Annotated in this window: 55 protein-coding genes and 1 tRNA gene (2 of these 56 cut by a window edge); 37 read left to right on the top strand and 19 right to left on the bottom strand. The window is 66.6% G+C overall.

All coding sequences use genetic code 11. From position 1 onward, the window contains the following. A protein-coding gene (locus tag AAFN46_RS11220) for a hypothetical protein (RefSeq protein ID WP_347808775.1) crosses the window boundary here: on the top strand, positions 1 to 1,174 show its 3' portion. 128 nt of this gene lie to the left of the window's left edge; 1,174 of the gene's 1,302 nt are visible here — the last part of the coding sequence; its start codon lies off the left edge, out of view; the stop codon is at positions 1,172 to 1,174. 100 nt (positions 1,175 to 1,274) lie between these two features. Here AAFN46_RS11220 and AAFN46_RS11215 read toward each other — a convergent pair whose 3' ends face one another. The 3 genes from AAFN46_RS11215 to upp all read right to left on the bottom strand — a co-directional run bounded on the left by AAFN46_RS11215 (position 1,275) and on the right by upp (position 4,883). Further along, a complete protein-coding gene (locus AAFN46_RS11215) occupies positions 1,275 to 2,756 on the bottom strand; it encodes an NAD(P)/FAD-dependent oxidoreductase (RefSeq protein ID WP_347808774.1) in 1,482 nt (493 codons plus the stop codon). A 220-nt stretch (positions 2,757 to 2,976) separates the two neighbouring features. After that, complete coding sequence (locus AAFN46_RS11210) at positions 2,977 to 4,242, bottom strand: uracil-xanthine permease family protein (RefSeq protein ID WP_347808773.1); 1,266 nt, start codon at positions 4,240 to 4,242, stop codon at positions 2,977 to 2,979. A 2-nt stretch (positions 4,243 to 4,244) separates the two neighbouring features. Beyond that, a complete protein-coding gene (gene upp / locus AAFN46_RS11205) occupies positions 4,245 to 4,883 on the bottom strand; it encodes a uracil phosphoribosyltransferase (protein WP_347808772.1) in 639 nt (212 codons plus the stop codon). Positions 4,884 to 5,149: 266 nt separating this feature from the next. On the opposite strand from upp, the gene AAFN46_RS11200 reads away from it, so the two are divergent. The 4 genes from AAFN46_RS11200 to mqo all read left to right on the top strand — a co-directional run bounded on the left by AAFN46_RS11200 (position 5,150) and on the right by mqo (position 8,424). Next, complete coding sequence (locus tag AAFN46_RS11200) at positions 5,150 to 5,707, top strand: hypoxanthine-guanine phosphoribosyltransferase (protein WP_347808771.1); 558 nt, start codon at positions 5,150 to 5,152, stop codon at positions 5,705 to 5,707. Continuing rightward, positions 5,708 to 6,184 (top strand): WbuC family cupin fold metalloprotein, encoded by a 477-nt coding sequence (locus AAFN46_RS11195; protein WP_347808770.1) that lies wholly within the window; start codon positions 5,708 to 5,710, stop codon positions 6,182 to 6,184. It abuts the gene before it with no gap. A gap of 86 nt (positions 6,185 to 6,270) precedes the next feature. Beyond that, positions 6,271 to 6,558: a PA4642 family protein gene (locus tag AAFN46_RS11190; RefSeq protein ID WP_347808769.1), complete on the top strand. Its 288-nt coding sequence runs from the start codon at positions 6,271 to 6,273 to the stop codon at positions 6,556 to 6,558. 381 nt (positions 6,559 to 6,939) lie between these two features. Continuing rightward, on the top strand, positions 6,940 to 8,424 hold the full coding sequence (gene mqo / locus AAFN46_RS11185) for a malate dehydrogenase (quinone) (protein WP_347808768.1): 1,485 nt from the start codon (positions 6,940 to 6,942) through the stop codon (positions 8,422 to 8,424). 127 nt (positions 8,425 to 8,551) lie between these two features. Here the strand turns inward: mqo and AAFN46_RS11180 are convergent, their stop codons facing one another. Continuing rightward, entirely contained in the window at positions 8,552 to 9,310 is a 759-nt protein-coding gene (locus AAFN46_RS11180) for an SDR family oxidoreductase (protein ID WP_347808767.1), read from the bottom strand. A gap of 105 nt (positions 9,311 to 9,415) precedes the next feature. Between AAFN46_RS11180 and AAFN46_RS11175 the strand changes: the two genes are divergently transcribed. The 4 genes from AAFN46_RS11175 to groL all read left to right on the top strand — a co-directional run bounded on the left by AAFN46_RS11175 (position 9,416) and on the right by groL (position 12,900). Further along, positions 9,416 to 10,147: a HugZ family protein gene (locus tag AAFN46_RS11175; RefSeq protein ID WP_347808766.1), complete on the top strand. Its 732-nt coding sequence runs from the start codon at positions 9,416 to 9,418 to the stop codon at positions 10,145 to 10,147. A 65-nt stretch (positions 10,148 to 10,212) separates the two neighbouring features. Then, positions 10,213 to 10,668, top strand: coding sequence for an FxsA family protein (locus AAFN46_RS11170; protein ID WP_347808765.1), 456 nt, complete (start codon positions 10,213 to 10,215; stop codon positions 10,666 to 10,668). A 250-nt stretch (positions 10,669 to 10,918) separates the two neighbouring features. After that, positions 10,919 to 11,212 (top strand): co-chaperone GroES, encoded by a 294-nt coding sequence (locus tag AAFN46_RS11165; RefSeq protein ID WP_347808764.1) that lies wholly within the window; start codon positions 10,919 to 10,921, stop codon positions 11,210 to 11,212. Positions 11,213 to 11,259: 47 nt separating this feature from the next. Then, positions 11,260 to 12,900: a chaperonin GroEL gene (groL, locus tag AAFN46_RS11160; RefSeq protein ID WP_347808763.1), complete on the top strand. Its 1,641-nt coding sequence runs from the start codon at positions 11,260 to 11,262 to the stop codon at positions 12,898 to 12,900. A 65-nt stretch (positions 12,901 to 12,965) separates the two neighbouring features. Here groL and AAFN46_RS11155 read toward each other — a convergent pair whose 3' ends face one another. From AAFN46_RS11155 to AAFN46_RS11140, 4 genes are all read right to left on the bottom strand, one after another. Beyond that, positions 12,966 to 13,199, bottom strand: a complete 234-nt coding sequence (locus tag AAFN46_RS11155) for a hypothetical protein (RefSeq protein WP_347808762.1) — start codon at positions 13,197 to 13,199, stop codon at positions 12,966 to 12,968. A 51-nt stretch (positions 13,200 to 13,250) separates the two neighbouring features. After that, positions 13,251 to 13,919 (bottom strand): class I SAM-dependent methyltransferase, encoded by a 669-nt coding sequence (locus AAFN46_RS11150; RefSeq protein ID WP_347808761.1) that lies wholly within the window; start codon positions 13,917 to 13,919, stop codon positions 13,251 to 13,253. Between the two features lie 79 nt (positions 13,920 to 13,998). After that, on the bottom strand, positions 13,999 to 15,291 hold the full coding sequence (locus AAFN46_RS11145) for a HAMP domain-containing sensor histidine kinase (RefSeq protein ID WP_347808760.1): 1,293 nt from the start codon (positions 15,289 to 15,291) through the stop codon (positions 13,999 to 14,001). A 2-nt stretch (positions 15,292 to 15,293) separates the two neighbouring features. Further along, entirely contained in the window at positions 15,294 to 15,962 is a 669-nt protein-coding gene (locus AAFN46_RS11140; protein ID WP_347808759.1) for a response regulator transcription factor, read from the bottom strand. Between the two features lie 162 nt (positions 15,963 to 16,124). On the opposite strand from AAFN46_RS11140, the gene AAFN46_RS11135 reads away from it, so the two are divergent. The 4 genes from AAFN46_RS11135 to AAFN46_RS11120 all read left to right on the top strand — a co-directional run bounded on the left by AAFN46_RS11135 (position 16,125) and on the right by AAFN46_RS11120 (position 20,004). Then, a complete protein-coding gene (locus tag AAFN46_RS11135; protein WP_347808758.1) occupies positions 16,125 to 18,071 on the top strand; it encodes an LTA synthase family protein in 1,947 nt (648 codons plus the stop codon). Continuing rightward, positions 18,068 to 18,793, top strand: a complete 726-nt coding sequence (locus AAFN46_RS11130) for a phosphatase PAP2 family protein (RefSeq protein WP_347808757.1) — start codon at positions 18,068 to 18,070, stop codon at positions 18,791 to 18,793. The genes AAFN46_RS11135 and AAFN46_RS11130 overlap by 4 nt, the downstream gene beginning before the upstream one ends. A gap of 160 nt (positions 18,794 to 18,953) precedes the next feature. Beyond that, positions 18,954 to 19,619 carry a lipopolysaccharide kinase InaA family protein gene (locus AAFN46_RS11125; RefSeq protein WP_347808756.1) on the top strand — a complete coding sequence of 222 codons (666 nt, stop codon included), beginning with the start codon at positions 18,954 to 18,956 and terminating at the stop codon, positions 19,617 to 19,619. A gap of 148 nt (positions 19,620 to 19,767) precedes the next feature. Beyond that, the gene (locus AAFN46_RS11120; protein ID WP_347808755.1) at positions 19,768 to 20,004 is read left to right on the top strand and encodes a hypothetical protein; all 237 of its coding nucleotides are present in this window, start codon (positions 19,768 to 19,770) and stop codon (positions 20,002 to 20,004) included. Positions 20,005 to 20,346: 342 nt separating this feature from the next. Here AAFN46_RS11120 and AAFN46_RS11115 read toward each other — a convergent pair whose 3' ends face one another. The 7 genes from AAFN46_RS11115 to AAFN46_RS11085 all read right to left on the bottom strand — a co-directional run bounded on the left by AAFN46_RS11115 (position 20,347) and on the right by AAFN46_RS11085 (position 31,676). Continuing rightward, entirely contained in the window at positions 20,347 to 23,400 is a 3,054-nt protein-coding gene (locus AAFN46_RS11115) for a multidrug efflux RND transporter permease subunit (RefSeq protein ID WP_347808754.1), read from the bottom strand. 88 nt (positions 23,401 to 23,488) lie between these two features. Then, entirely contained in the window at positions 23,489 to 24,610 is a 1,122-nt protein-coding gene (locus AAFN46_RS11110; RefSeq protein WP_347808753.1) for an efflux RND transporter periplasmic adaptor subunit, read from the bottom strand. 189 nt (positions 24,611 to 24,799) lie between these two features. Beyond that, positions 24,800 to 26,425: a methyl-accepting chemotaxis protein gene (locus AAFN46_RS11105; protein ID WP_347808752.1), complete on the bottom strand. Its 1,626-nt coding sequence runs from the start codon at positions 26,423 to 26,425 to the stop codon at positions 24,800 to 24,802. Between the two features lie 179 nt (positions 26,426 to 26,604). After that, complete coding sequence (locus tag AAFN46_RS11100) at positions 26,605 to 27,699, bottom strand: DUF1513 domain-containing protein (protein ID WP_347808751.1); 1,095 nt, start codon at positions 27,697 to 27,699, stop codon at positions 26,605 to 26,607. 1 nt (position 27,700) lies between these two features. Further along, positions 27,701 to 28,762, bottom strand: coding sequence for an imelysin family protein (locus AAFN46_RS11095; protein ID WP_347808750.1), 1,062 nt, complete (start codon positions 28,760 to 28,762; stop codon positions 27,701 to 27,703). Positions 28,763 to 28,772: 10 nt separating this feature from the next. Then, entirely contained in the window at positions 28,773 to 30,185 is a 1,413-nt protein-coding gene (locus tag AAFN46_RS11090; protein WP_347808749.1) for a di-heme oxidoredictase family protein, read from the bottom strand. 156 nt (positions 30,186 to 30,341) lie between these two features. Further along, complete coding sequence (locus AAFN46_RS11085; protein ID WP_347808748.1) at positions 30,342 to 31,676, bottom strand: imelysin family protein; 1,335 nt, start codon at positions 31,674 to 31,676, stop codon at positions 30,342 to 30,344. 152 nt (positions 31,677 to 31,828) lie between these two features. Between AAFN46_RS11085 and AAFN46_RS11080 the strand changes: the two genes are divergently transcribed. Together AAFN46_RS11080 and AAFN46_RS11075 are read left to right on the top strand one after the other, a co-directional pair. Then, positions 31,829 to 32,401 carry a LemA family protein gene (locus tag AAFN46_RS11080; RefSeq protein WP_347808747.1) on the top strand — a complete coding sequence of 191 codons (573 nt, stop codon included), beginning with the start codon at positions 31,829 to 31,831 and terminating at the stop codon, positions 32,399 to 32,401. Position 32,402: 1 nt separating this feature from the next. Beyond that, entirely contained in the window at positions 32,403 to 33,317 is a 915-nt protein-coding gene (locus AAFN46_RS11075) for a GIDE domain-containing protein (RefSeq protein WP_347808746.1), read from the top strand. Positions 33,318 to 33,323: 6 nt separating this feature from the next. Here AAFN46_RS11075 and AAFN46_RS11070 read toward each other — a convergent pair whose 3' ends face one another. From AAFN46_RS11070 to AAFN46_RS11060, 3 genes are all read right to left on the bottom strand, one after another. After that, the gene (locus AAFN46_RS11070) at positions 33,324 to 33,821 is read right to left on the bottom strand and encodes an RDD family protein (RefSeq protein WP_347808745.1); all 498 of its coding nucleotides are present in this window, start codon (positions 33,819 to 33,821) and stop codon (positions 33,324 to 33,326) included. 134 nt (positions 33,822 to 33,955) lie between these two features. Next, complete coding sequence (locus AAFN46_RS11065) at positions 33,956 to 34,168, bottom strand: cold-shock protein (RefSeq protein ID WP_347808744.1); 213 nt, start codon at positions 34,166 to 34,168, stop codon at positions 33,956 to 33,958. Between the two features lie 256 nt (positions 34,169 to 34,424). Beyond that, positions 34,425 to 34,509, bottom strand: a tRNA-Leu gene (locus AAFN46_RS11060). A gap of 271 nt (positions 34,510 to 34,780) precedes the next feature. On the opposite strand from AAFN46_RS11060, the gene queA reads away from it, so the two are divergent. The 6 genes from queA to AAFN46_RS11030 all read left to right on the top strand — a co-directional run bounded on the left by queA (position 34,781) and on the right by AAFN46_RS11030 (position 40,986). Next, complete coding sequence (queA, locus tag AAFN46_RS11055; RefSeq protein WP_347808743.1) at positions 34,781 to 35,836, top strand: tRNA preQ1(34) S-adenosylmethionine ribosyltransferase-isomerase QueA; 1,056 nt, start codon at positions 34,781 to 34,783, stop codon at positions 35,834 to 35,836. A 5-nt stretch (positions 35,837 to 35,841) separates the two neighbouring features. Next, positions 35,842 to 36,960 (top strand): tRNA guanosine(34) transglycosylase Tgt, encoded by a 1,119-nt coding sequence (gene tgt / locus AAFN46_RS11050; protein ID WP_347808822.1) that lies wholly within the window; start codon positions 35,842 to 35,844, stop codon positions 36,958 to 36,960. Between the two features lie 108 nt (positions 36,961 to 37,068). After that, positions 37,069 to 37,410: a preprotein translocase subunit YajC gene (yajC, locus tag AAFN46_RS11045; protein WP_347808742.1), complete on the top strand. Its 342-nt coding sequence runs from the start codon at positions 37,069 to 37,071 to the stop codon at positions 37,408 to 37,410. A gap of 62 nt (positions 37,411 to 37,472) precedes the next feature. After that, the gene (gene secD, locus AAFN46_RS11040) at positions 37,473 to 39,341 is read left to right on the top strand and encodes a protein translocase subunit SecD (RefSeq protein WP_347808741.1); all 1,869 of its coding nucleotides are present in this window, start codon (positions 37,473 to 37,475) and stop codon (positions 39,339 to 39,341) included. Positions 39,342 to 39,354: 13 nt separating this feature from the next. Further along, positions 39,355 to 40,263, top strand: a complete 909-nt coding sequence (secF, locus tag AAFN46_RS11035; protein WP_347808740.1) for a protein translocase subunit SecF — start codon at positions 39,355 to 39,357, stop codon at positions 40,261 to 40,263. A gap of 177 nt (positions 40,264 to 40,440) precedes the next feature. Continuing rightward, the gene (locus AAFN46_RS11030; RefSeq protein WP_347808739.1) at positions 40,441 to 40,986 is read left to right on the top strand and encodes a glycine zipper 2TM domain-containing protein; all 546 of its coding nucleotides are present in this window, start codon (positions 40,441 to 40,443) and stop codon (positions 40,984 to 40,986) included. Positions 40,987 to 41,040: 54 nt separating this feature from the next. On the opposite strand, the gene suhB is transcribed toward AAFN46_RS11030, so the two are convergent. Beyond that, entirely contained in the window at positions 41,041 to 41,856 is an 816-nt protein-coding gene (gene suhB, locus AAFN46_RS11025; protein WP_347808738.1) for an inositol-phosphate phosphatase, read from the bottom strand. A 148-nt stretch (positions 41,857 to 42,004) separates the two neighbouring features. On the opposite strand from suhB, the gene trmJ reads away from it, so the two are divergent. The 16 genes from trmJ to hisS all read left to right on the top strand — a co-directional run. Then, positions 42,005 to 42,784 carry a tRNA (cytosine(32)/uridine(32)-2'-O)-methyltransferase TrmJ gene (gene trmJ / locus AAFN46_RS11020; RefSeq protein WP_347808737.1) on the top strand — a complete coding sequence of 260 codons (780 nt, stop codon included), beginning with the start codon at positions 42,005 to 42,007 and terminating at the stop codon, positions 42,782 to 42,784. Further along, complete coding sequence (gene cysE, locus AAFN46_RS11015; protein WP_347808736.1) at positions 42,777 to 43,556, top strand: serine O-acetyltransferase; 780 nt, start codon at positions 42,777 to 42,779, stop codon at positions 43,554 to 43,556. Before trmJ ends, cysE begins: the two co-directional genes overlap by 8 nt. Positions 43,557 to 43,691: 135 nt before the next feature. After that, positions 43,692 to 44,183 (top strand): Fe-S cluster assembly transcriptional regulator IscR, encoded by a 492-nt coding sequence (iscR, locus tag AAFN46_RS11010; protein ID WP_347808735.1) that lies wholly within the window; start codon positions 43,692 to 43,694, stop codon positions 44,181 to 44,183. A 31-nt stretch (positions 44,184 to 44,214) separates the two neighbouring features. After that, the gene (locus AAFN46_RS11005; protein ID WP_347808734.1) at positions 44,215 to 45,429 is read left to right on the top strand and encodes an IscS subfamily cysteine desulfurase; all 1,215 of its coding nucleotides are present in this window, start codon (positions 44,215 to 44,217) and stop codon (positions 45,427 to 45,429) included. 48 nt (positions 45,430 to 45,477) lie between these two features. Beyond that, positions 45,478 to 45,864, top strand: a complete 387-nt coding sequence (gene iscU / locus AAFN46_RS11000) for a Fe-S cluster assembly scaffold IscU (RefSeq protein ID WP_347808733.1) — start codon at positions 45,478 to 45,480, stop codon at positions 45,862 to 45,864. A gap of 10 nt (positions 45,865 to 45,874) precedes the next feature. Continuing rightward, positions 45,875 to 46,198, top strand: a complete 324-nt coding sequence (gene iscA, locus AAFN46_RS10995; RefSeq protein WP_347808732.1) for an iron-sulfur cluster assembly protein IscA — start codon at positions 45,875 to 45,877, stop codon at positions 46,196 to 46,198. 9 nt (positions 46,199 to 46,207) lie between these two features. Then, positions 46,208 to 46,729 (top strand): co-chaperone HscB, encoded by a 522-nt coding sequence (hscB, locus tag AAFN46_RS10990; protein WP_347808731.1) that lies wholly within the window; start codon positions 46,208 to 46,210, stop codon positions 46,727 to 46,729. Positions 46,730 to 46,771: 42 nt separating this feature from the next. Continuing rightward, on the top strand, positions 46,772 to 48,637 hold the full coding sequence (gene hscA, locus AAFN46_RS10985) for a Fe-S protein assembly chaperone HscA (RefSeq protein ID WP_347808730.1): 1,866 nt from the start codon (positions 46,772 to 46,774) through the stop codon (positions 48,635 to 48,637). A gap of 7 nt (positions 48,638 to 48,644) precedes the next feature. Further along, a complete protein-coding gene (fdx, locus tag AAFN46_RS10980; RefSeq protein WP_347808729.1) occupies positions 48,645 to 48,986 on the top strand; it encodes an ISC system 2Fe-2S type ferredoxin in 342 nt (113 codons plus the stop codon). Between the two features lie 15 nt (positions 48,987 to 49,001). Continuing rightward, on the top strand, positions 49,002 to 49,199 hold the full coding sequence (gene iscX / locus AAFN46_RS10975; RefSeq protein WP_347808728.1) for a Fe-S cluster assembly protein IscX: 198 nt from the start codon (positions 49,002 to 49,004) through the stop codon (positions 49,197 to 49,199). A gap of 155 nt (positions 49,200 to 49,354) precedes the next feature. Continuing rightward, entirely contained in the window at positions 49,355 to 49,786 is a 432-nt protein-coding gene (gene ndk / locus AAFN46_RS10970) for a nucleoside-diphosphate kinase (protein WP_347808727.1), read from the top strand. A gap of 24 nt (positions 49,787 to 49,810) precedes the next feature. Then, positions 49,811 to 50,956: a 23S rRNA (adenine(2503)-C(2))-methyltransferase RlmN gene (gene rlmN / locus AAFN46_RS10965; protein ID WP_347808726.1), complete on the top strand. Its 1,146-nt coding sequence runs from the start codon at positions 49,811 to 49,813 to the stop codon at positions 50,954 to 50,956. 12 nt (positions 50,957 to 50,968) lie between these two features. Then, a complete protein-coding gene (gene pilW / locus AAFN46_RS10960) occupies positions 50,969 to 51,730 on the top strand; it encodes a type IV pilus biogenesis/stability protein PilW (protein ID WP_347808725.1) in 762 nt (253 codons plus the stop codon). Then, positions 51,730 to 52,737 carry a RodZ family helix-turn-helix domain-containing protein gene (locus AAFN46_RS10955; protein ID WP_347808724.1) on the top strand — a complete coding sequence of 336 codons (1,008 nt, stop codon included), beginning with the start codon at positions 51,730 to 51,732 and terminating at the stop codon, positions 52,735 to 52,737. The genes pilW and AAFN46_RS10955 overlap by 1 nt, the downstream gene beginning before the upstream one ends. 8 nt (positions 52,738 to 52,745) lie before the next feature. Then, complete coding sequence (gene ispG, locus AAFN46_RS10950; protein ID WP_347808723.1) at positions 52,746 to 53,858, top strand: flavodoxin-dependent (E)-4-hydroxy-3-methylbut-2-enyl-diphosphate synthase; 1,113 nt, start codon at positions 52,746 to 52,748, stop codon at positions 53,856 to 53,858. Positions 53,859 to 53,870: 12 nt separating this feature from the next. After that, positions 53,871 to 54,116, top strand: partial view of a histidine--tRNA ligase gene (hisS, locus tag AAFN46_RS10945; protein WP_347808722.1) — the 5' end (the start) only. 1,041 nt of this gene lie beyond the right edge of the window; the window shows 246 of its 1,287 coding nt (coding positions 1-246); it begins with the start codon at positions 53,871 to 53,873; its stop codon lies beyond the right edge, outside the window.

The raw sequence follows: 54,116 nt of genomic DNA, 5'->3' as shown, positions 1-54,116 counted from the left end.
CGGGCTGATGGTGGCGTTCCTCTGGAATCTGCCGGCTCTGCTCATTCTGAATGTACTGGCGATGGAGCTGGGATGGTGGCGTTTCGCTCCGGGAGCGAGTCAGTTGCTGGGCGTGCCTATAGATGTTTGGATAGGTTGGGCGCTCTGGTGGGGGCCGGTCGCGGTCATGCTGGTGCGCCTCATGGGACTTTGGCCGGTACTGGCCGGCATGGTGGCTGTCGATCTTGTCTCCATGCCTCTATTAGAGCCGCTCGTATTGCTCGGGCCGAACTGGCAGGTCGGCGAGCCGGTCGCCATAGGGCTCAGCCTGCTACCCTCGCTGGCCTTCGCCCACTGGACGGCCAGCGATCGCCATCCGTTGCTTCGCACTGGGCTGCATATTCTCGGCTGGGGCGGTTATGTGCTCTGGGTCCTGCCCGCCTGTGCCCTGGCCTGGGAGGGGCGTTCCCTGCTCGTGCTGTCGCGCGAGCCGCTCACTCTACTGCAATGGTGCCTGGTGCCGGTCATGCTGCTGTGTCTGCTGGCCGGGATGGCCGCTGCCCTAGAGTTTGCCCGTGCTGGCGATGGCACCCCGATACCCTATGACCCTCCCAAGAGGGTGGTGACTAGCGGACCGTATGCCTATGTCGCCAACACGATGCAGTTGACGTCGGCGGTGCTGATGTTGTGTTGGGCAGCCTTCGCTCAATCCCTTGCGCTGCTGGCGATAGCCGCCTCGTTCGTGGTCTTCGATGTTCTGTTTGCCAGCGTCTACAACCGAGTACACATCGCTCATGCTTTTCCGCTGCAGTGGGATCGCTACCGTCGGCACGTCCATGAGTGGAGAATCAACTGGCGCCCCTATCGCACGGAGCAGCCGGCTCATCTGTATGTGTCCAATCTCACACCCTGTCTCGAACTCTATCTGGCCTGGCTCGCAAGGCGCCGGCCCAGCAATCTGCTGATGATCGAACGGAGTGCTTGCGGGCCCGATGTGCTGCTGCGCTATGAGGCGCCAGGGCTTCCCTGTGCCGAGTATGGAGCTTCGGCCATGGCGCGAGCGCTTGAGCACACGCATCTGGGATACGCGATGCTGGCTTGGCTCATACGCTTTCCCCTGCTGGCGCAGGTCATGGATCGCCTGCTGCATAGGGCATTGCGATTGCACTACGGGCTGTCTTTGGCGCAAGCCTGATTGGTTAGTCTTGTGGTGCTGATTGGCCTTGGGCCGCCCAATTCAACGGGCCATAGGCCGCCTTGATACTCCGGGATAGGTACCGTGAGTATGCCGGTAATCAGCCAGGTTCAGATGCGGAGGTCGGTTCCGCATGTGGCGAGCTGAACTCCAGGCAGCCGTCGTCCAGCCGGGCGAAGCGCAGCATGGCCAGGTCGAGCAGGTAGTTCTGGTACAGCCTCCACGGCAGGCGGTCGCCCTGGCTCGGCAGCAGGTGGGCGGCGCGGCGGATATAGCCGGACTTGAGATCGAGGAAGGGTGTCGGGCACACCTTGCCGCTGGTCTCGCGCGGCGTCGCCTGGCGCATGCCGGTGGCGTCCATGTGGCGCAGCAGGCGGCAGAAGTAGCGGCTGCTGAGGTCGGCCTTGAGCGTCCAGCTGGCGTTGGTGTAGCCCATCACCAGGCCGACGTTGGGCAGGTCGCGCAGCATCAGGCCGCGGTAGCCCATGCTGCGCGGGGCCTCGAAGGGCTGGCCGTCGACCTCCAGCCGCATGCCGCCGAACAGCTGCAGTTCGAGGCCGGTGGCGCTGACGATGGCATCGGCCCGCAGCTCGCGGCCGGACTTGAGGCGCAGTCCGCCCTCGGTGAAATGCTCGATCTCATCGGTGACCACCTCGGCCTGGCCGCTGCGCAGCGCCGCGAACAGGTCGCCGTCGGGCGCCAGGCACAGGCGTTCGTCCCAGGGCGCGTAGCGCGGGCTGAAGTGGCGCATGTCGAAGCCCTCGCCCAGCTGGCGGCGGGCCTGGCCGAGCAGCAGCTTGCGCATCGCTCCGGGGAACAGCTTGGACAGGTTGTAGAAGAGCATCTGGATGGCCAGGTTGCGCGCCCGCGCCAGGCGGTGGACCCAGCGCGCCGGCAGCCAGCGGTGCAGGGCCGCGCTGATGCGGTCGTGGCGCGGCAGGTTGATCACGTAGCCCGGCGAGCGTTGCAGCATGGTCACCCGTGCCCCCAGGTCGGCGAGAGCCGGCACCAGGGTCACGGCGGTGGCGCCGCTGCCGATCACCAGCACGCGCTGGCCCTGCGCCGCGAAGTCCTGCGGCCAGTGCTGCGGGTGGATGAAGCGCCCGGCGAAGCGCTCGCGCCCGGGGTAATCCGGGGTGTGGCCGGCCGCGTAGTTGTAGTAGCCGGTGCACAGCAGCAGGAAGCGACAGCTCAGGCGCAGCGGCTCGGCCTCGTCGCCGCGCTGCACCTGCAGGGTCCACAGGGCCTCGGCGCTGTCCCAGGCGGCGCGCAGCACGCGGTGGCGGTAGCGGATCAGGCCGTCCACCCCGTGCTCGCGGGCGGTGTCGGCGATGTAGCGGCGGATCGCCGGGCCGTCGGCGATGGCCTGCGCGTCGGTCCAGGGGCGGAAGTCGTAGCCCAGGGTGTGCATGTCCGAGTCGGAGCGGATGCCCGGATAGCGGAACAGGTCCCAGGTGCCGCCCAGCGCGTCGCGGCCCTCGAGTATCGCCAGGCGCTTGTGCGGGCACTCGCGCCTGAGGTGGCAGGCGGCGCCTATGCCGGACAGGCCGGCGCCGACGATCAGGACATCCAGATGCTTCATGGCTCCTCCTTGCCTGGGGCTAACCCTACTGGCATTGACGATAGGGCTTCGCGAGGCGCTTGCCGGTTGCGGCGGGCTTATGGCCAGGGTCCGGGCTCGGGGCGTGGTTGTCCAGTCGTAGGAGGAGTCGGTTATGGCCAAAGCCGAGTGCTGGCCCGCCAAGCAGGGGGCGCAGGCAGGGGCGGCCACAGCCGCGCGAGGCTGTGGCCGCGGCTGCGGTTCAGATCTCCGGATCTAGGCTCGGGTGCTTGTGCCAGGCGCTGCCGCCGGGCAGCAGCAGGTTCAGGCCGAGGGCGACCAGGGCGGCCAGGGAGATGCCGGAGAGGGCGAACTCGCCGCCGCCGATGGACATGCCGCCGATGCCGAACACCAGCGGCACCGAGACGATGATCAGGTTGCGCGCCTCGGACAGGTCGACCTGATGGCGGATCAGGGTGTTCAGGCCGACCACCGCGATGGAGCCGAACAGCAGGCAGAGGATGCCGCCCATCACCGGCACCGGAATGGCCTGCAGCGCCGCGCCGAACTTGCCGATGAAGGCCAGGGCGATGGCGAACACGGCGGCCCAGGTCATGATCTTCGGGTTGTAGTTCTTGGTCAGCATCACCGCGCCGGTGACTTCGGCGTAGGTGGTATTGGGCGGGCCGCCGAACAGGCCGGCGGCCGAGGTGGCCAGGCCGTCGCCGAGCAGGGTGCGGTGCAGGCCGGGCTTCTGGATGAAGTTGTTGCCGGTCACGCTGCCGATCGCCACCACCCCGCCGATATGCTCGATGGCCGGGGCCAAGGCCACCGGGACGATGTAGAGGATGGCGCCCCAGTGCAGCTCGGGGGCGACGAAGGCGGGCAGGGCCAGCCAGGGCGCGGCGGCCACGGCGGCGCCGTCGATCACCCCGAACAGGGCCGACAGCAGGCAGCCCACGGCGATGCCGGCGAGGATCGGCACCAGACGCAGCAGGCCCTTGCCGAGCACGGCGACCAGCACGGTGGTGACCAGCGCCGACATCGAGATGATCAGCGCGGTGTGGTAGGGCACCAGTTCGGCGGCGCCGTCGCCGGTCTTGCCCATGGCCATGTTCACCGCCACCGGCGACAGGGCCAGGCCGATGGAGATGATCACCGGCGCTATCACCACCGGCGGCAGCAGGCGGTCGATGAAGCCGGCGCCGCGCAGGCGCACCAGGGCGCTGAGCAGCACGTAGACCAGGCCGGCGGCGACGATGCCGCCGAGCACCGCCGGCAGGCCGAACTGGCCCTTGGCGGCCATGATCGGCGCGATGAAGGCGAAGCTCGAGGCCAGGAACACCGGCACCTGGCGCCCGGTGACCAACTGGAACAGCAGGGTGCCGATGCCGGCGGTGAACAGCGCGACGTTGGGGTCCATGCCGGTGATCAGCGGCATCAGCACCAGGGCGCCGAAGGCCACGAAGAGCATCTGCGCGCCGGAAATCACCTGGCGCCAGAGCGGGTCGTTGAACTGCTGGGTCATGCTCAGGCGTCCTTCTGCTTGGTGCCGAAGATCTTGTCACCGGCGTCACCCAGGCCGGGAATGATGTAGCCGTGCTCGTTGAGACGCTGGTCGACCGAGGCGGTGTAGATGGTCACGTCCGGATGGGCGTCCTCGACCCTCTTGATCCCCTCCGGCGCGGCGACCAGCACCATGGCGCGGATTTCCTTGCAGCCGGCCTTCTTCAACAGGTCGATGGTGGCGACCATGGAGCCGCCGGTGGCCAGCATGGGATCGATGATCAGCGCCAGGCGCTCGTCGATCTCCGGGGCCAGCTTCTCCAGATAGGTGTGTGCCTGCAGGGTCTCCTCGTTGCGCGCAACGCCCACGGCGCTGACCTTGGCCCCCGGGATCAGGCTGAGCACGCCGTCGAGCATGCCGATGCCGGCACGCAGGATCGGCACCACGGTGATCTTCTTGCCGGCGATCTTCTCCACCTGCACGGAGCCCGCCCAGCCCTGGATCTCGTACTGTTCCAGCGGCAGGTCGTTGGTCGCCTCGTAGGTCAGCAGGGCGCCCACTTCCTGGGCCAGCTCGCGAAAGTTCTTGGTACTGATGTCGGCGCGGCGCATCAGGCCGAGCTTGTGGCGGATCAGCGGATGGCGGATCTCACGGATGGGCATGCGGAGTTCTCCGGAGCGGCAAGGGAATTCTGGCTAGAGTAAAGCACTGGGTTTTGCGGCTAGAAGCCGCGAAGTTTACCGATTTGCCTGGGCGAACGGTCAGAAAATCTCGCCTCGGGCTTGCCCTCGGACGACCATCTGAGTACCTTTGCCGACCATTTTTTATGACCTGCCGTCCCTGGCGGTCACCCATCGGGCCGTCGCGGTCGCGACGTTAAAAATTGCTCCCGGCAATTTTTTAACCAACCTTATTTCCGGAGAACACCATGTCCGCCGATCTTGCCCACATCCGCCAAGTCATGGCCGAAGCCGACTGCCTGTTCACCGAGGCCCAGGTCGAGGCCGCCATCGACCAGGTGGCCGAGGCCATCAATGGCGACCTGGCCGAGCGCAACCCGGTGGTGTTCTGCGTGATGAACGGCGGCCTGATCTTCGCCGGCAAGCTGTTGCCCAAGCTGGGCTTCCCGCTGGAACTGTCCTACCTGCACGCCACCCGCTACCGCAGCGAGACCACCGGTGGCGAGCTGTTCTGGAAGGCCAAGCCGGAAATCTCCTTCATCGATCGCGACGTGCTGATCATCGACGACATCCTCGACGAGGGGCACACCCTGTCCGCCATCATCGAGTTCTGCAAGCACGCCGGAGCCAAGGCCGTGCACACCGCCGTGCTGATCGACAAGGACCACCAGCGCAAGGCGCGTCCGGACCTCAAGGCCGATTTCGTCGGCCTGTCCTGCGAGGACCGCTTCATCTTCGGCTACGGCATGGACTACAAGGGCTACTGGCGCAACGCCGCCGGTATCTTCGCGGTCAAGGGCCTCTGAGTGAGGGCGCCGGCCTTCCTCGACCGCGGCCTGTTCGCCAAACTGGCGGGCAGGGCGGCGGAGTCTCCGCGCCGGCGCGCCCACCACAACCTGCATGACATGAGCGAGCCCTGCCACCGCCTGGCGGTGGGGCTGCAACCCGCTACCTATATCCCTCCCCATCGGCACCTGTGTGCCGACAAGGCCGAGACCCTCCTGGTGCTGCAGGGCCGCCTCGGCCTGCTGCTGTTCGGCGAGGATGGCCAGCTGCAGGCCACCCGCCAGCTGCAGGCCGGTGGCGAGTGCGTCGGCGTCGACCTGGCGCCCGGCCAGTACCACGCCCTGGTGGTGCTCGAGGCCGACAGCATCCTGTTCGAATGCAAGGCCGGCCCCTACCGTCCGCTGAGTGAGGCCGAGCAGGCCGCCTGGGCGCCGCGCGAGGGCGATCCGGCCGCAGTCGACTACCTGGCCTGGATGAAGAGCCACTTTCCCGCCTGACTGTGCACTTTGGTCGCGTTGAGCGGCGCACGGCGCGGGGGTAAACTGCCGGCCCCGTATGAGTCCGCTGCGAGCTGGAGTGCGTGATGCGTAAAGACAAGAAACAGGTGATTGGCGAAGAGATCAGCGACGACTCGATCCGTCTTTTCTTGGACGTCGAGCCGGCCGACGACACGCCGCCGTCCCTGCACAAGCTGGTCAAGGCCTACCGCGGCCTGCGCATCGACGACTTCGAGCGTTTCCTGACCTTCTTCAAGGAAGCGGGCTACGACCTGGATGCCCGCGACGCCAAGGGCAACGACTTCGTCGCACTGATCCAGGATCAGCGTCTGGCCGAGCCCTATATCGAGGCGATCAAGGCGGCCAAAGCCTGAATGTTCGTGTGGAAAATGACCGCTCGACGGAGTTCGTTCATTTTTTGCGCCTGATTCCGCGACATTAATGGTATTGTGCGCGCCGGAAAATTCCCGCCCGGCGCGCATGCAGACCTCGGCGCTTCTGGCGCGAGCCTTGCAAAACTGCGGAGTAGAGCGCCTGGTGCGCTGCGTGGGGGAAAAGAATTGAACGCATGGGCTGCCCACAGGTTGCGCATGCCGGACGAGGCGGTTGGCTATCTGTCAGGCCAAGACATCGGCCACGGTGCCAGCCCCTCGAAGCTCCAGACACCCGTCTGGCTGTCAGTGATTAGACGCCGATGCGCGGCTCAAAAGGCCGATGTCAGCGGCTTGGTACTGCAGATCTTGGAGAAGCGTTAAATGACGCAAGTCAGTCACGAAACCTTGGATGTGCTGATGGTCGGCGCCGGCATCATGAGCGCCACCCTGGCGGTGATGCTCAAGGAGCTGGACCCCGACCTCAAGCTGGAGATCGCCGAGCTGCGCTCCTCCGGCGCCATCGAGAGCTCCAACCCGTGGAACAACGCGGGCACCGGCCACGCCGGCCTGTGCGAGCTGAACTACACGCCACAAGCGGCTGACGGCTCGATTGACATCAAGAAAGCCGTACAGATCAACGCCCAGTTCGAGGTCTCCAAGCAGCTCTGGGCCTACCTGGCCGGCAAGCAGGGCTTCGGCTCGCCGCGCAACTTCATCAACCCCGTGCCGCACATGAGCTTCGTGCGCGGGGACAAGGACATCGGCTTCCTCAAGAAGCGTCATGAGCTGCTCAGCCAGCACCATGCCTTCGCCGACATGGAGTACACCGAGGACAAGGCCGCCATGGCCGAGTGGATGCCGCTGATGATGCAGGGCCGCGACGAGGCCGAGCGCATCGCCGCGACTCGCTCGCTGAACGGCACCGACGTCAACTTCGGCGCGCTGACCAACCAGCTGCTGCAATATCTGGCCGGCCAGGGCGGCATCAGCGTCAGTTACAACCAGAAGGTCGTCGGCCTGAGCCGCAACGATCAGGGTTGGAAAGTCGAGATCAAGAACAGCAAGACCGGCGAGCGCCGCGAGGTGCAGGCCAGGTTCGTGTTCCTCGGCGCCGGCGGCGGTGCGCTGCCGCTGCTGCAGATGTCCGGCATTCCGGAAGGCAAGGGCTTCGGCGGCTTCCCGGTGAGCGGCCAGTGGCTGCGCTGCGACAACCCGGAAGTGGTCAAGCTGCACCAGGCCAAGGTCTACAGCCAGGCCGAAGTGGGCGCGCCGCCGATGTCGGTGCCGCACCTGGATACCCGCGTGGTGGATGGCAAGACCTCGCTGCTGTTCGGCCCCTACGCCGGTTTCACCACCAAGTTCCTCAAGTACGGCTCCTTCCTCGACCTGCCGCTGTCGGTGCGTCCGGGCAACATCGGCCCGATGCTGGCCGTGGCCCGCGACAACCTGGACCTGACCCGCTACCTGATCAAGGAAGTGCTGCAGTCCCAGGAGCAGCGCCTGGAGGCCCTGCGCAAGTTCTATCCCGAGGCCAAGGCCGAGGACTGGAGCCTGGAGGTCGCCGGCCAGCGCGTGCAGATCATCAAGAAGGACGCCAAGAAGGGCGGCATTCTGCAGTTCGGCACCGAGCTGGTGTCCGCCGAGGATGGCAGCATCGCCGCGCTGCTGGGCGCCTCGCCGGGCGCCTCGGTGACCGTGTCGATCATGCTCAACCTGATCGAGCGCTGCTTCGCCGACAAGGCCAAGGGCGAGTGGGCGGCCAAGCTCGCGGAGATCTTCCCGGCCCGCGAGCGGGTACTGGAGGAGGACGCCGAAGCCTATCGCTCGGTGACCGCGCAGAGCACCCAGGCCCTGCAGCTGGCCTGAGACAGACAAGAAGCCCCGCGAATGCGGGGCTTTTCGTTGCGGGTGTTCCGATCAACGGGAGTGCAGCCGAGGCTGACCTCGAAGGGGGCGCGCCAGCGAGTCAGTCGCCGCCGGCGCGCAGCACCGATCAGAGGCGCAGACCGCCGTCCAGCTCGAGGATACGCCCGGTGTAGTAGTCGTTCTCCATGATGTAGGCCACCGAGTGGGCGATCTCGGTCGGCTTGCCCATGCGCCGCAGCGGGATGCCGGAGGTCATCTTCTCCAGGGCTTCCGGCTTCATGCCGGCGGTCATCTCGGTCTCGATGAAGCCCGGGGCCACGCCGGCCACGCGGATGCCGTAGCGCGCCAGCTCCTTGGCCCAGACCACGGTGTCGGCGGCGACGCCGGCCTTGGCCGCGGAGTAGTTGGCCTGGCCCATGTTGCCGGCACGGGAGATGGAGGAGATGTTGACGATGGCGCCGGTGTTCTTCAGCTCGATCATCTTCGCCGCCACTTCGCGGGTGCAGAGGAATACGCCGGTCAGGTTGACGTCGATCACCGCCTGCCACTGGGCCAGGCTCATCTTGGTCATCTCGCCGTCCTTGATCTTGATGGTCAGGCCGTCGCGCAGGATGCCGGCGTTGTTGACCAGGCCGTTGATGGCGCCGAAGTCCTCGGCCACCTGGGCGACCATGTGGCTCACCTGCTCCTCATTGGCCACGTTGCACAGGTAAGCGCGGGCGTCGCCGCCGGCGGCCTTGCAGGCGGCCACGGCTTCGTCGAGTTTTTCCTGGTTGAGGTCGACCAGCGCCAGCTTGGCGCCCTTGGCGGCCAGGTACTCGCCCATGGCGCGGCCCAGGCCCTGACAGCCGCCGGTGATGATGATGACTTTGTCTTTGAGTTCCATAACACTACCCCTCAAATGGTCTAGCAGGTGGCCTCGCCGGCGCTTCGGTGATTACGAACGCCTGTTCGTCTCGTTTTCGACGAATTCTCAGCGAGGAGTCATAAATTGCGCGAAAACGCCGCCAAGCATGCCCGAGAAGTGCTCCTCAAGGAATACCGCGGGGCGCTTTCCACCCACTCCAAGAGCATGCCGGGCTTCCCTTTCGGATCAGTGGCACCCTACTGCCTGGATGCCCGGGGCCGGCCGCTGATCCTGATCAGTCGCATCGCCCAGCACACCCACAATCTGCAGCAGGATGCCAAGTGCTCGCTATTGGTCGGCGAGCGCGGCGCCGAGGATATCCAGGCCGCCGGGCGCCTGACCTTGCTGGCCGAGGCGCGGCAGTTGGGCGAGGCGGGCGAGGTCGAGGCCGCCGCCGAGCGTTACTACCGCTACTTCCCGGATTCGCGCGACTACCACATCGTCCACGATTTCGACTTCTGGGTGCTCGAGCCGGTGCGCTGGCGCTTCATCGGCGGCTTCGGTGCCATCCACTGGCTGCAGGATGTCAGCCTGGTCAATCCGCATGCCGGCGAGGCCGAGCGCGGCATGGTCGCGCATATGAACGACGATCACGCCGACGCCATTGCGCACTATGTGCAGCTGGCCGGCCTGCCAACCCACGAGCCGGCGCAACTGGTCGGTATCGACAGCGAAGGCTTCCACCTGCGGATCGGCAAGGCGCTGCACTGGCTGGCCTTTCCAACATCCTGTAACAACCCCGGCGCGGTGCGCCAGGCCCTGGTGCAGCTGGCTCGCGCCGAAGTCTGGCCGGCCGCTCGGCCGGTTTCAGCTTGAAATAAGCTAGCGGCCCCATACTTCAGCCATACCGGAAGCCGTTCTTCCGCCAAGGACCCCAAGCAATGCGTGCTTTTCTGTTTCTCTTCCTGCTGTTTCCCATCCTCGAGCTGGCCGTGCTGATCCAGGTCGGCGGCGCCATCGGCCTGTTGCCGACCCTGCTGCTGGTGATCGGCTCGGCCGTGCTCGGCAGCGTTCTGCTGCGGGTGGCCGGTATCGCCACCGCCTGGCGAGCCCGCGAGAAGCTGGCGCGTGGCGAGATGCCCGAGCAGGAGATGTTCGAGGGGCTGCTGATCGCCGTCGGCGGTGGCCTGCTGCTGCTGCCCGGCTTCATCAGCGATGTGTTCGGCCTGCTCTGCCTGTTGCCCTTCACCCGTCGCCTGCTGATCGGCAAGCTGCAGCGCCGCCTCCAGGAGCAGGCGCTGCGCCAGCGCGCCTTCTTCGATGATGTCCAGGCCCGCAGCGGCCAGACCCACCCGCATGTGATCGAGGGTGAGTACCAGCGCCGCGACCAGGGCTGAAGAAGGGCGGTCCGCGCGTCGTAAACCGGCGGCTGCGCAGGGGGCTGGGCATAAAAAATTTCATGCCTGCCCTTGAAATACCCTTTGTTGCCCCTATCTAGCGTTCACCGCAAGGTTTCTGTCGCAGTGTGGCGGCAGAACAGACTTTCGCGCCTCGCCAAGGCGAGGCGCATCCGGCCCCAGGCCGGCTTTGCCTAACCCGCCGGCGCAGTCGCCGGCCAGTGAAAACCACTATCAGGAGAGATCGACAATGAAGCTTCGTCCTCTGCATGACCGCGTCGTCATCCGTCGCAGCGAAGAAGAGACCAAGACCGCCGGCGGCATCGTGCTGCCGGGCTCGGCCGCAGAGAAGCCGAACCAGGGTGAAGTCCTCGCCGTCGGTACCGGTAAGGTCCTGGACAACGGCGAAGTCCGTCCGCTGGCCGTCAAGGTCGGCGACAAGGTGGTGTTCGGCCCGTACAGCGGCAGCAACACCATCAAGGTCGACGGCGAAGACCTGCTGGTGATGGGCGAGAACGAAATCCTCGCCGTCATCGAAGCCTGATTCCCGCGAATCTCCGCCTAACCTTACAGAATTGAGGAACACACAAAATGGCTGCTAAAGAAGTCAAATTCGGCGATTCCGCTCGCAAGAAGATGCTGGTTGGCGTCAACGTCCTGGCCGACGCCGTCAAGGCCACCCTCGGCCCGAAAGGCCGCAACGTGGTGCTGGATCGCAGCTTCGGTGCTCCGCTGATCACCAAGGACGGCGTGTCCGTGGCCAAGGAAATCGAGCTGAAGGACAAGTTCGAGAACATGGGCGCCCAACTGGTCAAGGACGTAGCGTCCAAGGCCAACGACGCCGCCGGTGATGGCACCACTACCGCCACCGTGCTGGCCCAGGCCATCGTCAACGAAGGCCTGAAGTCGGTTGCTGCCGGCATGAACCCGATGGACCTGAAGCGCGGCATCGACAAGGCCACCACCGCCATCGTCGCCCAGCTGAAGGAGCTGTCCAAGCCGTGTGCCGACACCAAGGCCATCGCCCAGGTCGGCACCATCTCCGCCAACTCCGACGAGTCCATCGGCAACATCATCGCCGAAGCCATGGAGAAGGTCGGTAAAGAAGGCGTGATCACCGTCGAGGAAGGCTCGGGTCTGGAGAACGAACTGTCCGTCGTCGAAGGCATGCAGTTCGACCGCGGTTACCTGTCGCCCTACTTCATCAACAAGCCGGACACCATGGTTGCAGAGCTGGAAAGCCCGCTGCTGCTGCTGGTGGACAAGAAGATCTCCAACATCCGCGAACTGCTGCCGGTGCTGGAGTCCGTCGCCAAGGCCGGCCGTCCGCTGCTGATCGTCGCCGAGGACGTGGAAGGCGAAGCCCTGGCCACCCTGGTGGTGAACAACATGCGCGGCATCGTCAAGGTCGCGGCCGTCAAGGCTCCGGGCTTCGGCGACCGCCGCAAGGCCATGCTGCAGGACATCGCCATCCTCACCGGCGGTACCGTGATTTCCGAGGAAGTCGGCCTGTCGCTGGAAGGCGCCACCCTGGAGCACCTGGGTAACGCCAAGCGCGTCGTGCTGAACAAGGAAAACACCACCATCATCGACGGCGCCGGCGCTCAGGCCGACATCGAAGCTCGTGTGGCGCAGATCCGCAAGCAGGTCGAAGAGACCTCTTCCGACTACGACAAGGAGAAGCTGCAAGAGCGTCTGGCCAAGCTGGCCGGCGGTGTTGCCGTGATCAAGGTCGGCGCTGCCACCGAAGTCGAGATGAAAGAGAAGAAGGCTCGCGTCGAAGACGCCCTGCACGCCACCCGCGCTGCAGTGGAAGAGGGTGTGGTACCTGGCGGCGGCGTCGCCCTGGTGCGTGCCCTGCAGGCCATCTCCGGCCTGAAAGGCGACAACGAAGACCAGAACGTCGGCATCGCCCTGCTGCGTCGCGCCGTCGAGGCCCCGCTGCGCCAGATCGTGGCCAACGCCGGTGACGAGCCGAGCGTGGTGGTCGACAAGGTCAAGCAAGGCGAAGGCAACTTCGGCTTCAACGCCGCCACCGGCGTGTACGGCGACATGATCGAGATGGGCATCCTGGACCCGGCCAAGGTCACCCGTTCCGCCCTGCAGGCTGCTGCCTCCATCGGCGGTCTGATGATCACCACCGAAGCCATGGTCGCCGACATCGTCGAAGACAAGGCTGCTCCGGCCATGCCGGACATGGGCGGCATGGGCGGCATGGGCGGCATGATGTAAGCCGACCGGCCCCGCGCTGTCTCACGGAAGCCCCGCCTCGTGCGGGGCTTCTGCTTTCTGGGCAATCAGTATCCGTCTTTCCTAGCGTGCGCCAGGCCGAGCAGCAATAGCAGCAGGCGCGCGCTGTCGACCCGTGCCGGCGTCGCCCGGGTGGCGGCATGGTGAGAGACGCCCGCCGCGCCAGCGGGTGCGGCTCCGCTCAGAATACGCGGCGCCGGCTCCAGCCAGGCCGCGCAGGCCAGCACGGCGATGCCCAGAGCGGCGCTCAGGAACAGGCCGCGGCAGAGTGCCAGCCTCATCTCGGCACCCCTGTGCCATGCCATCGCCGGCAAGCCTCGTGCTCGACGGGCTCAGGCCTTGCGCAGCACATAGACCCGCCACATGGCGTACAGCGGCAGGAAGTCCAGATGCTGCTGGACGCGCAAGCCGGCCTGGGCGAATTCGGCCTCGACCCGGGCCGCCGGCAGCACGAAGCGGTTCTGCAGGCCCGTTTCGCCGCGCTCCTGTTCCAGGCGCTTGCGCCGCCAGGCCTTGAAGTTGCCATCCACCCACAGCGAGACGATCAGGCTGTCGCGCGTGACCCGCGCGCATTCGCGCAGCAGGGCCAGGCGGTGCCTGGGATCGCCCACATGGTGCAGCAGGCGCATGCAGAAGATGCTGTCCACCGCGCCGTCCGGCAGGTCGATGGCGAATGCCGAGGTCTGCAGGGTCCTGACTCGCGCCACCACCTGGGCGGGCTGGGCGGCACGGGCGAGCGCCAGCATGTGCGGCGAATTGTCGGCGCCGATGATCACCCGGTTCGGTTTCTCCGCCAGCAGCGGCCAGAAGCGCCCCGCGCCGCAGGGCAGGTCGAGTACCAGCCCCGGTTCGCCGACCAGCGCCAAGGCACGGCGGGCCAGCTGCTCGTCGCGGCGGTGCGACAGGCGGCGCCAGAAGCCGTCGCGGTGCTTGTGCAGGTATTCCCGGGCGTGGTCGCTGTCGTACTTGTTGGAAAACGCGAGTTCGATGGGCTGGGGCATGGTCCTCTCCTGAAACGGAATCGCCACCACCCTAGGCCGCACGCCATCAACACGCGGTCAAACCGATGTGAAAAAAGCGTCAGGTGGATGGCGTTGCGTCCGCGCCGCCCAGCTCGACGCGAAAGCGGCAGCCGTTGGGCTGCATCGCCGACAGCTGGACCGTCCAGCCCTGCGCGTCGCAGATGCGCTGCACCAGCGACAGCCCCAGGCCGAGACCCTCGCCGCGCGCCGCGCCGCCGCGCACGAAGGGCTGGAACATGGCGCTGCGCTCGGCCTCGGGAATGCCCACGCCGCTGTCCTCGACCGTGAAGCCCTGGCTGCCCAGGATCAAGCGAATCTGCCCCTGCTCGGTGTAGTGCCAGGCGTTGCGCAGCAGGTTGCCCAGCACCGAACGCAGCAGGGGCGCGTTGTAGCGGCGGCTGGACGGCGCGCCGCGCTGGTAGTCGAACAGCAGCCCCTTGGCCCTGGCCTGTTCGCCCCAATGCGCGGCCAGCTCGTCGGCGACCTCGTCCAGGCGAGTCTCGGCCACCAGGCTGCGCTCGCCGCCTTCGGCGCGCGCCAGCAGGAGGAAGGTCTCCACCAGCTCGCGCATTTCCCCGCAGGCGCGGGCGATGCGTTGCACCTGGGTGCGCGCGCGTGGATCCAGGCTGGGGTTGTCCAGCAGCAGCTCGCAGGAGCTGGCCAGCACCATCAGCGGCGTGCGCAGTTCGTGGCTGACGTCGCTGGTGAACAGGCGCTCGCGGCGCAGGGCGCGGCGCAGTTGGCCGAGGGTGTCGTCGAAGGCGGCGGCCAGGGCGCCGACCTCGTCGGCCGCATAGTCCGCCGCCATGGGCGGCGCCAGGTCGAGCAACTGGTCGCGGTGGCGCACCTGGCGTGCCAGCCGTGCCACCGGCTCGATCACCTTGCGCGCCAGCAGCCAGCCGAGCACGCCGGACAGCGCCAGGCTGAGCAGGAAGCCCACCAGCACCACGGCGAACAGCAGCTGCTCGCGATCCTCGAACTCGCTCTGATCCTGCAGCAGTACATAGCGCCGTCCATCGACCAGGCGGACGAACGCATGGTAGGAGCGCGGCTCGCGGAACACCTCGTGAAACCCCGGCTGCAGCTCCTGCAGGTCGGCCGGCAGGGCGAACTCGCCCGGCCCTTCGCTGAAGTAGAGGTACTGCCCGGGCTCCGGCTCGTGGCGCCACTCGCTCATGCTCTCCATCCGCAGCAGGCGCTGCAGATCGCCGCCCAGCTCGCGGGAGATCAGCCGCTCCTCGACCTGGTGCACCGTCTCGACTATGCCGACGGCGAAGGTGCCGCCGACCAGCAGGGTCATCAGCACGAAGGCGAAGAGAATGCGCCGGGACAGGCTCTGCTTGAACTCCATGGCTACTCCGCCAGGCGATAGCCGATGCCGTGCACCGTGTGCAGCAGCGGCTGGGCGAAGGGTTTGTCGATCACCTGGCGCAGTTGGTGCACATGGCTGCGCAGGCTGTCGCTGTCCGGGCAATCGTCGCCCCACAGCGCCTCCTCCAGCGCGTCGCGTCTGAGCACGTGCGGGCTCTTCTGCATCAGCAGGGCGAGCAGCTTGAGCCCCACCGGGTTGAGCTTGAGGCGCTTGCCGGCGCGTTCGACTTCCAGGGTGTCGAGGTCGTAGCTCAGGTCGCCGACCCGCAGCTGGCGCTTGCCGCCGCCGAGGCTGCGGCGCAGCACCGCCTCGATGCGCGCGGCCAGCTCGGAGAGGGCGAAGGGCTTGACCAGGTAGTCGTCGGCGCCAGCGCGAAAGCCCAGCAGGCGATCGTCCAGCTGGTCGCGGGCGGTGAGCATGATCACCGGGGTGTCGCGGCGGGCATCCTCACGCAGGCGCTGGCACAGGGTGTAACCGTCGATGCCGGGCAGCATGATGTCCAGCACCAGCAGATCGTAGTGGGCGGTGACGGCCAGGTGCAGGCCGGACAGGCCATCCCGGGCGCAGTCCACCGTGTAACCCCTGATCGTCAGGTAGTCGGCCATGTTGGCCAGGATGTCGGGGTTGTCCTCGACCAGGAGGATGCGCATGGGCAAGCTCTCTTCGGCCCGTGGCCGTGTGGGGGATGGCGCCAAGATACCTCGCTGGTGCGGCCAGGCGCGCGTTTTCACGGCTTTTTCACATGCTCTTCACCGCTTTTCGACGTGGCGCTGGGCAGAGTGCCGGGCATTCTCCTCTGTCCGGATGCTCGCATGTTCCTGCCCCGTTCCGCGCCCATGCGCTATCTGACGCTGTTGCTGGCCTGCTGGCTGGCGGTGTTCCTGGTCACCCGCGCGCTGCTGCTCGCCGCCCATATGGGCGCGGCCGGCGGCATCGCGCCCGGCGTGTTCGCCGTCGGCCTGCTCTACGACCTCGGCTTCCTCGCCTATGCGGCGTTGCCGCTCGGCCTCTATCTGCTGCTGTGCCCGCCGGCACTATGGCGCCGCCGCGGGCATCGCCTGCTGCTCGCCGGGCTGCTGTTCGCCAGCCTGTTCCTCATGCTGTTCGTCGCCACCGCCGAGTGGCTGTTCTGGGACGAGTTCGGCGTGCGCTTCAACTTCATCGCCGTGGATTACCTGGTGTACTCCGACGAGGTGCTGAACAATCTGCTGGAGTCCTACCCCATGGGCCCGCTGCTGGGCGGACTGGGGGTGATCGCCATATTGCTCGGCCTGATCCTGCGTCGCCCCCTGGACGCCGCCCTGCATGCACCGCTGCCGAGCTGGCGCCGGCGCGGCCTGGCCCTGCTCGGCCTGCTGCTGGCCGCCGGGCTGTCCGCCGCGCTGCTCGATCAGGAGGGCCCGCGCGGCCTGGGCGGCAATGCCTACCGGCGCGAACTGGCGAGCAACGGTCCGTACCAGTTCTTCGCCGCCTTCCGTAACAACGAGCTGGACTACCGCCAGTTCTACAGCAGCCTGCCGGACGGCGAGGTCGCTCCCATCCTGCGCCGGGAGCTGGCCGAGCCGGGTGCCACCTTCGTCGGCAGCGACCCGCTGGACGTGCGCCGGCAGATCGACAATCCCGGCACGCCGCGCAAGCTGAACATCATGCTGGTGACCATCGAAAGCCTGTCGGCCAAGTACCTGGGCAGTTTTGGCGACCCCCGCGGCCTGACGCCTAACCTCGACGCGCTACGCCGGAAGAGCCTGTTCTTCAACAACTTCTATGCCACCGGCACCCGCACCGACCGCGGCCTGGAGGCCATCACCCTGGCCATTCCGCCGACCCCGGGGCGCTCCATCGTCAAGCGCATCGGCCGCGAGAGCGGCTACGCCAGCCTCGGCCAGCAGCTCGCCGCCCAGGGTTACGACAGCGCCTTCGTCTATGGCGGGCGCGGCTACTTCGACAACATGAACGCCTTCTTCGCCGGCAACGGCTACCGGGTGGTCGACCAGAGCAGCGTTGAGGAGGCCGACATCCACTTCAAGAACGCCTGGGGCATGGCCGACGAGGACCTCTATGCCCAGGCCATGAGGATCGCCGACGCCGACCACGCCGCCGGCAAGCCCTTCCTGTTGCAGCTGATGACCACCTCCAACCATCGTCCCTACACCTATCCGGACGGGCGCATCGACATCGCCTCGGGCGAGGGTCGCGAGGGCGCGGTGAAGTACACCGACTGGGCCATCGGTCGCTTCCTCGAACAGGCGCGTGGCAAGCCCTGGTTCGACGACACCCTGTTCGTCTTCGTCGCCGACCACTGCGCCGGCAGCGCCGGGATGGAGGACCTGCCGGTGGCCAACTACCACATCCCGCTGTTGCTCTATGCGCCCAAGTGGCTGGCGCCGCGCGAGGACGGCCAGCTGGCCAGCCAGATCGACCTGGCGCCGACCCTGCTCGGCCTGCTCAACCTGGACTACCAGTCGACTTTCTTCGGCCGCGATCTGCTCAAGGCCAATACCGCGCCGCCACGGGTGCTGATCGGCAACTACCAGCACCTGGGCCTGTTCGATGGCCGCGACCTGGCCATCCTCAGCCCGCGCCGGTACCAGCGTCGGCATGACGATGCGCTGGGCGCCAGCCATGAATACCGGGTCGACGAGCGCGATCCGCTGCTGCGGCGCGACATCGCCTACTACCAGGCGGCCAGCCATGCCTTCCACAATCGCCTGCTGAGCTGGCAGGGCGATCAGGGCGAGCCGCGGGTGAGCCAGAAATGAAGGCCTCGCCGCGTTTCGACCGGCGCCTCTGGTATGGCGTGCCCCTGGCCCTGCTGGCGGCACTGCTGCTGTGCGAGCCGAGCCGCCTGGACTTCGCCCTGGCCGACCTGTTCTATGTCCAGGGCCAGGGTTTCATCGGGCGTCACAACGACTTCCTCGAGGACGTGCTGCACGACCGCGCCAAGCAGTTGGTCATCGCCGTCGGCGTGCTGGCACTGGCCGGCTTCCTGCTCAGCCTGCTGCCGGGCCGGCTGCGGCCGCTGCGCCGTACCCTGGGCTACCTGACGCTGGCCATGGGCCTGTCCACCGGCATCGTCACTCCGCTGAAGCAGGCCACCGGCATGCATTGCCCCTGGAGCCTGGAACAGTACGGCGGCGTCGAACGCTTCTCGCCGCTGCTCGGCCCGCGTGCCGCGCCGGTGGAGAAAGCGGGCAACTGCTGGCCGGGCGGTCACGCCGCCGCCGGCTTCGCCCTGTTCGCCCTGTTCTTCGCCCTGCGCGATCATCATCCGCGCGGCGCCAGGGGCGCACTGGTCGCGGCCATCGGCCTCGGCACCCTGTTTTCCCTGGTGCGCATGGCCCAGGGCGCGCATTTCCTCTCGCACAACCTGTGGACGGCGGCGCTGTGCTGGCTGATCTGTCTGGGGCTGTACGACGGGCTGCTCTATCGTCCGGCGCCAGCAGAGGGCATGTCGAGCCATGGCCTCGACATGGCCGGATGACCTGAGGTCAAGGCGCGGGTACGTATCTTGCTGGGTTAAGTGGTTAGGCGCCATATGGCGCGCCAGGTGGTTACCCGCGGCGGGTGGCTGTTACCTGGTGTTACAGATGTACAACGGGCCCCGCGTCCGATCGAGCGATGGAGTACAGAGCGCTATGAGCATGGCTGGGCAGTTCGAACAGTGGTGGCAACTCCAGGGGGCCTGGGTGGAAGAGCCCAATCGCCGGCGTTGCGGGGAGAGCGGCGTGCAGCGCCTGCGCCAGGAAGATGGCCGCGTCTATTACGCCAAGCGCCAGATCGGCCATATCTATCGCAGCTGGCTGCATCCCTTCGGCCGACCCACGGTGCTGCGCGAGCGCAAGGCGTTGCTGGCGCTGCCCGAGTGCGGGGTGCGGGTGCCGAAGATAGTCTACTGTGGTACCACGCGCGGCGAGCAAGGCTGGCGCGGCCTGTTGGTCAGCGAGGAGCTGCAGGGTTTCCAGGACATCGAGAGCTGGTATGCCGGTGGCGGTCGCGAGCGGATCGGCCCCGAGCGCCACGCGCTGTTGCTGCAGCAGATCGGCGCGATGCTGGCGCGGATGAACCAGGGGCGCTGGCAGCATGGCTGTCTGTACGCCAAGCACGTCTTCGTCAGGGTCGGCGAGGCCGAGTCGGAGGTGGCCCTGCTCGATCTGGAGAAGAGCCGGCGACGTTGGACGAGCAGGGGCGCGGCGCGACACGATCTGCGCCAGCTGCGCCGTCATTCGTCGTGGAGCGAGGCGGAGTGGCAGCTGCTGCTGCAAGGCTATCGCCGGCAGTGGGGCAAGGCGCTGCCGGCGCTGGACTAACATACGGAACCTTTAGCCCCGCAGCGGCTCCGATAGACGCCGCGATTCGTACCAAGAGCGACCGCTGGTCGTTTTGGGTGTTGCCAAGGATTGGTCTGGACTAGTTTTTCTTTCAGGCGTTTGGCAGCGCTATCAAGGGGTTATCAATATGAAATTAGAAATCGCCAGAGGTATTTTCCTCGTCGGCGCTCTCGGCGTCACCGCCCTGGCCGCGGCCGCCTGGCAGGAGCCGGCGCCACAGGTGATCGACCCCGTGAGCTGTGCCGATCAGAGCTGCCCCGCGGTGTCAGCCCGCCACGATGCCGCCGAGCCGCTGGAAGTGGATGGCGACAAGCTGCTGTTACTGATGTTCGGCCTGTCCCAGTCGATCAAGGGCGACCAGTAAGATACGAGAAGCCCCGCCTAGGTGTAATGCAGTTCACTTAGCGACATCGCGCTCGGCTGAGCTTTGATTGAGTCGGCACCGTGGCTGTTGTTCTCCCTCTTCCTCTGGGAGAGGGTCGGGGTGAGGGCTAGGCAACGAGTAGGCGATAGTCCCTCACCCCAAGCCCCTCTCCCGGCGGGAGAGGGGAGCGCTCTCAAGACACCGCGATATCCGGGCCATGGTATGGCGCAGTGTCCTTCGCTGCTGGCCAAGCCAGAAAAACGCCGCGACGCTGTAAAGAAATCGCGGCGTTTTTTAAGTGGACAGCATTACCGCCTAGGCGGGGCTTCTCGTTTGCGGCGGTCAGTGAGCCGCCGCCGTCGCGTTGGCCGGCGCCTTGTCCGGGCTGGCCAGCAGGGTGTAGACGCAGGGCAGCACGAACAGGGTGAACAGGGTGCCGATGGACATGCCGGTGGCGATCACCAGGCCGATGTCGAAGCGGCTGACCGCGCCGGCACCGCTGGCGAGGATCAGCGGCACCATGCCGAAGACCATGGCGGCGGTGGTCATCAGCACCGGACGCAGGCGGATCGCCGCGGCCTCCTCGATGGCCGCGCGCACGCTCAGGCCCTTGTCGCGGCGCAACTGGTTGGCGAACTCGACGATCAGGATGCCGTGCTTGCTGATCAGGCCGATCAGCGTCACCAGGCCCACCTGGGTGTAGATGTTCAGGCTGGACAGACCGAGGAAGATCGGGATCAGCGCGCCGCAGATCGACAAAGGCACTGTCACCAGGATCACCAGCGGGTCGCGGAAGCTCTCGAACTGCGCGGCCAGCACCAGGAAGATGATCGCCAGGGCCAGGCCGAAGGTGACGTACAGCGCGCTGCCCTCCTGAATGTACTGGCGTGAGGCGCCGGCATAGTCGAAGGCGTAACCGCGCGGTGCCGTCTCGCGGGCGATCTGGGCCAGGGTGTCGACCGCCTCGCCCATGCTGACGATCGGCACGCCTTCGATGATCGCCGCGTTGAGCTGCTGGAACTGCTTGAGCTTGGTCGGCCGGGCGCGGTCGCTGACCTTGATCAGGGTGCCCAGCGGCACCATCTGCCCGCTGTCGCTCTTCACGTAGTAGCTGCTCAGCCAGCCCGGGTTGTCGCGGTAGGCCCGCTCGACCTGGGCGATCACCTTGTAGCTGCGCCCGTCGATGGTGAAGCGGTTGACCTCGCCCTCGCCGAGCAGGATGGCCAGGGTCGCGCCCAGGTCTTGCATGGACACGCCCATCTGCGCCGCCTTCTCGCGGTCGATGTCGACCACCACCTCGGGCTTGTCGAAGGCCAGGTCGACGTTGAGGAAGGCGAACTTGCCGGACTCCAGGGCCTTCTGCTTGATCTGCTCGGCGACCTGCAGCAGCGACTCGTAGTCGTTCGGCGTGTTGATCACGAACTGGAACGGTAGGCCCTCGCCGGTGCCCGGCAGCGCCGGCAGGTTGAAGCCGAAGATCTGCAGGCCGGGAATGTCGTCGAGGCGGCCCTGGACTATCGGCAACAGCTCCATCTGGGTGCGTTCGCGCTCGTCCCAGGGCTTGAGCAGGAAGCCGCCGATGCCCGACTGCACGCCGTCGAAACCGTTGATCTGGAACGACGAGTAGTACTCGGGGAACTCCTTGAAGATCTCCACGAACTGGTCGGTGTAGGCGTTCAGGTAGTTCAGGTTGGTCGGCTGCGGCGCGTTGGTGAAGAGGAACACTATGCCCTGGTCTTCCTCCGGGGCCAGCTCGTTCTTGCTGAACATCAGCAGCACGGGGATCAGGCACAGCACGATGACGGCGAACACCAGCACCACCGGGCGGGTTTCCAGGGTGCCGTGCAGGGCCCGCTGGTAGCGGCTCTTGAGGCGGTCGAAGAGCAGGTCCAGGCGGTGCGCCAGGCCCGTGGGATTCTCCTCGTGGCGCAGCAGGCGCGAGCACATCATCGGCGACAGGGTCAGGGCGACGATGCCGGAGATGATCACCGCGCCGGCCAGGGTCAGGGCGAACTCCTTGAACAGCGCGCCGGTCAGGCCCTCGAGGAAGCCGATGGGGGCGTACACCGCGGCCAGGGTGATGGTCATCGACACCACCGGCACGGCGATCTCGCGGGCGCCTTCGAGGGCCGCGTCGAACGGTGTCTTGCCTTCCTCGATATGGCGATGGATGTTCTCCACCACGACTATGGCGTCGTCCACCACCAGGCCGATGGCCAAGACCATGGCCAGCAGGGTGAGCAGATTGATCGAGTAGCCCATCAGCTGCATGAAGAACAGCACGCCGATCATCGACAGCGGGATGGTGATCACTGGGATCAGCACCGAGCGGAAGGCGCCGAGGAACAGGAACACCACCACTATGACGATCAGCACGGCCTCGGCCAGGGTCTTCACCACCTCGTCGATGGAGGCGCGGATGAACTCGGTGGCGTCGTAGGCGATGGCCACCTTGAGGCTCGGCGGCAGCTGGGCCTCAAGCTCCGGCAGGGCGGCGCGCACGTGCTTGATCACGTCCAGTGGGTTGGCGCTGGGCGTGCCCTTGATGGCGATGTACACCGAGGGGGTGCCGTCGAAGGAGCTGATCGAGTCGTAGTTCTCCGCACCCATCTCCACCCGGGCGATGTCGCGCAGCAGCACGCGGCTATCGCCCTCGGTCTTCACCGGAATGGCGGCGAAGGCCTCGGCCGACTTGAGGTCGGTGCTGGCGTTGATGCTGGTGACCACATACTCGCCCTTCACTTCGCCGGCGGCGGCGAGGAAGTTGTAGCGCTGCACGGCGTCGGTCACGTCGGTTGCGGTGATGCCGTAGGCGGCCATCTTCACCGGGTCCAGCCACAGGCGCATGGCGAACACCTGGTTGCCGAGAATCTCGGCCTCGGCCATGCCGGGCAGGGTGGCCAGCTTGGGCTGGATGACCCGTGACAGGTAGTCGGTGATCTGCGGGTTGGACAGCTCGTCGCTGTAGAAGCTGACGTACATCAGCGCCGAGGCGTCGGCGGCCTCCTTGGACAGCACCGGGTCCTCGGCGTCCTGCGGCAGCTGGTTCTTCACCTCGTTGGCCTTGGCCAGCAGCTCGGTGAACAGGCGGTCGGTATCGGCACCGATGCGCGCGTAGATCGAGATGATCGACAGGTTCTGCTGGCTGGCCGAGGTCATGTAGTCGATGCCTTCGGCGCTGGCCAGGCTCTGCTGCAGCGGCTGGGTGATGTAGCCCTGGATGGTCTCGGCGTTGGCCCCGGGGTAAGCGGTGGTCACCGTGATCAGGGCGTTCTCCATCTGCGGGTACTGGCGGATCACCAGTTTGCTGAAGGCCTGCATGCCGAGCAGGATGATCAGCAGGCTGACCACGGTCGCCAGCACCGGGCGGCGGATAAAGGGATCTGTAAAAGCCATGGGCGGCTCCTGAGTTCTTTCGTAGGAGCGAGCTCTGCTCGCGAACGCATCTATGCCAAAGCTTCGCGGGCAGAGCCCGCTCCTACGGTCACTGCGTGTTCTGGGCCTGGTTGGACTGCAGGGCGGGGTCGTCGACCACCTTGACCTGAGCGCCATTGTCCAGCTTGAGCTGGCCCGAGGTGACCACCCGCTCGCCGGCCTTGAGGCCCTCGAGGATCAGCACCAGGCCGTCGCGGCGCTCGCCGGTCTCGACGAAGCGGCGCTCGACCTGGAGCTGGGTCTGCCCCTGGTCGTCCTGCTGCTCGCCGATCACATACACCGAGTTGCCGTAGAGGGTGTAGGTGATGGCGGTTTCCGGCACCACCACCTGCGCTTGCTCGTCCGGCAGCAGCACCTCGAGGTTGGCGAACATGCCCGGCAGCAGCTTGCGTTCGGGATTGGGCAGCATGGCGCGGACCTGCAGGTTGCGCGTGCTTTCCTCGACCTTGGGGTTGAGCGCGGCGATCTCGCCCTCGAAGAACTCGCCCGGATAGGCGGCCACCGACAGGCGCACGCGCTGACCGATGGCCAGCTGCGGCACGGCCTGCTCCGGCAGGAAGAAGTCGACGTAGAGCCTGGACAGGTCCTGCAGGGTGGCGAAGGCGGTGCCGGGGCTGAGGTAGTCGCCGACATCCACCCGGCGGATGCCGATGGTGCCGGCGAAGGGGGCGAGGATGCGTTTCTTGTTCAGCTCGGCCTTGAGCTGGGTGACGCTGGCCTCGGCCTTGAGCAGTTCGGCGTTGAGGCGGTCGAACTCGCTCTTGGAGATCGCCTGGCGCTTGATCAGGTTCTGCCCGCGTTCGTACTCCACTCGGGCCAGGGCGCGCACCGCCTCGGCGGTGGCGAGGATGGCGCGCTCCACCTCGCTGTCCAGCTGCAGCAGCGGCTGGCCGAGGGCGACCTGCTCGCCGGACTGGAACAGCACCTGGTGTACGGTGCCCAGCACCTCGGCGGTGAGGTCCACGCCCTGGTAGGCCTTGAGTGTACCGATGGCCGGCAGGCGGCTCTGCCACTGGCGTTCAGTGGCCGTCACCGCGGTGACGCTGATGGCGGGTTGCGGCGCCGAGAACATCTCGGCCATCTGCATGAAGGAGAAGAACTTGTAGGCACCGAGAGCGGCCACCACGAGGATGACCGCGCCCAGCATGACGAGCATGCGGCGAAACAGCATATTCCAGTTCCTTGGCGAGGCGATGTGCGCCTGGGAATAAAAAAGAAGCCGGCACGTTAGTACCAGTTGACGGTTAAGTCAAAAAAAGCCGGTTGCAAAAAGTTGCCCCACTATTGTGGCGCATCGACTCGCGGGGAAAAACACACAGTTGACCGGCCAATAGGCACATCCCTGTGCCGCTTGAAAGGTTCAGGCGCCGAGCCGCCGGGTCACCGCGCTCAGCTCGCCGGACAGGCTGTGCAGGTTCTGGCTGGCGGCCTGGGTGCGTTCGACGTTTTCCTGGTTGGCGCTGGCGATGGCGGTGATCTCGGTGAGGTTGCGCGAGATGTCCTCGGCCACCGAGGTCTGCTCCTCGGCGGCGGTGGCGATCTGCCGGTTCATGTCGCGGATCGCCTCCACCGCGCCGGTGATGCGCTCCAGCATGGCGCCGGCCTCGGTCACCTGGGTCACGCCTTCCTCGCTGCGGCTCTGCCCGCTCTCGATGGCGCGTACCGCGTTGAGCGCGCCGGACTGCACGTTGTCGATGATCTGGTGGATCTCGGCGGTGGATTCGGCGGTGCGCTGGGCCAGGGTGCGCACCTCGTCGGCCACCACGGCGAAGCCGCGGCCCTGCTCGCCGGCGCGGGCCGCCTCGATGGCGGCGTTGAGGGCCAGCAGGTTGGTCTGCTCGGCGATGCCGCGGATCACCTCCAGCACCTTGCCGATGCGCCCGCTGTCGGCCTCCAGGCGGCGAATCACTTCGGCGGTGTTGGCGATCTCGCCGCGCATGCCGGTGATGGTCTGGATGGTCGACTCCATCACCTTGCCGCCCTGGCGTGCCGAGCCGTCGGCATCGTCGGCGGCGTGCGCGGCTTCGGCGGCATGGCGCGCCACCTCCTGGGCGGTGGCGGACATCTGGTTCATGGCGGTGGCGACCTGGTCGGTGCGCTCGAACTGCTCGTTGATGCCCTGGGTCATGCGCGAGGCGATCTGGTTCAGCTCGCCGCTGGCGTTGTCCAGGTTATCGCTGCTCTGGCGCAGGCTCTCGGTGGTGCCGGCGAGGAAGTCGCGCAGGGTGTTGGCGGCGATGGCCAGCAGGCCCAGCTCGTCGCGGCGGTTGGTCTCCACCCGCTGGCCGAACTGGCCATGGCTGAGCTGGTCGACGTGGCTGATCAGATGGCGGATCGGAATGATCAGGTGGCGGTTGACCAGCCACAGGCTGAACAGGGCGATCACCACGCTGGCGCCCAGCATGATCAGGGTGCCGAGCAGTATGGTGCGCTCGGCGTTGGCATTGATCCGTCCGGCCTGGCTGGCGCTCTGCTCGCGCAGATGTTCGACCAGTTCGCTCATCTGCTCGCTGGCGGCGCGGTCGATGCCCTTGACCGCGGCGTCGCCGGCCTTGGCATCGCCGCTGGCGGCGACGAAGGCGTCGCGGCCCTTGCGGTAGTTGGCGCCGAGGCTCTGGTGCTCGCTGCGCAGGCGCTCGACCTGGCCTCTCAGCGCGGCATCGTTCCTGGCCAGGTTGGACAGCTCGCCGAGTATGTCCTGCACCTTGCGTTCCTGGGCCTCGAACTGGCCCCAGTACTTGTTCAGGTTGTCGCTGTCCTGGCCGCGCAGCAGGACGTTCTTCCACTCCTGGACCTGGATCTTGAACTCGACGTTGGCCGAGTCGATCAGGCGGGCGGCCTGCAACGGGCCGTCGAGCAGGCCGCGATAGGCCTGCATGCCGCCGGAAAGGAAGCTGAAGCAGGCCAGGGCGGTGATCAGGATCAGCGCCAGGCTGCCGCCGAGCAGGGCGAGTATCTGCGCGCGCAGGGATTTTTGCAGGAACATAGGGGTGGCCTCGTGACGGGTGATAGCCTCCGGCGCCGAGGCGCCGGAATTGCGGATATCCCTATCGATCGGCGATGGCGCGCCGCTGGCATCGGCTGGCGATGCCCAACTCAGTATAGGTCGGCAGCAAGGTGCCGACCTTAAGCCTCGATCCCGGGTTTCTGCCGCGGGTCGCGCGCTCAGGCCAGGCGCAGGTGGTTGTCCCACAGCCCGGCCGGCAGCTGCAGCGCTTCGGCGACTATGCGCTCGCCGCGGCAGTGGTACAGGCGGCAGCGCCCCTGGCCGGAGGTGACCACGAAGCCGTCGCGCACCGCGCCGACGCCGGCGCAGTCCGGCAGCGGCACATCCAGCAGCAGCTCGCTGCTGTCCAGGTGCCAGACGAAGAAGCGGTTGCCGCGCGGCGCGGTCAGCGCCAGCAGGCGCAGCTCGTCGTGGATCGCCAGACTGGCGGTGTACTGGCTCATCGCCGCACGTTGCGCCTCGCCCAGGGGGAAGGGCTGGAACGGCTGGCCGGGACGCTTGATCGCCAGCAGCGGCACCTTGTCCAGCGGGTCGCCCTGATACTGCTGGCCGGACACCAGGGTGCCGTCGGCGGCCACGGCCAGGTGACGCACGCTGTTCATCCGCTCGGGCAGCCGCTCCTTGCTGATCAGCCGGCCGTCGCGGTGCATCAGCACCAGGCTCGGCTCCATGGCGTCGAGGTTCATCATCACCCGGCTGTCGGCCTCGGTGCGGATGCCGCCGTTGGCCACCACCAGCGACTCGCCGCCGGGCAGCCAGAGCAGCTGGTGCGGGCCGACGCCGTGGCTGCTGTGCTCGCCCTCGCGCACCAGTTGCCGGCCCTGCAGGCGATAGACGCCGAGCACGCCGCGGCCGGGCTCGGAGGTGTCGTTCTCGGTGGCGTAGAACCACTCGCCGCTGCGGTGGAACAGGCCGTGGCCGTAGAAATGGCGATCCGCCGGGGTGACCAGGGTCTGCAGCAGGCGGCCGTCGCGGGTATCGATCAGGTAACTCTCACGGCTCGGCCGGCGGCCGACGAACAGCGCCAGCGGCAGCTGCGGGTGCGCCGCCACGTCGTGACAGCGCTCGCTCACCCGGGTGGCGAACACCCGGCTGCCGTCCAGGCGATAACCCACGGCGTAATGCCGGCCGTCGCTGTCGTCGCGGGCCGACAGCAGCAGCGGCTGGGCGCCGTGACCGAGCCACTGCCAAGCGCCGAGGGCTCCGGCGGCCAGGCCCAGGCCACCGAGGCCGAGGAGGGTTCTGCGCTGCATTTCAGTCGCCGTCGTGGGCGTTGAAGCCCAGCTGCACGCCGAGCGCCTTGGCCAGCTCGCCACCCTGCAGGCGGTGCAGCTGATCGAGGCTGTCGTAGAAGGCGTTCAGTTCGGCGCGGCCGGCCTCCTCGGCCAGCAGCTCGCCCAGGGGGCGCTGCAGGGCGGCCAGCTGCTGGCGGGTGGCGGCATATTGCCGGTCGATCCGCGCGGCCAGTTCGCCCTGGTCGGCGTCGAGCAGGGTACGCAGGCCATCCTGGTCGGCCCCCAGCCACAGGCGCTCGGCGCTGCCCAGGGCGGCGGCCAGGCTGGCCAGGCTGGCGCTGCTGCGCCAGAACTCGGCCTGGTAGGGTTGCGGCACGCCCTTGCCTTGCCGGCCGAGGGCGGTGCCGAGTTTCTTCTTCAGTCCGTCGATGCCGCTCACCTGGGTGCGCAGCAGTTCGGTCACCGCCTCGGCCGCCTCGGCATAGCGCGCGTTGGGGAAGTGCTTGAGCTGGGCGGCCATGCCGTCGTCGCCCTGCCACAGACCGAGCACTGCGCCGGAGAGCTTCTGCTGGTGTTCGCCGATGGCGGCGAGCAGCGGGCAGTAGCGGGCCTTCTGCGCCGCGTCGGAGAGGTCGATGGCGGCATCGAACAGCACGTATTCGTAGGCGCTCAGGCCCTGCACCACCACGCTGGCCTTCTCCACGTCGGCCTGAGTCAGTTGCGGCTTGCTCTTCAGCAGGGCCTCGACCTGGCGCTGCACCAGGTTCTTCTTGTCCGGCCAGAACTGCACCTGCCAGGCGCGGTTGCCCTCGGCCAGCGGACCGACCAGCAGCGGCTGCAGGGCCGCCCAGCTGGCGACGTCGGCGAGGAAGGCCTGCTGCGCGGCGCCCAGGTCCTGACTGCCGGCGCAGAAGGCCCTGGCGCTCTCGGCCAGTTGCCGGTTGGAATTGTCCCAGGCGCCATAGGCCGGCAGCAGCACGCCGTCGGTCAGGGCGCTGCTGGCCTGCTGTTGCGGGTCCTGCGGGGCGCAGGCGGCGAGGCCGAGGGCGAGCAGGGCGATGGCGAGGGGCGAGCGGATCATGCCGGGCTCCTTAGAGTGAGTTGAGGAAGGCCAGCAGCGCGTCGCGCTCGCCGGCAGCGAAGTCGACCACGGCCTGGCGCGAGCGTTCCGCCTCGCCGCCGTGCCAGAGGATGGCCTCCAGCAGGTTGCGGGCGCGGCCGTCGTGGAGGAACTGGGTGTGGCCGTTGACCGCCTCGGTCAGGCCTATGCCCCACAGCGGCGCGGTGCGCCACTGGCGACCGTTGGCGAGGAACTCGGGACGGCCGTCGGCCAGGCCCTCGCCCATATCGTGCAGTAATAGGTCCGTATAGGGGCGAATGGTCTGGCTGGCCAGCTCCGGCTCGGCCGCGTCGGTGGCGGTGACGAAACTGGGTGTGTGGCATTTCTGGCAGCCGGCGGCAGTGAACAGCTGCTTGCCGCGGCGCACTTCGAGGTCGTCCACGTCGCGGCGCGCCGGCACCGCCAGGTTGCGGCTGTAGAACAGCACGCTGGCGAGGATGTTGTCGCTCACCTCGGGGCTGCCGCCGTCGGGCAGGGTGCGGCAGTCGACCTGCGCCGCGGTGCAGTCGTCGCGCGCCAGCAGGCCGGTGGTCAGGCCCATGTCGCCGGCGAAGGCGTGCGCATTCTGCTGGTTGAGCCCGGGCTGGCCGGCCTTCCAGCCGAAGCGGCCGAGCACCGTTTCGCCGCGGGCATCGTCCCACACCCGGTTGGGCATGCCGCGGATGCCGTCGCCGTCGCTATCGTCCGGGTCGGCGGCCGCCAGGATCGCGCTTTCGGGGATGGCTTCGAGCAGGCCCAGGCCGATCATCGGCGGTGCCACCCGGGCGGAGAACAGGGCATCGGGGTGCAGTGGGCCGTAGCCCAGCTGGTCGATCAGCAGGCGCGGCTTGCGCAGCTCGATGACGCTGCCATCGGCGAGGGTGACCGGGTGTTTGTCGTACTCGACCCGCACCTTGCCCTCGGGAACGCTCCCCGGGTTGCTCATATCCTGCAGCTGGCCGCCGTAGACCGGCTCGGGCACCACGCCCAGGCGCCGGCGCAGCTCGGCATGGGCCGGCGAGTCGTCGCCGGCTATCGACAGGCGCACCAGCATGGAGGCGGCGCTGCGCGCGTTGGCCGGCGGCGGGTGGCCGCGACCGTCCTTGATATGGCAGTTCTGACAGGCGTTGGTGTTGAACAGCGGGCCCAGGCCATCGCGCGCGGTGGTGGTCGAGGGCGCTATCACCCAGGGGTTGCGGAAGAAGCTGTTGCCCACGGCGAACTCCAGGCGGCGCGAGGGCGCGAGGTTGGCCGAGGGCAGGGAGAAGGCGTTGTGGTCGCTCTGGCGCACCGTGGCGCTGCCGCCGGAAAGCGCCTCGCCGGGTTCGGCTGGCGGCGGCGTGCGCTCGCAGGCGGCGAGCAGCAGGGCCAGCGAGAGAAGGCAGGGGCGCAGCGGGGAGGACATCGGCGGAACCTGGTCGGCCAATCGGGTGGGCAATCTTAGCAGGCTAAGCAAGCTCGAATAAGAGCTATTTGCGTTCGTGTTGAGGTTGGATTGGTCCGGGCAATAAAAAACGGATGCGCCTTGTGGGCGCATCCGTCCTGGACAGCTCTGCGGATATCAGAACTGGTGATCGGCGGTGTCCGGGTTCAGGTCGCTGACGCCCAGTACGGCGGAGACCTTCTCGATGGCGCCGGTCTGCTTGACCAGGGCGGCGATGGCATCGCGCACCAGTTGCTGGCCCTGCGGGTTGTCGGCGGCGATCAGCTGGTCGAAGTGCACATCGTTCTTCTCGGCGCTGTCGACCAGGGCCTGCAGCTTGGCTTCGCTGGCCTCCAGGTCGGCCTTCAGGGTGGCGTCGGCCTGGGTGTCCAGCTTGGCCACCAGGGAGGACAGGCTCGGGCCGCTCAGGGTGGTGCCGTCGACCTTCCGGTACTCGCCCAGGTAGACGTTGCGCACGCCCTTGCCGTTGTAGAAGTGCGAGTTGTGGGTGTTGTCGCTGAAGCAGTCGTGCTCGTCCTCGGTGGAGCCCGCCTCCAGGGCGACCTTCATGCGCTCGCCGGCCAGTTCGCCGAGGGACAGGCTGCCCATGCCGAACAGCATCTTGCGCAGGCCGCTGTCGGCCGGTTCGGCTTCCAGGGTGGCGCGGTAGTTGCCTTCGACGCCGGCCTTCCACTGCTCGACCATGCTGTCCAGATCGGCCACCAGCAGGTCGACGGCGGCCTTCAGGTAGGCGCGGCGACGCTCGTTGTGGCCGCCGGTGGCGCCTTCGCCGACCATGAAGTCGCTGGCCGGGCGGGCGCCGGCGCCGGGGTTGGTGCCGTTCAGGTCCTGGCCCCAGAGGAGGAATTCGATGGCGTGGTAGCCGGTGGCGACGTTGGCCTCGGAGCCGCCCAGTTCGTTCAGCTCGGCCAGCTTCTCGCCGGTGATTTCGCTGACGTCGATCTTGTCTTCGCCGACCTGGATCTCGCTGTTGGCGATGATGTTGGCGCTGGCGCCCGGGTTGCCCAGGGCGTGCTGGTAGTCCTGGGCGACGTAATCGATCAGACCCTCGTCCAGCGGCCAGGCGTTGAGCTGGCCTTCCCAGTCGTCGACCACGGCGTTGCCGAAGCGGAACACCTCGCTCTGCATGTAGGGCACGCGGGCGGCCAGCCAGGCTTGCCTGGCGGCGCTCAGGGTCTCTGCACCGGGGTTGGCCAGCAGGGCGTCGACGGCGGCCTGCAGTTGCTTGCCGGTGCTGGCAGCGTCGCTGAACACGGCCAGGGCCAGGTCGGCGTAGTGGCTGACCACGGCCTTGGCGGCAGCCTGGTCGACCTTGCCGGCCGGGGTCGCGGCGCCAGTGGTGGCCGGAGCGGCGGCCTGCGGAGCGGCGGCTTCTTGCTTGTCGTCGCCGCAGCCGGCGAGGGTGATGGCGAGGGCCAGCAGGCTGGCGGTGGCCAGGGGCATGCGAGTCATGGCGGGGTCCTATGGTCTAGAGGGTGTGAGGCTGAAGGCACGCAATAATGCGAAAGATTTGCATTAAATGCAAAGGCGTTTTCCCTCTGCCGTCCTGTGGACCTGCGCCGTGCAGCCGTTAGAATGCCGACAGTTCACAAGGAGCGTTGCCCATGAGCCTCACCAGCGTCGCCGTACTCGTCGCCCTGTTTCTCCTCGCCGCCTGGGCGGTGGTTCTCTATAACGGCCTGGTGCGCCTCAAGCACGGGGTGAGCAAGGCCTGGTCGAACATCGATGTGCTGCTCAAGCAGCGCCACGACGAGCTGCCCAAGCTGGTGGAGACCTGCAAGCAGTATATGCAGCACGAGCGCACCACCCTGGAGCGGGTGATCGCCGCGCGCAGCGCCGTGGCCAGTGCCCGCGAGCAGCACGATGTCGGCGCCCTGGGCAGGGCCGAAACCAGCCTGCGCGCCGGCCTCGGTCAGCTGTTCGCCCTGGCCGAGAATTACCCCGATTTGAAGGCCAACGACAGCTTCCAGCACCTGCAGCAGCGCATCTCCGGCCTGGAGAACGCCATTGCCGACCGCCGCGAGCTGTACAACGAGGCGGTCAACCTGAACAACGTGCGCATCGAGCAGTTCCCGGATGTGATCCTGGCGCGTCTGTTCGCCTTCAAGGAGGCCGAGCTGCTGCGCTTCAGCGAGGAAGAGAAGGCCGACGTCGACCTCAAGTCGCTGTTCGGCTGAGATGGATATCGGCGGTCTGGCCATCAGCATGGCCTTCAGCGTCGGCGCCTGCGTCGGCGGCGGCTGGTGGTGCATCAAGCGCCTGTCCGAGGCGCGTTTCCTGCTCAACACGCCGACCTCGAAGATCCGCTCGGCGGCGCAGGGCTATGTCGAGCTCTACGGCGTGCTGCATGCGCTGGACAGCGGCGAGGTCGAGGCGCCGCTGAGCGGGCTGCCCTGTCTGTGGTGGCGCTACAAGATCGAGGAGTACGACGACGACGGCAAGCGGCGCAGTTGGCGGGTGGTCGAGAGTGGCACCAGCGAGGCCTGGCTGCGCCTGCGCGACGCCACCGGCGAATGCCTGGTCAATCCCAAGGGTGCCGAGGTCAGGCCCAGTACCCGCCAGGTCTGGCGCGGCAGCGAACGTCACCCGCGCGGCATGAGTCGCGACGCCGGGCTGCTCGGCCGGCTGTTCTCCGCCAGCGAGTACCGTTACACCGAGGAGCGCCTGCATGCGGGGCAGCCGCTCTACGCCATCGGCGACTTCGTGACCCGAGGTGGCGTGGAGAACTTCGATCTGACCCTGGCCCAGGGCGCCGTGGTGCGCGAGTGGAAGAGCGATTTCAGCGGCATGCTGCAGCGTTTCGACAGCAATGGCGATGGTCAGCTGGACCCGCAGGAGTGGGAGCGCATGCGCGAGTCGGCGCGCGCCGAGGCCCAGCGTCGCCACCGCGCGCGTGGCGAAACGCCGGTGCATCACCAGCTGCGCAAGCCGGGCGAGTCCTATCCCTTCATCCTGTCGTGCGGCGGCGAGGACGAGCTGGCCCGCGGCTTCTACTGGCAGGCGGCCGGCGGCGCGCTGTTATGCATGCTCGGCGCCCTGGCCAGCGCCTGGCTGATCGGCAACGTGCTGTTGCCGGGGTTGGCCGCCGGCTGAGCGTGGCTACTGCTTGTGGCTGCCCTTGGGCAGTTGCACCACCCGGCTTTCCGAATAGATGTCGTGCCAGCTGCGCCCGCTCTTGTCCCACAGCATCCACAGGAAGCCCAGGCCGCAGAACAGCCAGGAACCGATGGCGACCACGAAGCGCAGCAGCGCCTGCCACAGGCTGATGGCCGAACCGTCGGCGTTCTGGATGCGCAGGCCCCAGGCCTGCATGCCCAGCGTCTGGCCGTTGTGGGTCCAGAACTTGGCGAAGAAGGCGAACAGGCTGAGCAGTGCCAGGCTGGCCAGCATGGGGTCGTTGTCCAGGGCGCCGGCCTGGGACAGCTCAAGCAGGCGCTCGCTGCCATGGATCAGGCGCAGCAGGCCCTGCTGATAGAACAGGCCGACCACCATGACCAGGGCGACGCACAGCAGGAAGTCGTAGAAGATCGCGGCGAAGCGGCGGATCGGGCCGGCGACGGGGAAGTCGCCCTGGGGGCGCAGCAGGTGCTTGGGCATGGCGGGCTCGCGGCGGAAACGGATTGCGCGCGATTGTACGGGGCGGCACCGCCTGGCACAAAAGCCGGGCGCGGCGCTCGGGCACAAAAAAGCCCCCGATGTCGCCATCGGAGGCTCTTTCGCAGCAGCAGCGATTAGCCCAGAACCTGGACCTTGTCAGCTTGCATGCCTTTCTGGCCTTGCACGGCTTCGAAGGTGACCTTCTGGCCTTCTTTCAGGCTACGGAAGCCGGTGCCTTCGATAGCGCGGAAGTGCACGAACAGATCCGGACCGCTCTCGGGAGTGATGAAGCCGAAGCCCTTCTCGTCGTTGAACCACTTGACGGTGCCGGTTTGACGATTCGACATGTCTTATTTCCTTGAAACTAGAGTTGATGACAGCCTCTTGTGCTTCTGGCACGAGAGGGCTGGAACTGGTTGCAGAGAGTAAGAGAAGTCGAGCGGGATGTAGCGGATCTAGGATCTACTGCACCAGGTCACGATTCAAGGCGACCCATGCAAACACAGTTGGCTCACTCTACGCTAACTCAAACGGATTTGCCAACCCCCTTGGAAGGGCTGATTCCAGAGGCTTTGCAGGCGATTTGGGAGGGAAGAAAAAGCGTGGTGCCCCGGGAGAGACTCGAACTCTCACTTCTTTCGAAAACGGATTTTGAATCCGCCGCGTCTACCGATTCCGCCACCGAGGCACGATGGCCGCGCAGTATAGGGAGGCGCTAGGAGAGGGTCAATTGGGCTGAGCCTGTCTGCCCCCGGCTTTCGCGCGCGGAATTGGTGCCCGCGCGCTTGTGCGCTCTCCCTGCCGCCGCATGGCGGGTCAGGGCTACGCTGGCCGGGCCGAGGCCGACGTGACGAGGATGTATGCTGGTTCTGCCGCGCAGGGCGCCCTTCAGTCGGAGGGTGCATGGTCCGACGAGGCGCTTTCCGGTAAGCTCTGCGCCCCCTGCGAGACTGACCCAGATGCGTGTTGCCGACTTCCATTTCGACCTGCCCGACGACCTGATCGCCCGCCACCCGTTGGCCGAGCGGCGTGCCAGCCGCCTGCTGGTGCTGGATGGTGAGAGCGGTGCCCTGGCCCATCGGCAGTTCGCCGACCTGCTGGAGTACCTGCGCCCCGGCGACCTGATGGTATTCAACGACACCCGGGTGATCCCGGCGCGGCTGTTCGGCCAGAAGGCATCCGGCGGCAAGCTGGAGATCCTGGTCGAGCGCGTGCTGGACGAGCATCGGGTGCTGGCCCATGTGCGTTCGAGCAAGTCGCCCAAGCCGGGCTCGCTGATCCATATAGAAGGTGGCGGCGAGGCCGAGATGCTGGCCCGCCACGATGCGCTGTTCGAGCTGCGCTTCGCCGAGGCGGTGCTGCCGCTGCTGGAGCGGGTCGGCCACATGCCGCTGCCGCCCTATATCGACCGCCCCGACGAGGCGGCCGACCGCGAGCGCTACCAGACCGTGTATGCCGACAAGGGCAAGGCCGGCGCGGTGGCCGCGCCGACCGCCGGCCTGCACTTCGACGAGGCGTTGCTGGCGGCGATTGGCGCCAAGGGCGTGGAGAGCGCCTTCGTCACCCTGCACGTCGGCGCCGGTACCTTCCAGCCGGTGCGGGTCGAACGCATCGAGGATCACCACATGCACCGCGAGTGGCTGCAGGTCGACCAGGCCGTGGTCGATGCCGTGGCGGCCTGCAGGGCGCGCGGCGGTAGGGTGATCGCCGTGGGTACCACCAGCGTGCGTTCGCTGGAGAGCGCGGCGCGCGACGGCGAGCTCAGGGCCTTCAGCGGCGACACCGACATCTTTCTCTATCCGGGCAAGCGCTTCCATGTGGTCGATGCCCTGGTCACCAACTTCCACCTGCCGGAGTCGACCCTGCTGATGCTGGTTTCGGCCTTCGCCGGCTACCCGCAAACCATGGCCGCCTACGCCGCGGCGGTGGAGCAGCGCTACCGCTTCTTCAGCTATGGCGATGCCATGTTCATTACCCGCAATCCCGCTCCGCGCGGGCCCGAGGAAACTCCATGAGCCATATGTCCTTCGAGCTGCTGGCCACCGACGGCCGTGCCCGTCGCGGCCGCCTGACCTTCCCGCGCGGCGTGGTGGAAACGCCGGCCTTCATGCCGGTGGGCACCTACGGCACGGTCAAGGGCATGCTGCCGCGCGACATCGGCGAGATCGGCGCGCAGATCATCCTCGGCAACACCTTCCACCTGTGGCTGCGTCCGGGCACCGAGGTGATCAAGCGCCACGGCGACCTGCACGACTTCATGCAGTGGCAGGGGCCGATCCTCACCGACTCCGGCGGCTTCCAGGTGTTCAGTCTGGGCGCCATGCGCAAGATCAAGGAGGAGGGCGTGTACTTCTCCTCGCCGGTGGACGGCGCCAAGGTGTTCATGGGTCCCGAGGAGTCGATGCGGGTGCAGCGCGACCTGGGCTCGGACATCGTGATGATCTTCGATGAGTGCACCCCGTATCCGGCCGACTTCGATACCGCCAAGCGCTCCATGGAGTTGTCGCTGCGCTGGGCCAAGCGCTCGAAGAATGCCCACGAGGGCAATCCCTCGGCGCTGTTCGGCATCGTCCAGGGCGGCATGCACGAGGAGCTGCGCCTGCGCTCGCTGGAAGGATTGATGGAGATCGGCTTCGACGGCCTGGCCATCGGCGGCCTGTCGGTGGGCGAGCCGAAGGAGGAGATGATTCGCGTGCTGGACTTCCTGCCGCCGCATCTGCCCGCCGACAAGCCGCGCTACCTGATGGGCGTGGGCAAGCCGGAAGACCTGGTCGAGGGCGTGCGCCGCGGGGTGGACATGTTCGACTGCGTGATGCCGACCCGCAATGCGCGCAATGGCCACCTGTTCATCGAGACGGGGGTGATCAAGATCCGCAATGCCGTGCACAAGCACGACGATTCGCCGCTGGATCCGAGCTGCGACTGTTACACCTGCAAACACTTCTCCCGCGCCTACCTGCATCACCTGGACAAGTGCGGCGAAATGCTGGGAAGCATGCTGAATACCATCCACAACTTGCGCCATTACCAGCGTCTGATGGCTGGTTTGCGCGAGGCAATTCAACAGGGTACATTGGCCGCCTTCGTCGATGCCTTCTATGCCCGGCGCGGCCTGCAGACGCCGCCGCTGGAGCCCTGACGGGATTGAAATCGGCCGGGCGGCACCCCACTAAGAGGTGTCCCCGTTCCCGCCGCTAGCATGCGCGCGACCACATCTGCTTCAAGACCTCGCAACTAGGAGTTTTCCATGAGCTTTCTGATTCCCGCCGCCTATGCCGACGCCGCCGCCCCGGCCGCAGCCGCCGGTCCCGCCGGCAGCGGTTTCGAGTGGGTGTTTCTGATCGGCTTCCTGGTCATCTTCTACCTGATGATCTGGCGCCCCCAGGCCAAGCGTGCCAAGGAGCACAAGAACCTGCTCGGCAGCCTGCAGAAGGGCGACGAGGTGGTGACCAGCGGTGGCATCGTCGGCAAGGTCAACAAGGTGACCGACGACTTCGTGGTGGTGGAAATCGCCGACAACGTCGAGCTGAAGTTCCAGAAGCAGGCCATCGCGGCGACTCTGCCGAAGGGCACGCTGAAGTCCATCTAACGACCCATCAGTTCATCATCGCGGGGCGCCATTGGCGCCCCGTGTCATAAGCGGGCGCTCTCATGCTCAACAAATTCCCCCTGTGGAAATATCTGCTGATCCTGGCCGTGCTGGCGATCGGCTTCATCTATTCGGCTCCCAACCTCTACCCGGACGACCCGGCCATCCAGATCAGTGGTGTCAGCACCGCCCTGGAGGTGAGCCAGGCGGAACTGGATCGCGTCGGCAAGGCGCTCGATGAGGCCGGCTTCGCGGTTAAGTCGGCCCGCCTGACCAAGCAGGGCAAGGGCGCCCTGCTGCGCCTGGTGCGCCAGGAGGATCAGCTGCCGGCCAAGGAGCTGGCGCGCCGGCTGCTGGGTGACGAGTATGTGGTGGCGCTGAACCTGGCGCCGACCACTCCCCAGTGGCTGCGCAACCTCGGCGCGGGGCCGATGAAGCTGGGCCTGGACCTGTCCGGTGGCGTGCACTTCCTGCTGGAAGTGGACATGGACAAGGCCATGGATGCCCGCCTCAAGGTCTACGAGAGCGAGATCAAGAGCCTGTTGCGCAAGGAGCGCGCGCGCTACCGCAGCCTGCCGCAGCAGGACGGCGCCATCCAGCTGGGCTTCGCCGACGTCGAGGCGCTGGAGCAGGCACGGAGCCTGGTGCGCAAGAACTTCAACGACTTCGACCTGAGCGCCGAGGAACGCGGCGGTCAGCAGGTGCTGCGCGTGGCGCTGAGCGAGGCCAAGCGCGCGGAGATTCGCGAGTACTCGATCAAGCAGAACCTCACCACCGTGCGCAATCGGGTCAACGAGCTGGGCGTGGCCGAGCCGCTGGTGCAGCGCCAGGGCGCCAACCGCATCGTGGTCGAGCTGCCGGGCGTGCAGGACACCGCCGAGGCCAAGCGTATCCTCGGCAAGACCGCCAATCTGGAGTTCCGTCTGCAGGCCGAGCCAGATGCGGCGCGCGCCTCCACCGAGAGCTTCGAGTTCCGCGAGCCCGGGCGCCTGCCGGTCGAGCTGGAGCGTAGCCTGATCATCACCGGCGACCAGGTCACCGACGCCCAGGCCAGTTACGACGAGAACGGTCGCCCGCAGGTCAACATCCGTCTGGACGGCCACGGTGGCGACCTGATGAACCGCGCCACCCGCAACAACGTCGGACGCAGCATGGCGGTGATCTTCATCGAGCAGAAGCCGATGACCCGCTATGTGCGTCAGGTGGTCGAGGGCGTCGAGAAGGAAGTGCCGGTCCAGACTTTCAAGGAAGAGAAGAAGATCATCAGCCTGGCGACCATTCAGTCGCCGCTGGGCAGCAGCTTCCGCATCACCGGCCTGAACGGTCAGGGCGAGTCCTCCGAGCTGGCCCTGCTGCTGCGCGCCGGCGGCCTGGCGGCGCCGATGTACTTCGCCGAGGAGCGCACCATCGGCCCGAGCCTGGGCGCGGACAATATCGCCAAGGGCATCGATGCCTCGCTCTGGGGCATGCTGTTCGTCTCCCTGTTCATCGTCGCCATCTACCGTTTCTTCGGCGTGCTGGCGACCTTCGCCCTGGGCCTGAACATGGTGACGCTGGTGGCGTTGATGTCGGCGCTGGGCGCGACCCTGACCCTGCCGGGCATCGCCGGTATCGTGCTGACCATGGGCATGGCGGTGGACGCCAACGTGCTGATCTTCTCGCGCATTCGCGAGGAGCTGGCCAATGGCATGTCGGTGCAGCGCGCTATTCACGAGGGCTTCGACCGGGCCTTCTCGGCGATCCTAGACGGCAACCTGACCACCCTGCTGGTCGGCGGAATCCTGTTCGCCATGGGTACCGGGCCGGTCAAGGGCTTCGCCGTGACCATGTCGCTCGGCATCATCACCTCGATGTTCACGGCCATCTTCGTGACTCGTGCCATGGTCAACCTGATCTTCGGTGGCCGTGATTTCAAGAAGCTGTGGATCTAAGGGGCGGCCTGCGATGAAACGTGTAATCAACTTCATGGGGGTCCGCAACGTTGCCTTCGCGGTGACGGTGCTGTTGACCCTGATCTCCCTCGGCAGTCTGGCGATCAAGGGGCTGAACTTCGGCCTGGACTTCACCGGCGGCACGCTGATCGAATTGAACTACGAGCAGCCGGCGGACCTGGGCAAGGTGCGCGGCCAGCTGGCCGAGGCCGGTTATGGCGAGGCGGTGGTGCAGCACTTCGGCGCCACCACCGATGTGGTGGTGCGCCTGCAGGGCGACGATCCGCAGCTGGGCAACAAGCTGGCCGAGGCGCTGGGCAAGGTCGGCGGCGAGCGCTTCAGCGTCAAGCGCGTCGAGTTCGTCGGCCCCGCGGTGGGCGAGGAGCTGCGCGATCAGGGCGGCCTGGGCATGCTCCTGGCCCTCGGCGGCATCCTGGTCTACGTGGCCTTCCGCTTCCAGTGGAAGTTCGGCTTCGGCGCCATCGTCTCGCTGATCCACGACGTGATCGTCACCCTGGGCGTGTTCTCCTTCTTCCAGATCCCCTTCGACCTGACCGTGCTGGCCGCCGTGCTGGCGTTGATCGGCTACTCGCTGAACGACACCATCGTGGTGTTCGACCGTATCCGCGAGAACTTCCGGGTGCTGCGCAAGGCCGAGCTGATCGAGAACATCAACATCTCCACCACCCAGACCCTGCTGCGCACCATGGCCACCTCGCTCTCCACCCTGCTGGCGATCGTCGCGCTGATGCTGTTCGCCGGCGAGAACCTGTGGGGCTTCTCCCTGGCGCTGTTCATCGGGGTCGCCGCGGGCACCTACTCCTCGGTATACATCGCCAGTACCCTGCTGATCTGGCTGAATCTGACCCGCGAGGACCTGATCCCGCCGGTCGAGGCGGAAGAGGTGGACGAGCGTCCCTGACGCCCGCGCGTGGCGCCCGAGGCCCGGCTTATGCCGGGCCTCGTCGTTTCACGCTTGTGAGGGGCATCCCATTTGTCGACTCTGGCGCTCGCGGGCAGGAACTCGCCTGTCGGGCGCTCATCCAAGGCAGGGAATAGGGGCGAAAATCAGCCCGGTCGCGTGCCTGAGGAGGTTGGGATGAACAAGTCGATGATCGTGGGTGCGGTGCTGGGGGCCGTTGGCGTTACCGCTGGAGGCGCGGTGGCCACCTACAGCCTGGTCAGTGGCCCGCAGTATGCCGAGGTGCTGGCCGTGCAGCCGGTCAAGGAAACCGTCAAGACGCCGCGCGAGGTGTGCAAGGACGTCACGGTGACCCGTCAGCGTCCGGTCAAGGATCAGCATCAGATCGCCGGCACGGTGATCGGCGCGGTGGCAGGCGGCCTGCTGGGCAACCAGGTCGGCGGCGGCAGCGGCAAGAAGATCGCCACGGTGGCCGGTGCGGTCGGCGGCGGCTATGCCGGCAACAAGGTGCAGGAGGGCATGCAGGAGCGTGACACCTACACCACCACCGAAACCCGCTGCAACACGGTGATGGATACCAGCGAGAAGCTGATCGGCTACGACGTGAAGTATCAGCTGGGCGAGCAGATCGGTCAGGTGCGCATGGATCGCGATCCGGGCGCGCGGATTCCGGTCAATGCCCAGGGTCAGCTGGTGCTGGTGCAGCAGACGACCGCTCAGTAAGCGCACCGCAATGAAAAAACCGCCCTTCGGGGCGGTTTTCGTTTGGCCTGGCCGTCAGCGCTTCATCGATGCCGGCAGGTGCGGCTGGATGGCGGTCAGCACGGCCTTGAAGCACTTGGCGTTGCCGGCGACGATCTGGCCCTTGTCGAGGAACTCGTGGCCGCCGCCGAAGTCGCTGACCAGGCCGCCCGCCTCCTGGATCAGCAGGGCGCCTGCGGCCATGTCCCACTCGGACAGACCGAACTCCCAGAAGGCGTCGTAGCGGCCGGCGGCGACATAGGCCAGGTCCAGGCTGGCGGCGCCAGCGCGGCGGATGCCGGCGGTCTGGCCGACCAGGCTGCGGAACATGCCCAGGTAGTTGTCGAGGTTGTCGACCTGGTCGTTGCGGAAGGGGAAGCCGGTGCCGAGCAGGGCGCCGTCCAGGCTCTTGCGGTTGCTGACGCGGATGCGCCGGCCGTTGACGGCGGCGCCACGGCCGCGGCTGGCGGTGAACTCTTCCTGGCGGACCGGGTCGAGCACCACGGCATGCTCCAGGCGGCCGCGGTACTTGCAGGCGATGCTCACGGCGAAGTGCGGTACGCCGCGCAGGAAGTTGGTGGTGCCGTCCAGCGGGTCGATGATCCACTGATAATCGGCGCCCTCGCCGCGACCCTTGATGGTGCCGCTCTCTTCGCCGACGAAGCCGTGGTTCGGGTAGGCCTTCTGCAGCGCCTGAATGATGGTCTGCTCGGCGGCGCGGTCGACTTCGCTGACGTAGTCGTTGGCATCTTTCTCGTTGACCGAGATGACGTCCAGGCGTTCGACGGAGCGGATGATCAGTTCGCCGGCACTGCGCGCAGCGCGCAGCGCGATATTCAGCATGGGCTGCATGGAAGGTTACCTGGGTCGTTAAAGAAGAAAGCCGATCATTCTACCAGAAAAGCCTCGCTCATCCAGTATGGACGCCAGTGCGAATGGCGTTGCGCTGGGGGCTTCGGTAAGATTCTCGGCCCTTTCGCATTCGCCTTGGAGTCCTCTGGTGCTGCAGAACATTCGCGTGGTGCTGGTCAATACCAGCCATCCGGGCAATATCGGCGGGGCCGCGCGGGCCATGAAGAACATGGGCCTGTCGCGTCTGGTGCTGGTCGATCCGCTGGATTTCCCCAGCGGCGAGGCGGTGGCCCGCGCCTCCGGCGCGACCGATATCCTCGACAATGCCCTGGTGGTCGCCACGCTGGAGGAGGCGCTGGTCGGTTGCAGCGTGGCGCTCGGTACCAGCGCGCGCGATCGGCGCATTCCCTGGCCGCTGCTGGATCCGCGCGAGTGCGCGACGACTTCTCTGCAGCATGCCGAGCAGGGCGGCGAGGTGGCGCTGGTGTTCGGGCGCGAACATGCGGGGCTGACCAACGAGGAGCTGCAGCGCTGTCAGTTCCATGTGCATATCCCGTCGAATCCGGAGTTCAGCTCGCTTAACCTGGCGGCTGCCGTGCAGGTGCTGGCCTATGAGGTGCGCATGGCCTGGCTGGCGGCCGAGGGGCAGCCGACCAAGATGAGCAAGCTGGAAACCACGGCGATGCTCAACACCCAGCCGGTGACCACGGACGAGCTGGAGCTGTTCTACGGCCACCTGGAGAGTACCCTGGTGGAGATCGGCTTCCTCGATCCGGCCAATCCGCGCCACCTGATGTCCCGCCTGCGTCGCCTGTACGGCCGCGCGGGCGTCAGCAAGCTGGAAATGAATATCCTGCGCGGCATTCTGACCGAGACCCAGAAGGCGGTGCGTGGCGAGTCCCCCAAGCGGAGCAAAGACGATGTTTGAGCGTATGCGCGAAGATATCCAGAGCGTTTTCCATCGCGACCCGGCGGCGCGCAACGCCTTCGAGGTGGTGACCTGCTATCCGGGGCTGCACGCGATCTGGCTGCATCGCCTGGCGCATGGTCTGTGGGGGCACGGCTGGAAGTGGCTGGCGCGCCTGGTGTCGAACTTCGGTCGCTGGTTGACCGGCATCGAGATTCACCCGGGAGCGAAAATCGGCCGGCGTTTCTTCATCGACCACGGCATGGGCATCGTCATAGGCGAGACCGCCGAGATCGGTGACGACGTCACCCTCTACCAGGGCGTGACCCTGGGTGGCACCAGCTGGAACAAGGGCAAGCGCCATCCGACCCTGGAGGATGGCGTGGTGGTCGGCGCCGGCGCCAAGGTGCTCGGCCCCTTCACCGTGGGGGCGGGCGCCAAGGTCGGCTCCAATGCGGTGGTGACCAAGGAGGTGCCGGCGGGCGCCACGGTGGTCGGCATTCCCGGGCGCATCATCGTCAAGAGCGACGACGAGCAGCAGGCCAAGCGCCAGGCCATGGCCGAGAAGCTCGGCTTCGATGCCTATGGTGTCGGTCAGGATATGCCCGACCCGGTGGCGCGTGCCATCGGCCAGTTGCTCGACCATCTGCACGCGGTCGATGGTCGCCTGGAGGGCATGTGCGCCGCGCTCAAGGCCCTGGGGAGCGACTATTGCGCCAAGGAGCTGCCGGAGTTGCGCGACGAGGACTTCGCCGGCGTGTGCAAGGAGCAGGGCGACAAGCCGGCTGCCTGAGGGCTCAATAGTCTGCTACTATTCGCGCCCCGTGCCGCACTCAATCCCGACTATTTTGATCGGTCTTATAGTTGACCTAAATAGTCGGAAAAGGGGATACTTGCGGCAACTCAGCTCACCCGTGGTGCGAATGCCATGCGTCTGACCACCAAAGGCCGCTATGCCGTCACTGCCATGCTCGATCTGGCGCTGCATGCCCAGAGCGGGCCGGTGTCGCTGGCGGACATCTCCGAGCGGCAGGGCATCTCCCTGTCCTATCTGGAGCAGCTGTTCGCCAAGCTGCGGCGCGGCAACCTGGTCAGCAGCGTGCGCGGTCCCGGTGGCGGCTATCAGCTGTCGCGCGACATGCGGGTGATCCAGGTGGCTCAGGTGATCGACGCGGTCAACGAGTCGGTCGATGCCACCCGTTGCCAGGGGATGGGCGATTGCCACTCCGGCGACACCTGCCTGACCCACCACCTGTGGTGTGACCTCAGTCAGCAGATTCACGAATTCCTCAGCGGCATCAGCCTGGCTGATCTGGTGAGCCGGCGCGAGGTGCAGGAAGTCGCCCAGCGCCAGGACCTGCGTCGCTGCAATGGCAGGATGCCCCAGCTGGACAAGATCGAAGCGTCCGCCATCGAGTGAGCGGGGCGCCCGCCTGAATAGGAGATACCTGATGAGATTGCCGATTTACCTCGACTATTCCGCCACCACCCCGGTCGATCCGCGCGTGGCGCAGAAGATGAGCGAGTGCCTGCTGGTGGATGGCAACTTTGGCAACCCGGCATCGCGCTCCCATGTCTTCGGCTGGAAGGCCGAGGAGGCGGTGGAGAACGCCCGTCGCCAGGTGGCCGAGCTGGTCGGCGCCGACCCGCGCGAGATCGTCTGGACCTCCGGCGCCACCGAGTCCGACAACCTGGCGATCAAGGGTGTCGCGCACTTCTACGGCAGCAAGGGCAAGCACATCATCACCTCGAAGATCGAGCACAAGGCGGTGCTGGACACCACCCGCCAGCTGGAGCGCGAAGGCTTCGAGGTGACCTACATCGAGCCGGGCGAAGACGGCCTGGTGACCCCGGCCATGGTCGAGGCGGCACTGCGCGAGGACACCATCCTGGTGTCGATCATGCACGTCAACAACGAGATCGGCACCATCAACGACATCGCCGCCATCGGCGAGCTGACCCGCTCGCGCGGCATCCTGTTCCACGTCGACGCGGCCCAGTCCACCGGCAAGGTGGAGATCGATCTGGAGACCATGAAGGTCGACCTGATGTCCTTCTCCGCCCACAAGACCTACGGGCCGAAGGGCATCGGCGCCCTGTACGTGCGGCGCAAGCCGCGCGTGCGCCTGGAAGCGCTGATCCACGGCGGCGGTCACGAGCGCGGCATGCGCTCCGGTACCCTGGCCACTCACCAGATCGTCGGCATGGGCGAGGCCTTCCGTATCGCCAGGGAAGAGATGGCGCAGGAAAACCAGCGCATTCTGGCCCTGCGCGATCGCTTCTACCGGCAGGTCGAGGGCATCGAGGAGCTGTACGTCAACGGCAGCCTGACCCAGCGCGTGCCGCACAACCTGAACCTCAGCTTCAACTACGTGGAAGGCGAGTCGCTGATCATGGCGCTCAAGGACCTGGCGGTCTCCTCCGGCTCCGCCTGTACCTCCGCCTCCCTGGAGCCGTCCTACGTGCTGCGCGCCCTGGGGCGCAACGACGAGCTGGCGCACAGCTCGATCCGCTTCACCTTCGGCCGCTTCACCACCGAGGAAGAAGTCGATTACGCCGCCAGCAAGGTGGCCGGCGCGGTGAACAAGCTGCGCGAGCTGTCGCCGCTGTGGGATATGTTCAAAGAGGGCGTCGATCTGTCCAAGGTCGAATGGCAGGCGCACTGAAATTCGAGTCGCCGGCAGAGCGGCACCTGATGAGAGAGGAATTGCACCATGTCGTACAGTGAAAAGGTCATCGACCACTACGAAAACCCGCGCAACGTCGGCAAGCTCGACGCCGAGGACCAGCAGGTCGGCACCGGCATGGTCGGCGCTCCGGCCTGCGGCGACGTGATGCGCCTGCAGATCAAGGTCAACGAGCAGGGCGTGATCGAAGACGCCAAGTTCAAGACCTACGGCTGCGGCTCGGCCATCGCCTCCAGCTCCCTGGCCACCGAGTGGATGAAGGGCAAGACCCTGGATGAGGCCGAGTCGATCAAGAACACCCAGCTGGCCGAGGAACTGGCCCTGCCGCCGGTGAAAATCCATTGCTCGGTGCTCGCCGAGGACGCCATCAAGGCGGCCGTGCGCGACTACAAGCAGAAGAACGGACTGCTCTGAGGAGTTCGCCATGGCCATCACCATGACCGAAGCCGCCGCCCGTCATGTGCAGCGCTCCCTCGATGGGCGCGGCAAGGGCGAGGGCATTCGCCTGGGCGTGCGCACCACCGGCTGCTCGGGCCTGGCCTATGTGCTGGAGTTCGTCGATGAGGTGGCGGGCGAGGACCAGGTGTTCGAGAGTCACGGCGTCAAGGTGATCATCGATCCCAAGAGCCTGACCTATCTCGACGGTACCGAGCTGGACTTCGTCCGCGAAGGTCTCAACGAGGGCTTCAAGTTCAACAATCCCAACGTGCGCGGCGAATGCGGCTGCGGCGAGAGCTTCAACGTTTGAGGCTGGCGCGTGGGTAGTCCCTGTCATTTTGCGTTATTCGAGCTGCAGCCGGCCTTTCGTCTGGACTTGGCGCAGTTGTCGGCGCGTTATCGCGAGCTGGCCAAGGCGGTGCACCCGGACCGCTTCGCCGATGCCGGCGAGCGCGAGCAGCGCCTGGCGCTGGAGCAGTCGGCGCGCCTCAACGAGGCCTACCAGACGCTCAAGAGCGCGCCGCGGCGCGCCCTCTACCTGCTGGCCCTGCGCGGGCGCGAGCTGCCGCTGGAAGTGACGGTGCAGGATCCCGAGTTCCTCCTCCAGCAGATGCGCTGGCGCGAGGAGCTGGAAGACCTGCAGGACAGCGCCGACCTGGCCGGCGTGGCGGCATTCAAGAAGCGCCTGAAGGCGGCTCAGGACGAGCTGGACGAGGGCTTCGCCGCCTGCTGGGACGATGCCGCGCGACGCGAGGAAGCCGAGCGCCTGGTGCGCCGCATGCAGTTCCTCGACAAGCTGGCCCACGAAGTGCGCGACTTGGAAGAGCGCCTCGACGATTAACCCCGGCGCAGCCCGCGCTGCGCGCCTGACACTCAGAGCACCATGGCCCTATTGCAGATCGCCGAGCCCGGGCAGAGCCCGCAACCCCACCAGCGTCGCCTGGCCGTGGGCATCGACCTGGGTACCACCAATTCGCTGGTCGCCGCCGTGCGCAGCGGCCTGTCCGAGCCGTTGGCCGACGCCACGGGTGCGGTGATACTGCCGTCCGCCGTGCGCTATCACGCCGACCGCGTCGAGGTCGGCGTCGCCGCCAAGGCCGCGGCCGCCCAGGATCCGCTGAATACCGTGCTGTCGGTCAAGCGCCTGATGGGGCGCGGCGTCGAGGACATCAAGCAGCTCGGCGAGCAGCTGCCCTATCGCTTCGCCGAGGGCGAGTCACACATGCCCTTCATCGAGACGGTGCAGGGCGCCAAGAGCCCGGTGGAAGTCTCGGCCGAAATTCTCAAGGTGCTGCGCCAGCGCGCCGAGGCCAGCCTGGGTGGCGAGCTGGTCGGCGCGGTGATCACGGTGCCGGCCTATTTCGACGATGCCCAGCGCCAGGCGACCAAGGACGCCGCGCGCCTGGCTGGCCTCAATGTGCTGCGCCTGCTCAACGAGCCGACCGCGGCCGCCGTGGCCTATGGCCTGGACCAGGGCGCCGAAGGCGTGGTGGCCATCTATGACCTGGGTGGCGGCACCTTCGATATCTCCATCCTGCGCCTGACCCGCGGCGTGTTCGAGGTGCTGGCCACCGGCGGCGACAGCGCCCTGGGCGGCGACGACTTCGACCATGCCATCGCTGGCTGGATCATCGAGCAGGCGGGGCTGTCCCAGGATCTCGATCCGGCCACGCAGCGACGCCTGCTGCAGGCCGCCTGCGCGGCCAAGGAGGCGCTGACCGCTGCCGATGTCGCGTCGCTGACCCACGACGGCTGGTCCGGCGAGCTGAGCCGCGCCCAGTTCGAGGCGCTGATCGAGCCCATGGTCGCGCGCAGCCTCAAGGCCTGCCGCCGCGCCGTGCGCGATGCCGGCATCGAACTCGAGGAGGTCGAGGCGGTGGTCATGGTCGGTGGCTCCACCCGCGTGCCGCGCGTGCGCCAGGCGGTCGGCGAGCTGTTCGGTCGCCAGCCGCTGACCGATATCGACCCCGATCAGGTGGTCGCCATCGGTGCCGCCATCCAGGCCGATACCCTGGCCGGCAACCAGCGTGGCAATGGCGACGAGCTGCTGCTGCTCGACGTGATTCCGCTGTCCCTGGGGCTGGAAACCATGGGCGGCCTGATGGAGAAGGTGATTCCGCGCAACACCACCATCCCGGTGGCGCGCGCCCAGGACTTCACGACATACAAGGATGGCCAGAGCGCCATGGCCATCCAGGTGCTGCAGGGCGAGCGCGAGCTGGTCAAGGACTGCCGCTCCCTGGCGCGTTTCGAGCTGCGCGGGATTCCGCCCATGGTCGCCGGCGCGGCGAAGATCCGCGTGACCTTCCAGGTGGATGCCGACGGCCTACTCAGCGTCGCCGCCCGCGAACTGGGTTCGGGCGTGGAGGCGAGCATCCAGGTCAAACCGTCCTATGGTCTGACCGACGGCGAGATCGCCCGCATGCTGCAGGATTCCTTCAGCAATGCCGGTGGCGACAAGGCCGCCCGTGCCCTGCGCGAGCAGCAGGTCGAGGCCGAGCGCCTGCTCGAGGCTGTGCACTCGGCGCTGGAGGCCGATGGTGAGCGCCTGCTCGATGCCGATGAGCGTCTGGCCATTGGCGCGGCCATGGACGAGCTGCGCGCGCTGGTGGCCGGCGACGATGCCCATGCCATCGAGCAGCAGGCCAAGCGCCTGTCGCAGATCACCGATGCCTTCGCCGCCCGGCGCATGGACGCCAGTGTCAAGGCGGCCCTGTCCGGGCGCCGACTCAACGAACTCGAGGAATAAAGCCGCGATGCCGCAGGTCATCTTTCTGCCCCACGAGAAATTCTGCCCCGAAGGCATGGTTGTGCAGGCCGAGCCCGGCACCTCCATTCTCGAACTGGCCCATGAGAACCATATCGAAATGGAGAGTGCCTGCGGCGGTGTCTGTGCCTGCACCACCTGCCACTGCATCATCCGCGAGGGCTTCGACTCGCTGAAGGAGGCCGACGAGCTGGAGGAGGACTTCCTCGATCGCGCCTGGGGCCTGGAAGCTCAGTCGCGCCTGGCCTGCCAGGCGATTGTCGGGACTGAAGACCTGACCGTCGAGATTCCCAAGTACTCGCTCAACCATGCCGCCGAAGCGCCACACTGATTTCAAGGAGCCGACATGAGCCTGAAATGGACCGATGTGCTGGATATCGCCATCGAGCTGGCCGAGAGCAAGCCCGACGTCGATCCGCGCTACGTCAACTTCGTCGACCTGCATAACTGGGTGCTGGCCCTGCCGGACTTCGACGATGACCCGCAGCGCGGCGGTGAGAAGGTGCTGGAGGCCATCCAGGCCGCCTGGATCGACGAAGTCTAGCGACAAGCCACAAGCTTCAAACTGCAAGGAAAAGCCGTGGCGCCGCATTTGCGCCTCTTCTTGTCGCTTGAGGCCTGCAGCTTATGGCTGCCCTTTCCCTTGAACCCGCGTATAATTCGCGGGTTTAATTTTTCGCTTTAACTCTGGAGCTTCAAATGGCCGTTCAACGTACTTTCTCCATCATCAAGCCGGATGCCGTCGCCAAGAACGTCATCGGTGAAATCACCACCCGTTTCGAGAAGGCCGGCCTGCGCGTCGTCGCCTCCAAGATGGTCCAGCTGTCCGAGCGCGAAGCCGCCGGTTTCTACGCCGAGCACAGCGAGCGCGGCTTCTTCAAGGACCTGGTCGCCTTCATGACCTCCGGTCCGGTCATCGTCCAGGTGCTGGAAGGCGAGAACGCCGTTCTGAAGAACCGTGAGCTGATGGGCGCCACCAACCCGAAAGAAGCCGCCGCCGGCACCATCCGCGCCGATTTTGCCGTGTCCATCGACGAGAACGCCGTGCACGGTTCCGACTCCGAGGCTTCCGCCGCTCGCGAGATCGCTTACTTCTTCTCCGCCACCGAGGTGTGCGCTCGCATTCGCTGATAGCGAACAGGCGAGGGTGAATCCATGACCGATGTAACCAAGACCAACCTGCTGGGGCTGACCCAGCCAGAAATGGAAAGCTTCTTCGAGAGCATCGGGGAAAAGCGTTTCCGTGCCGGTCAGGTGATGAAGTGGATTCATCATTTTGGCGTCGAAGACTTCGACGCCATGAGCAATCTCGGCAAGGCCCTGCGCGAAAAGCTCAAGGCCTGCGCCGAGATTCGCGGTCCGCAGATCGTCAGCCAGGACATTTCCGCCGATGGCACCCGCAAATGGGTGGTGCAGGTGGCGTCCGGCAGCTGCGTCGAGACCGTGTACATCCCGCAAGGCGGCCGCGGCACCCTCTGTGTGTCTTCGCAGGCCGGCTGTGCGCTGGATTGCAGTTTCTGCTCCACCGGCAAGCAGGGCTTCAACAGCGACCTGACTGCCGCGGAAATCATCGGCCAGGTGTGGATCGCCAACAAGTCCTTCGGCACCGTGCCGGCCAAGATCGACCGTGCCATCACCAACGTGGTGATGATGGGCATGGGCGAGCCCCTGCTGAATTTCGACAATGTCGTGCCGGCCATGCAGATCATGATGGACGATCTCGGTTACGGCATTTCCAAGCGCAAGGTGACCCTGTCCACCTCCGGCGTGGTGCCGATGATCGACAAGCTGGCGACCGTCACCGACGTGTCCCTGGCCCTGTCGCTGCACGCACCGAACGACGAGTTGCGCAACCAGCTGGTGCCGCTCAACAAGAAATATCCGCTGGACGTGCTGTTGCCCGCCTGCCGCCGCTATATCGACGGCCTGGGCGAGAAACGCTATCTGACCGTCGAGTACACCTTGCTCAAGGATGTCAACGATCAGCCCGAACACGCTGCGCAGATGATCGCACTTCTCAAGGATTTTCCTTGCAAGATCAATCTGATTCCGTTTAATCCCTTCCCCTTCTCCGGTTACGAACGGCCGAGCAACAACGCCATCCGTCGCTTCCAGGACCTGCTGCACAAGGCCGGCTTCAACGTCACCGTGCGTACCACGCGCGGCGACGACATCGACGCCGCCTGTGGCCAGCTGGTCGGCCAGGTGCAGGACCGCACCCGTCGCAGTGAGCGCTATATTGCCGTACGTCAGCTGGGCAGCGAGGCCGAGGAGCCCCGCAACGCCGCCAACCGAAACTGAAGGGGGAACTCAATGAGCTTGCGCACTGCGCTCTGTCTGTCTCTGGTCTGCATTCTGGCGGGCTGTGTCCGGACCGGAGGTCCGGTAGACCGGTTGAGTACCCAGGAGGGGCGGAATGCGGCGCGCGATGCCTATATCCAGCTGGGCCTGGGACATCTCCAGCAGGGTTCTACCGAGAGGGCCAAGGAGCCGCTGAAGAAGGCGCTCGAACTCGACTCTTCGAGCGCCGAGGCTTACGCCGCACTGGCAGTGGTCTATCAGTACGAGATGGAGCCCAAGCTGGCCGACGAAAACTATCGCAAGGCCATTTCGCTCAAGCGTGGCGAGGCGCGCCTGCACAACAACTACGGCAGCTTCCTGTTCGAGCAGCAGCGCTACCAGGAGGCCTATGAGCAGTATCTCAAGGCATCCGAGGACCCTCTGTATAGCGAACGCTCTCGCGTGTTCGAGAACCTCGGCCTGACCGCTATGCAGCTTGGCAAACGGTCGGAGGCCAAGCAGTACTTTGAGAAAGCCTTGCGCCTGAATAGTCAGCGTTCGACCTCTTTGCTGCAGATGGCATTGCTGTCTTATGACGAGCGCGATTACGTGGCCGCCCGTAGTTACTACGCCGGCTTTAGTCAGAGGGGAGACCATAGCCCCCAAAGCCTGCTGCTGGGTATCCGTCTGGCCAGGGTCTTCGAGGATCACGACCTAGCCGCCAGCCTGGGCTTGCAACTGAAGCGCTTCTACCCGGGCACCCCCGAATATCAGCAATATCTGTCGGAGCAGTGATGAAAGCCTCGCATCCTGAAGTTGCCGTGGCGCACCGGGTCAACCCCGGCGAGACGCTGCGCAAGGCTCGCGAAAGCAGAAACCTGGCCTTGGGCGACATCGCCCAGCAGCTCAACCTCACCGCCCAGGCCCTGCGCCATCTGGAGACCGGTGCCTTCGAGCAGTTGCCCGGGCACACCTTCGCCCGTGGCTACATCCGTGCCTACGCCAAGCTGATGGGCCTGGAGTCCGATCGCCTGGTCGCCGAGTTCGACCAGTACACCGGCACCGATGCCACTGGTAGCAGTGTGTCCAGCCTGTCGCGGATCGAGGAGCCGGCCAGGGTCTCCCAGAGCCTGCTGAAGCTGTTCAGTATCGCCGCCCTGGTGGCGCTGGGGGCCGTCGGTTTCTTCTGGTGGCAGGGCGAGAATCAGCGCCTGCAGGAAGAGGCGGCCAAGGCCAAGCTGGAGCATGTCGAAGTGGAGTCGGCCGACGGCACCACCGAGATTCATCCGCTGACCGAGCCGGAGGATCAGGCGGTCGCCGAGGCGCAGGTCCAGCTGCCTCTCGTTGCAGACCCCGCACAGGTCGAGGCCCGGCCCGAAGCCGAGATCGCACAGGCCGCACCGGAGGCTGCTACCCCGCAGGCGGCAGTCGTATCTGACGCTGCCAGTCCGGCCGCCGTCGCCCCGCAAGCTGAACAGCCCGCGCCGGCGACTCCGAGCGTCGCCGCGCCGGTCGCCGAGGCCGCCACCGCTGCCGTGGCACCCGTGGTAGCGGCCAGTGGCGAGACGCTGGTGAACCTGCAGTTCACCGCCGATTGCTGGACCGAACTCACCGACGCCAATGGCAAGGTCCTGCTCAGTGCCCTCAAGCGTCGCGGCGACAGCGTGCAGCTGAGCGGCAAGGCGCCGCTGGAGCTGCGCCTCGGCTATGCCCGCGGTGCCGTGGTGCTGGTCGATGGCAAAGCCGTCGACGTCGCCCCCTTCATTCACGGTGAGACCGCCCGCCTCAAACTGGGGCAGTGAGCCAGAACATGCATTGCGAATCCCCCATCAAGCGCCGCCTCTCTCGCAAGATCTGGGTCGGCAAGGTGCCGGTCGGCGGCGATGCGCCGATCTCGGTGCAGAGCATGACCAATACCGAGACCTGCGACGTCGACGCCACCGTCGGCCAGATCCAGCGTCTGGAAGCCGCCGGAGCCGACATAGTGCGGGTCTCGGTGCCCTCGATGGAGGCCGCCGAGGCCTTCGGCAAGATCAAGCAGCGGGTCAACCTGCCGCTGGTGGCCGACATCCACTTCGACTACCAGATCGCCCTGCGCGTGGCCGAGCTGGGCGTCGACTGCCTGCGCATCAATCCGGGCAATATCGGCCGCGAGGATCGCGTGCGCGCGGTGGTCGAGGCCGCTCGCGACAAGGGCATCCCGATCCGCATCGGCGTCAACGCCGGCTCGCTGGAGAAGGATCTGCAGAAGAAGTACGGCGAACCCACGCCCGCCGCGCTGGTGGAGTCCGCGCTGCGTCATGTCGAGCATCTGGACCGGCTGAACTTCCCCGACTTCAAGGTCAGCGTGAAGGCTTCCGACGTGTTCATGGCCGTCGAGGCCTATCGCCTGCTGGCCAAGCAGATCGAGCAGCCGCTGCATCTGGGCATCACCGAGGCCGGCGGCCTGCGCTCCGGCACCGTGAAGTCGGCGGTGGGCCTGGGCATGCTGCTGGCCGACGGCATCGGCGACACCATCCGCATCTCCCTGGCCGCCGATCCGGTGGAGGAGATCAAGGTCGGTTTCGATATCCTCAAGTCGCTGCGCCTGCGTTCGCGCGGGATCAACTTCATCGCCTGCCCGAGCTGCTCGCGGCAGAACTTCGATGTGGTCAAGACCATGAACGAGCTGGAACAGCGGGTCGAGGACCTGCTGGTGCCGCTCGACGTCGCCGTGATCGGCTGCGTGGTCAACGGCCCGGGCGAGGCCAAGGAGGCGCATATCGGCCTCACCGGCGGCACCCCGAACAATCTGGTCTATATCGACGGCGCCCCGGCCTCGAAGCTGACCAATGACAATCTGGTGGACGAGCTGGAGAAGCTCATCCGCCGTAAGGCGGCCGAGAAGGTCGAGGCCGAAGCGGCAGTTATCGCCCGCGGCTGACAAGGAAAAACAGTGAGCAAGTCCCTGCAAGCCATCCGTGGCATGAACGACATCCTGCCGGAGCAGACCCCTGCCTGGCGCTACCTGGAAGGCACCCTGGCCGAGTTGCTGGCGGCCTATGGCTACCAGGAAATCCGCCTGCCCATCCTCGAGTTCACCGAGCTGTTCGCTCGCGGTATCGGCGAGGGCACCGACGTGGTCGACAAGGAGATGTACACCTTCCTCGATCGCAACGCGGAGTCCCTGACCCTGCGTCCG

The organism is Pseudomonas sp. CAU 1711 (genome assembly GCF_039888625.1).
Taxonomy (GTDB): Bacteria; Pseudomonadota; Gammaproteobacteria; order Pseudomonadales; family Pseudomonadaceae; genus Aquipseudomonas.
The sequence above is the reverse complement of the archived record's forward strand: the minus strand, read 5'-3'. Positions and strand labels throughout refer to the sequence as shown.

What these genes read in the sequence shown, in the direction of transcription:
- AAFN46_RS11125 (WP_347808756.1), top strand. Translation starts at nt 18,954, where the DNA reads ATGGCTGGGCAGTTCGAACAGTGGTGGCAACTCCAGGGGGCCTGGGTG.
- cysE (WP_347808736.1), top strand. Translation starts at nt 42,777, where the DNA reads ATGTTTGAGCGTATGCGCGAAGATATCCAGAGCGTTTTCCATCGCGAC.
- AAFN46_RS11080 (WP_347808747.1), top strand. Translation starts at nt 31,829, where the DNA reads ATGAGCCTCACCAGCGTCGCCGTACTCGTCGCCCTGTTTCTCCTCGCC.
- upp (WP_347808772.1), bottom strand. Translation starts at nt 4,883, where the DNA reads ATGCCCATCCGTGAGATCCGCCATCCGCTGATCCGCCACAAGCTCGGC.
- AAFN46_RS10955 (WP_347808724.1), top strand. Translation starts at nt 51,730, where the DNA reads ATGAAAGCCTCGCATCCTGAAGTTGCCGTGGCGCACCGGGTCAACCCC.
- AAFN46_RS11100 (WP_347808751.1), bottom strand. Translation starts at nt 27,699, where the DNA reads ATGCAGCGCAGAACCCTCCTCGGCCTCGGTGGCCTGGGCCTGGCCGCC.
- AAFN46_RS11190 (WP_347808769.1), top strand. Translation starts at nt 6,271, where the DNA reads ATGCGTAAAGACAAGAAACAGGTGATTGGCGAAGAGATCAGCGACGAC.
- tgt (WP_347808822.1), top strand. Translation starts at nt 35,842, where the DNA reads ATGTCCTTCGAGCTGCTGGCCACCGACGGCCGTGCCCGTCGCGGCCGC.
- fdx (WP_347808729.1), top strand. Translation starts at nt 48,645, where the DNA reads ATGCCGCAGGTCATCTTTCTGCCCCACGAGAAATTCTGCCCCGAAGGC.
- AAFN46_RS11145 (WP_347808760.1), bottom strand. Translation starts at nt 15,291, where the DNA reads ATGGAGTTCAAGCAGAGCCTGTCCCGGCGCATTCTCTTCGCCTTCGTG.
- AAFN46_RS11150 (WP_347808761.1), bottom strand. Translation starts at nt 13,919, where the DNA reads ATGCCCCAGCCCATCGAACTCGCGTTTTCCAACAAGTACGACAGCGAC.
- yajC (WP_347808742.1), top strand. Translation starts at nt 37,069, where the DNA reads ATGAGCTTTCTGATTCCCGCCGCCTATGCCGACGCCGCCGCCCCGGCC.
- queA (WP_347808743.1), top strand. Translation starts at nt 34,781, where the DNA reads ATGCGTGTTGCCGACTTCCATTTCGACCTGCCCGACGACCTGATCGCC.
- ispG (WP_347808723.1), top strand. Translation starts at nt 52,746, where the DNA reads ATGCATTGCGAATCCCCCATCAAGCGCCGCCTCTCTCGCAAGATCTGG.
- AAFN46_RS11065 (WP_347808744.1), bottom strand. Translation starts at nt 34,168, where the DNA reads ATGTCGAATCGTCAAACCGGCACCGTCAAGTGGTTCAACGACGAGAAG.
- iscA (WP_347808732.1), top strand. Translation starts at nt 45,875, where the DNA reads ATGGCCATCACCATGACCGAAGCCGCCGCCCGTCATGTGCAGCGCTCC.
- pilW (WP_347808725.1), top strand. Translation starts at nt 50,969, where the DNA reads ATGAGCTTGCGCACTGCGCTCTGTCTGTCTCTGGTCTGCATTCTGGCG.
- AAFN46_RS11115 (WP_347808754.1), bottom strand. Translation starts at nt 23,400, where the DNA reads ATGGCTTTTACAGATCCCTTTATCCGCCGCCCGGTGCTGGCGACCGTG.
- AAFN46_RS11165 (WP_347808764.1), top strand. Translation starts at nt 10,919, where the DNA reads ATGAAGCTTCGTCCTCTGCATGACCGCGTCGTCATCCGTCGCAGCGAA.
- iscX (WP_347808728.1), top strand. Translation starts at nt 49,002, where the DNA reads ATGAGCCTGAAATGGACCGATGTGCTGGATATCGCCATCGAGCTGGCC.
- secD (WP_347808741.1), top strand. Translation starts at nt 37,473, where the DNA reads ATGCTCAACAAATTCCCCCTGTGGAAATATCTGCTGATCCTGGCCGTG.
- AAFN46_RS11200 (WP_347808771.1), top strand. Translation starts at nt 5,150, where the DNA reads ATGTCCGCCGATCTTGCCCACATCCGCCAAGTCATGGCCGAAGCCGAC.
- AAFN46_RS11215 (WP_347808774.1), bottom strand. Translation starts at nt 2,756, where the DNA reads ATGAAGCATCTGGATGTCCTGATCGTCGGCGCCGGCCTGTCCGGCATA.
- groL (WP_347808763.1), top strand. Translation starts at nt 11,260, where the DNA reads ATGGCTGCTAAAGAAGTCAAATTCGGCGATTCCGCTCGCAAGAAGATG.
- iscU (WP_347808733.1), top strand. Translation starts at nt 45,478, where the DNA reads ATGTCGTACAGTGAAAAGGTCATCGACCACTACGAAAACCCGCGCAAC.
- AAFN46_RS11110 (WP_347808753.1), bottom strand. Translation starts at nt 24,610, where the DNA reads ATGCTGTTTCGCCGCATGCTCGTCATGCTGGGCGCGGTCATCCTCGTG.
- AAFN46_RS11120 (WP_347808755.1), top strand. Translation starts at nt 19,768, where the DNA reads ATGAAATTAGAAATCGCCAGAGGTATTTTCCTCGTCGGCGCTCTCGGC.
- AAFN46_RS11130 (WP_347808757.1), top strand. Translation starts at nt 18,068, where the DNA reads ATGAAGGCCTCGCCGCGTTTCGACCGGCGCCTCTGGTATGGCGTGCCC.
- AAFN46_RS11005 (WP_347808734.1), top strand. Translation starts at nt 44,215, where the DNA reads ATGAGATTGCCGATTTACCTCGACTATTCCGCCACCACCCCGGTCGAT.
- AAFN46_RS11030 (WP_347808739.1), top strand. Translation starts at nt 40,441, where the DNA reads ATGAACAAGTCGATGATCGTGGGTGCGGTGCTGGGGGCCGTTGGCGTT.
- AAFN46_RS11085 (WP_347808748.1), bottom strand. Translation starts at nt 31,676, where the DNA reads ATGACTCGCATGCCCCTGGCCACCGCCAGCCTGCTGGCCCTCGCCATC.
- rlmN (WP_347808726.1), top strand. Translation starts at nt 49,811, where the DNA reads ATGACCGATGTAACCAAGACCAACCTGCTGGGGCTGACCCAGCCAGAA.
- AAFN46_RS11105 (WP_347808752.1), bottom strand. Translation starts at nt 26,425, where the DNA reads ATGTTCCTGCAAAAATCCCTGCGCGCGCAGATACTCGCCCTGCTCGGC.
- AAFN46_RS11135 (WP_347808758.1), top strand. Translation starts at nt 16,125, where the DNA reads ATGTTCCTGCCCCGTTCCGCGCCCATGCGCTATCTGACGCTGTTGCTG.
- hscA (WP_347808730.1), top strand. Translation starts at nt 46,772, where the DNA reads ATGGCCCTATTGCAGATCGCCGAGCCCGGGCAGAGCCCGCAACCCCAC.
- AAFN46_RS11070 (WP_347808745.1), bottom strand. Translation starts at nt 33,821, where the DNA reads ATGCCCAAGCACCTGCTGCGCCCCCAGGGCGACTTCCCCGTCGCCGGC.
- AAFN46_RS11170 (WP_347808765.1), top strand. Translation starts at nt 10,213, where the DNA reads ATGCGTGCTTTTCTGTTTCTCTTCCTGCTGTTTCCCATCCTCGAGCTG.
- AAFN46_RS11180 (WP_347808767.1), bottom strand. Translation starts at nt 9,310, where the DNA reads ATGGAACTCAAAGACAAAGTCATCATCATCACCGGCGGCTGTCAGGGC.
- suhB (WP_347808738.1), bottom strand. Translation starts at nt 41,856, where the DNA reads ATGCAGCCCATGCTGAATATCGCGCTGCGCGCTGCGCGCAGTGCCGGC.
- secF (WP_347808740.1), top strand. Translation starts at nt 39,355, where the DNA reads ATGAAACGTGTAATCAACTTCATGGGGGTCCGCAACGTTGCCTTCGCG.
- AAFN46_RS11090 (WP_347808749.1), bottom strand. Translation starts at nt 30,185, where the DNA reads ATGTCCTCCCCGCTGCGCCCCTGCCTTCTCTCGCTGGCCCTGCTGCTC.
- ndk (WP_347808727.1), top strand. Translation starts at nt 49,355, where the DNA reads ATGGCCGTTCAACGTACTTTCTCCATCATCAAGCCGGATGCCGTCGCC.
- AAFN46_RS11075 (WP_347808746.1), top strand. Translation starts at nt 32,403, where the DNA reads ATGGATATCGGCGGTCTGGCCATCAGCATGGCCTTCAGCGTCGGCGCC.
- iscR (WP_347808735.1), top strand. Translation starts at nt 43,692, where the DNA reads ATGCGTCTGACCACCAAAGGCCGCTATGCCGTCACTGCCATGCTCGAT.
- AAFN46_RS11140 (WP_347808759.1), bottom strand. Translation starts at nt 15,962, where the DNA reads ATGCGCATCCTCCTGGTCGAGGACAACCCCGACATCCTGGCCAACATG.
- AAFN46_RS11155 (WP_347808762.1), bottom strand. Translation starts at nt 13,199, where the DNA reads ATGAGGCTGGCACTCTGCCGCGGCCTGTTCCTGAGCGCCGCTCTGGGC.
- AAFN46_RS11210 (WP_347808773.1), bottom strand. Translation starts at nt 4,242, where the DNA reads ATGACCCAGCAGTTCAACGACCCGCTCTGGCGCCAGGTGATTTCCGGC.
- mqo (WP_347808768.1), top strand. Translation starts at nt 6,940, where the DNA reads ATGACGCAAGTCAGTCACGAAACCTTGGATGTGCTGATGGTCGGCGCC.
- AAFN46_RS11095 (WP_347808750.1), bottom strand. Translation starts at nt 28,762, where the DNA reads ATGATCCGCTCGCCCCTCGCCATCGCCCTGCTCGCCCTCGGCCTCGCC.